The sequence below is a fragment of the Corallococcus sp. EGB genome, assembly GCF_019968905.1.
GTDB lineage: Bacteria > Myxococcota > Myxococcia > Myxococcales > Myxococcaceae > Corallococcus.
In genome coordinates this window covers 6,348,472-6,406,142 of sequence record NZ_CP079946.1, presented here as the reverse complement: position 1 = coordinate 6,406,142, position 57,671 = coordinate 6,348,472, and the positions used below count along the sequence as shown (strand labels likewise).

The window sequence follows — 57,671 nt, the reverse complement described above, 5'->3', positions numbered from 1 at the left end:
TCCAAGGGCACCGAGACGACCGCTCCGGAGGCCAGGAAGGACGACGCGCCCCGCCCCCTCGAGGAGCTGGATCAGCTGCTGACCGCGAAGTGCTCCTGCGGCAGCAAGGCGGACTGCACCTGCAAGCGCGGCAAGTGCGAGTGCGCCAAGTGCAAGGGCCACGCTGCGCCGCGTCAGGTCACGGACGCGCTGCGGGGCCACCCCGCCACGCAGGAACTCCAGGAGGCGCGCAACGACGCCTCCGCGGGCATCTTCATCTGAAGCGGGGAGGGGGCCTGGATGGGGCCCCGTCGAAGCTGCGCCGTCGAAGCTCCGGGGGCTTCAGGCCGCCGGGCTGGCGGGACGCCCGCGCGGCGCGGGGGTTCCGCCCTCCGCCACGAGCACGGGCCAGCCGCGCGCCATGGCCTCGCGGAAGAAGCCCGCGAGCTGATAGCGGCTGGTGTTCACCGCGCCCTGGAACGGGTCGATGAGGGCCTCCTCGCCCAGGCTCTGCTGCGAGGACAGCTGCACCGGGTGGCCGCAGCGCTCGCAGCGGATGGACACCTGGCGCACCAGCGCCACCGGCACCGCGTAGCGGGCGCTGCACTCGCCGCACTTCCACACGAGCGCGCGCTCGCCGGCCTCCCGGCGCGCCAGCTGCTCCAGCTCGTCCGCCATGCGCAGGAGCGCCGGCAGGTCCTGGGGCGGCTGGGCGAAGATGGCGCTGGGGCCATAGCCCTTGCCCGGAGAACCCAGCGCCGGGGGACGGTCTCCCTGAAGCAGGGCGCGCAGGCGGTCGCGGGCTTTCAGGTCGCGGAACTCGGCGCCGGCGAGGGCTCGCTCCACGGCTTCAACCACCGGGGGAAGCTCCGGCTCGAGGCGCTCGTCGTCCGGCAGGGTCTTGGGGAAGTCCACCAGCCGGTGGGCGGGAAGTGCGAGAAATCGGAAGGCCACGTTCCTTCCATGGCACTTGGGCCCGCCATCCGCAAGACGCGAGTTATCAAACGTGGGACGCGGCCGACAGTCCGCGCCCCGGCTTGTCTCAGGCGGACCACTCCAGCATCCGCCGCAGGGGCGCCAGCGCCGCGTGCTGCAGCTCCGCCGGCAGCACCAGCTCCGGCGTCCTGTCCCGCATGCACCGGTAGAGCTTCTCCAGCGTGTTGAGCCGCATGTACGGGCACTCGTTGCACGCGCACCCGTTGTCCGGCGGCGCCGGGATATACGTCTTGTCCGGCGCGGACTTCTTCATCTGGTGGAGGATGCCCGCCTCCGTCACCACGATGAACTTCTGCTTCGGGCTCTTCACCACGTAATCCAGGATGGCCTTGGTGGAGCCGATGAAGTCCGCGTGCCGCAGCACCTGCTGCTCGCATTCCGGGTGGGCCACCACCAGCGCGTCCGGATGCTCCACCTTCAGCCCCACGAGCTTCTTCTCGCTGAAGATTTCATGGACGATGCAGCTGCCCGGCCACAGCACCATGTCGCGGCCCGTCTCCTTCATCACGTGCCGTCCCAGGTGTTGATCCGGCGCGAAGAGGATGGGGCGGTCCTTCGGAATCTGGTTCACGATGCGCACGGCGTTGGACGACGTGCAGATGACGTCGCTCATCGCCTTCACCGCGGCGGAGCTGTTCACGTACGACACCACGAAGGCGTCCGGGTGCTTGTCCTTGAACGCCTTGAAGGCCGCGGGCGGGCACCGGTCCGACAGGGAGCAGCCGGCCTTGAGGTCCGGAAGCAACACCTGTCGGGTGGGATTCAGAATCTTCGCGGTCTCCGCCATGAAGTGCACACCGCAGAAAACGATGACGTCCGCTTCCGTCCGCGCCGCCGCCTGCGCGAGCGCCAGGCTGTCACCGACGAAGTCGGCCACGTCCTGCACCTCGCTCTCCTGGTAGTAGTGCGCCAGGATGACCGCGTTCATGGAGCGCTTCAGCTCCCGGATTCCGGCCTCGTAATCCACCGTCTCTCCCATGGAGGGACCTCCTCGTCGCCCGCGTATTCTGTAACGGCGTGCAGGCCTCGCGACCAGCGCGCTTCACCTTCCCGCGGCCGTGCGTCCTACCCACCAAGGGGTCCTCGGTGACTGCGCGTCTTTAACCTATTCCGAAAAGTCGCTTACCCCTGCGTACATCACCTAATCCATGGGAGCAGGTAAAGTATAGGGACGTTGTTCGCCGGCGGTTCACCGGGAGGGCGTTTCAGCGCGCGTCCCGCTGGCGACAAGAGAGCACCTGGCTCGGGCACTCAAGACATGTGGATGGCGGGAACGGGGCGCGTGCGAGCCCCGCGTCGACGGGAATGGCGCCATGCACAGGCGCCGGTGTGGCTCTTGCGCGTCGGGAAAAATCCATGAGCGTGCCGACTCACGAAGTCCTCATCGTCCACCCCAACGAGGTGCGCCGCAACGCGCTCAAGTCCGCGTTGAACGCACACCGTGTCTCGGTGGTGGGTTCACAGCTGGAAGCCACGCGGTGCATGGAGGCGTCCGCGCCCACGCTGATCATCGCGCCCGCGGACAACGCGCGCCGCTTCCTGCGGCACGTGGACCGCGCGGCGCCGGAGGCCGTCTGCGTGTTCGTCTGCGCGCGGTCGGATCAACACGGGCTGGAGGAGCTGGTGGAGACGGCCGCGGAGGGGCACGTCTTCAGCACCCTGGATGACGGGCTGACGGAAGGCGAGCTGAGCATGCGCCTGCGGGACCTGCTGCAGCTGCGCGCCTCCACGCGCGTGTCGCTGGACGCGGGGATGCGCGTGGACTTCCGCCTGCGGGGCCAGCCCTTCAGCGCCGAGTGCCAGGACCTGGGCCACTTCGGCGCCGCGCTCCAGGTCCCCATGGACGCGTCGATGGCGGCCTTCCTCCCCGGCACACCCCTGGACGCGCTGTCCATGGTGCGCGACGGCCGGGCGGTGCTGCACGTGGCCCGCGCGTACGTGCGCCACGCCTCGCCCGTCCAGCAGGGGACGCAGCTGTTCCTGCGCGTGGGCATCTCCTGGAGGCCCACCACGGATGACGCCACCTCCGCCCCGCCGCGCACGCTGCGGGACGCGGTGGCGGTGCAGGCGGCGCTGCGCAAGGCGCTGCGGCGCGAGCTGCCCGTGTGGCTGCATCCGCCGGACAGACAGACCGCGCACTTCCAGCTGGAGTCCGCCACGGTGGAGCCCTGCGACGAGCGCGGCCTCCTGCTCGGGCAGGTGTCCCCGTCGCTGCCCGCGACCGTGGGCGAGGTGGTCCACCTGTCCTTCGAGATGGGCGGCCAGCGCTACCGGGGCGTCACCAGCGTGCTCCGCGCGGGGCGTGACGGCGTGGCGCTGGGCATGCCGCGCTCGCTCGCGGTGGAGAACCGGCGCGGGCAGCCGCGCTTCCGCCCCGGCGCGCAGCACCGCTTCCTCGTGAGCTTCACGTCGCCGTTCAGCGGCCAGCGCATCACCCGCGCGGTGCTGGACCTGGGCGCGCGCGGGTTCGCCTTCCCCATCGACGCGTCGTGCGAGGTGCTGCCGGTGGGCTCGCAGCTGGACACCACGCTGCTGTTGCCGGACGGCGCGGAGGCGGCGTGCCGCGTGGAGGTGCGCTCGGTGGACGTCGTCCCGTTCGAGTCCCAGCATGATCAACGCCTGAGGCCCTACCGCTGCGGCGTGCGCATCCTGGACATGCCTCGCGCGGTGCGCGACGCCATCGTGGATGCATTCGTCTCCGCCCGGCAGCCCCAGGTGTGCGACGGCGCGGAGTTCCGCTTCCCGGACCTCTGGCGGATGATGGAGGACGCCCGCTACACCTTCCACCCGGACCACCCCTTCGGCGAGGAGTCCCGCGTCCTGCCCGTGCTGGAGGAGACGCACGCGCGGCTGGGGCGCGCGCGCGAACTGGGGCGCTCGCTCGTCTTCACGGACGCGCACCGGCCCCTGGGACACGTCAACGGCCTGCGCATGTACTCCGGCACGTGGCTGGTGCAGCACCTGGCCGTGATGCCGGGCTTCCGGCGCAGCGAGCAGATCTCCAGCGAGCTCACCTCGCTCGCCGTGGAGGTGGGGGAGGCGATGGAGGACGTGGAGTTCATCCGCTACATGTGGCGCACCGACAACCGGTGGCCGCACCGGCTGGGCACGTGGCTGGCGCGCGTCTTGGAGGGGCAGGGCCTGTGCCACCTGCGCCAGTTCCACTACCTGCGCGCGGACCTGACCCAGAATCGTGTCGTGGACGCGAGGGCGCTGCCGGCCGTGCGCGAGGCGACGCCGGCGGACCGCCGGTGGCTGGAGTCCTACCTGCGCCGCCGCGGGGAGATGGTGCGTCTGCTCAGCGAGGACCTGTGCGCGGACCCCGGCCCCGAGGCGCACCTGTTCGAGCGCTTCCGGGGCGCGGGCCTGCACCGCGAGCGGCGGATCTTCGTGGTGGACGGCGAGGCGGGCCCGCTCGCGCTGGCGCTCCAGGACGAGGCCACGCCGGGCCTGAGCCTCATCGAAGTCACCAACGGCTTCAACCTGGTGGTGGCGGACCGCGAGCACCCGCGCGCGACGGACGCGGTGGCGGCGCTGACGCTGCGGTGCATGGTGCACGCTCGCGAGCGCGGCCGGCGCTCGGCGCTGGGCCTCGTGGACGCGCTGGACGTGCCGGTGCTGCGCGAGCAGGGCTTCGTGGACCAGGGCCGCTTCTCCGACTGGACCTTCCACCGCTCCATGGTGCGCCGCTGGTGCGAGGCCTGGCGCTCGCTCTTCGAGCGGCAGTTCCCCATGCGGCGCATGAAGCGCCGCGCGGTCGTGTCGGCCGCGGCATCGCTCGAGAAGCAGGAGGCGCGATGATGTACCTCATGGAATCCGCGGACGAGGCCCGCCGCCTGTTGGAGCAGGAGCAGTCCCAGGACACGCGCGCGGTCCTGCGCCGCACGGGCCTCAAGCCGGGGGACCGCGTGCTGGACGCCGGCTGCGGCCCCGGCGGCATCTCGGAGTTGATGGCGGAGCTGGTGGGGGAGGGCGGCCACGTCACCGGCGTGGACCTGCACGAGGGCCGCGTCGCGGAGGCCCGGGCGCGCAACGCCCACCGCCCGCACCTGACGTTCCTCCAGGCGGACGTGCGCGCCACGGGCCTTCCCGCGGACGCGTTCGACTACGCGTGGAGCCAGTACGTCTTCGAGTACCTGCCCGACCGCGACCTGGCGCTCGCGGAGCTCATCCGCGTGACGCGGCCCGGAGGCCGGGTGGTGGTGTCCGACATCGACGGGCTGGGCTTCCAGAACTGGCCCTTCCCGGAGCACCTGCGCGCGGGCACCCAGCGCATCGTGGAGGCCCTGGCGTCGCACGGCTTCGACCTGTACGTCGGCCGCAAGCTGTTCTCCGAATTCCGCCGGGCGGGGCTCTCCGACGTGCGCGTCCACCTGATGCCCTTCTACCTCGCTCCGGGGGCCGCGGAGGCGCGGCTCGTGCGCGACTGGAAGACGCGCTTCGAGGCGCTGGCGCCGGTGGGCACGGCGGCCCTCGGCGGCCCCGAGGCCTACCAGTCGCACTGCGCCGACTTCCTGGCGATGCTCGAGGACCCGGAGGCCTTGAAGTACGCGGTGACGCTGGTCACCGAAGGAATGAAACCGTGACCCAACGCCTTCCGGCGGTGAAGGTGCAGGACGTGTCACCGGACAACGCCCCCGAGGTGAGCGTCCGGGCCACGTCCACGCTGCTGCTCTACTTCGAGCACCGCTACGGCGCGGAGCGGCTGAACAAGGTGTGGCGCGAGCATGGCTTCAGCCTGGGGCTGGAGTACATGCGCCAGCCCACCAACTACGTCTCGCTGCGCTTCCTCGAGCGCGTGGCGGCGGCGCTGCGCGAGGAGTCCGGCGACTCGCGCTTCATGCGCGAGGCGGGCCTCTTCACCGCGTCTCCGCAGGCGCTGGGCTTCGTCTTCTACATGCTGCGCGCCTTTGGTTCGCCCAAGGCCTGCTACAAGCAGACCATCGACTTCTCCCCCAGCTACAACCGCGTGGGGGCGTTCACGGTGGACCTGCTGGAGCACAAGCGGCTCAGGCTGTCCTACCGCAGCAGCATCCCGGAGCAGACCCGCAACATCTGCGAGCTGCGCATGGGCCAGTTCGCGTCCTTCCCCACCATCTGGGGCCTGGCGCCCGCGGAGGTGCGGGAGACGGAGTGCCAGGTGCTGGGCGGCGCGGCCTGCCGCTACCACCTCACCTGGACGGATCCCCCGGCGCTCTGGGGCCACTACCTGGGGCTGCTCCTGGGCATGGTGAGCGGGCTGCTGGCCACGCACCTGGGCTGGGGGGACGCGCTCTTCTCCGTGATGTCGCTGGGCACGGGCGGCTTCGCGCTGGGCGGCTGGCTGGACCGGCGGCGGGAGATCCAGCGCAAGGACGAGCTGCTCGCGGCGCAGGCCCAGGCGAACATGGGCTCGCTGCGCGAGCTCCAGCAGCGCTACGACGAGGTGTTTGGCAGCAACGTGGCGCTGGAGGACCGCGTCGTGGCCCGCACGCGCGAGCTGTCGGAGGCCAACGCGAAGCTGGAGGCGGCGCTCGTCAAGCAGCGCGAGCAGGACCGGCTGAAGACGGAGTTCTTCGACAACGTGAGCCACGAGCTGCGCACGCCGCTCACGCTCATCCTGCTGTCGCTGGACGCGCTCCAGAAGGAGCCGGAGTCGCTGCCCACGGTGGTGCGGCAGCACCTGGTGACGCTGGACCGGAGCACGCAGCGGCTCCTGCGCCTCATCGACAACCTGCTCAACCTGGCCCAGCTGGAGGCGGGCAAGGTGCGCCTGCGCTACCAGCCGCTGGAGCTGCACGCGTTCCTGACGTCCCAGCTGCTGCCCTTCCGCACCGTGGCGGAGAAGCAGGGGCTCACGCTCTCGCTGGAGGGGGGGCCGGTGTCGCCGGTGCACGTGGACGCGGAGCGGATTGAAGGCGTGTTCCACAACCTGGTCTCCAACGCGCTCAAGTTCACCCCGTCCGGCGGCAGCATCGCGGTGCGCGTGCGCGAGGACGACACGGACGTGCACGTGGAGGTGGCGGACACCGGGCAGGGCATCGCGGCCGCGGACCTGGCCGTCATCTTCGACCGCTTCGCCCAGGCGGACACGTCCGGCACGCGGCGCTTCGGAGGCAGCGGCATCGGCCTGGCGCTGGTGAAGGAGACGCTGGAGCTGCACGCGGGCGGCATCGAGGTGTCGAGCACGCCGGGGCAGGGCTCCAGCTTCCGCGTGCGGCTGCCCAAGGGCACGCAGCACCTGCGCGAGGAGCTGCGCGAGCGCCGCTCCACGGACCTGCCCACGCGCCGGGAGCGCCGCAGCTCCGGCCGCTTCGCCACCGTGCTGGCCGCCACCGTCGCCGGGGCGCAGCGCCCCACCGAGCCGCAGGACCACACGCGCGCGGACGCGAAGGCCCCGCGCATCCTGGTGGTGGAGGACGACGCGGAGATCCGCGCCTTCATCGCGGACATCCTCGCGCCCAGCTACCGGGTGCTGGAGGCCACCAACGGCGAGGAGGGCGTGCGGCGCGCGCTGGAGGAGCGGCCGGACCTGGTGGTGTCCGACGTGATGATGCCGGTGCTCTCCGGCCTCAACCTGCTGGTGCAGCTGCGCTCCCACGCGCAGACGGTGGACATGCCCGTCATCCTGCTCACCGCGCGCCAGGAGGTGTCCGCCAAGGTGGAGGCCCTGGGCGCGGGCGCCAATGACTACCTGGGCAAGCCCTTCAGCCCGCGCGAGCTGCTGGCGCGCGTGGAGACGCAGCTGCGCCTGCGTGAGGCGGCCGTGCGCGCGGCGGAGAACGAGCGGCTGGCGGCCATCGGCCTGCTCACCTCCGGCTTCGCGCACGAGGTCCGCAACCCCCTCAACGGGCTGATGAACGCGCTCATCCCGCTGAAGGAGGTCATCCAGGGGAACCCGACGGGCGCCGACCCCAGCGTGGGCCCGGCGATGCTGGAGGTGATGGAGGAGTGCGGCCAGCGCATCCGCCACCTGGCGGAGTCGCTGCTGTCCTTCGTGCGCACGGCGGAGAAGCCGGTGGCGGTGCGGCTGGACGCGGCGCTCGACTCCACGCTCAGCGTGCTGGGCTGGCGGATCCCTCCGGGCATCGTGGTGGAGCGCGCCTACCACTGCGCGAACCCCATCTGGGGGGACCCGGGCACCCTCAACCAGGTGTGGCTCAACCTCCTGGACAACGCCCTGCGCGCGGTGGGCGACACGGGCCGCGTGCGGGTGGAGACGTCACAGGAAGGGGACGAGGCGCTCGTCACCATCGCGGATACGGGCGTGGGCATCCGCCCGGAGGACCTGGAGCGGCTCTTCCAGCCCTTCTTCTCCACCCGCGCCGCGGGCGAGGGCACCGGCCTGGGCCTGGCGCTCAGCCGCCGCATCGTCCTGCAGCATGGCGGCCGCATCCACATCTCCAGCGAGATGGGGAAGGGCACGCGCGTGGAGGTCCGGCTGCCCCTGCGGCCGGCGCACGCGGAGCCCCTGGCCTCCACCCCCACCACCGGTGCGAGTCGCGGCCGGTGGTCGCGGCGCCTCGGCTGACGCGCCCGGCCACGAACGCGGAGGGCGCGGGGGGCTGGCGGGCCGCTCGCGCAGGGAGCGGGAATTCCCCAGGACGCAGGGTGTCCTCTGTCCTCGCCCGGGCCGAGACTCCTGTTACAGTCGCGCGACTTTTCGTTTCCCTCCCAAGAATCCGCACGAGGAACTCACGGCATGCAAAGCACCGTCGCCGCGGGCGAGGCCCGCAAGGGGCATCCCCCGGGCCTCTACCTGTTGTTCGCCACCGAGATGTGGGAGCGCATGTCCTATTACGGCATGCGCGGCCTGCTGGTGCTCTTCCTCACCGACAAGGTGCGGGGCGGCTTTGGCTGGTCCACGGCGGATGCGCTGAGCCTGTACGGCACGTACACCGGCCTCGTGTACCTGACGCCCATCCTGGGCGGCTACATCGCGGACCGCTTCATCGGCCAGCGCAAGGCGGTGCTGATGGGCGGCGTGCTGATGGTCATCGGCCACCTGCTGCTGGCGCTCCCGGGAATCCCCATCTTCTACACGGGCCTGGGCTTCCTCATCATTGGCAACGGCTTCTTCAAGCCGAACATCTCCACCATGGTGGGCGGGCTGTACCCCGCGGGTGACGGCCGGCGCGACGGTGCCTTCACCATCTTCTACATGGGCATCAACCTGGGCGCGGTGCTGGGCAACTTCATCTGCGGCACGCTGGGGGAGCGCGTGGGCTGGCACTGGGGCTTCGGCTCCGCCGGCGTGGGCATGACGCTGGGCGTGCTCGTCTTCGTGGCGCTGGGCAAGCGCTTCCTGGGCAACGTGGGGATGGAGCCCGCGCCGCGCCCCACGCCCGCCCAGACGCCGACGGTGAATGGCAAGCGCCGCGCGTTCTCCCGCGAGGAGTGGGACCGCATCATCGTCATCCTCATCATCGCGATGTTCGTGGTGGCGTTCTGGACGGGCTTCGAGCAGGCGGGCGGCCTGATGAACCTCTACACGGACCAGAAGGTGGACCGCTCGATGTTCGGCTGGGAGGTGCCCACCACCTGGTTCCAGAACTTCAACTCCGTCTTCATCGTGACGCTGGCGCCCATCTTCGCGATGGTGTGGAGCTCGCTGGCGGCGAAGGGCAAGGACCTGAGCATCCCGGTGAAGATGTCCCTGGGGCTCATCTTCCTGGCGGTGGGCTTCGCCTTCATGCTGGGCGCCTCCAAGGAGAGCGCCGCGGACGGCAAGGCGGCGGCGTGGTGGGTCATCATGGCGTACCTCTTCCACACCATGGGCGAGCTGTGCCTGTCGCCGGTGGGCCTGTCCATGGTGAGCAAGGTGGCGCCCCAGCGCGTCACCTCCGCGATGATGGGCGTGTGGTTCCTGGCGAACGCGGTGGCCAACAAGCTGTCCGGCGTGCTGGGGGGCTACTCGGAGAAGATGGGTGAGTTCAGCGTGTTCCTCACCATCGTCATCGGCGCGGGCCTGTCGGGCGTCATCCTGCTGTTCCTCGCCCCCATGCTGAAGCGGATGATGCACGGCACGGACGAGGTGACGCCCGCGGCGGCGCCCACGCACCAGGAAGGCACCGTCCACCCGGCCACCTGAGCCGGGCAGGGCAGTCCTGCTGGAGCACGAACGCCGGAGCGCCCCCAGGGTGCTCCGGCGTTTTTCATGGGGCCCGGGGGCCCTGCACGCCCGCTCCCGCGTGGGTATCGATTCCTGGAGCCCATGCGGATCCAAATCGGAAAGAGCCGCTCGCTGGATTGCGCCGTCGCGGCGCGGGAGGCGGGCCAGGAGGCGCTGCGCGGCGCGGACGCGCCCACCTTCGCCCTCGTGCTGTGCACGGACCAGTACGACGCGGTGGCGCTGGCGTCCGCCGTTGGCGCGGAGCTCGGGGACATCCCCTGGGCCGGGTGCTGCGCGGCGGGCGTCTTCGCGGGGACGGAGCTGATGCTCCAGGGCCTGGTCATCGCGCTCTTCCGCGGCGATGACTTCCGCGTCGGCGTGGGGATGGGCGGGCCGGTCAGTGAGACCCCCAGGGCAGCCGGGCGCGCGGCGGTGGCGGAGGCCGTCAGCAAGCTGCCTCCCAAGCCGCCCGGATACCGGCGCACGCTGTTCGTCCTGCCGGACGCGCTGAGCGGCAACTCGACGGAGGTCGTGCGCGGGGCTCAACAGGAGGCGGGCGCGGGCATCCGGTGGGCGGGGGGCGGAGCGGGCAACAACGTCCGGTTCGTGAAGACGGCCCAGTTCACGCAAGGGCGCGCCTACCAGGACCAGGTGGTCGTGATTGCCTTTGACGCCCTGGCGCCGTTCGGCGTGGGCATCCAGCACGGCTGGTCTCCGTATGGGCCGCCCTCGCAGGTCACCAGGTCTCGCGGATCGACCGCCGTCGAGCTCGATTACGAGCGCGCCTTCGAGGTCTACCGGCACACGGCCGAGAGCCGGGGAGACCCCCTGGATGCGCGGAGCTTTCCCCTCTTCGCGATGACCCACCCGCTGGGGATTCCCCAGGCCAATGGCGAGTTCGTGATCCGCGACCCCCTGTCCGTCGAACCCGACGGTTCGGTGCGCTTCATCGCCGAGGTCCCTGACGGCTCCCTGGTCCGCGTCATGGAGGGCAAGCGCGCGGACCTGCTCGACGCCGCGGCCAGTGCCGCCACCCTGGCCCGGGAGGCAACCCCTGGCGCGGTGGGCGGCGCGGTGGTGTTCGATTGCGTCTCCCGGTACCTCCTCCTGGGCGAGGGCGTCCGGGAGGAGCTTTCACGGTTCCAGGAGGCGCTCGGAGAGGGCGTCCCGGTCGTGGGCTGCCTGACCCTGGGCGAGGTGGGGGCCATGGGCGGTGGCGTTCCCCAGTTCCACAACAAGACCGCGGTGGTGGTCGCCCTGCCCGGATGAGGGAGTGAGGTGGCGCATGGCGGACCACGGCGCGGACGGGGACCACAAGCTCACCGAGGAGCGGCTCGCGCTGCTGAGCGTGCTGCAGGAGCTCACCGTCGCGGCGCTCGACCTGCTGGATCCCCACAAGCCCGCCGACGACTTCCTGGACCGCGTCGCGGAGCGGCTGGGGTGCGTGGTTGCCCTCTGGCTCCAGGCGGATGCGCGGGGGCAGGTGGGGCTGCTGGGCTCCAGCGGACTGTCCTCGGCCTCCCGCCAGCTCCCGATTCCGGGGCGGCCTCCGCGCCCCGGGCCGCCAGCGCCCCTCTGGGGCGACCTGCCCTATCCGGAGCTGGACTCGCCGGGGCTCGTGCGGTGGTCCGTGCCCATTGGCGAGGCCGGGGCCCCGGCCAGCTTGCTGCTGCTGTACTTCGACCGCGAGCCGCACCTGCCGCGGCAATACCGGGGCATGGTGGACCGGCTCGGGGGCGTGCTCCGCACCGCGCTCGTCCACCGGCAGCTCTTCGCGCGGACCCTGGACAGCGAGCGCGCGCTCCAGCACGAGCGGGACTTCAGCTCGGCGGTCCTGGATACGGCCCGCGCGCTGGTCGTCGTCCTGGATCCCGAAGGGCGGATCGTCCGCTTCAACCGGGCGTGCCAGGAGATGACGGGCTACTCCTTCGAGGAGCTGCGCGGCGCGTATTTCTGGAAGCGGCTCCAGCCGCCGGAAGAGGCCGCGCGGGTCGAGGCGAACTTCGCCGTGCTCGCGGCCGGGCGGGGGTTCGAGCAATCCGAGAACCACTGGCTGACACGCAAGGGAGAGCGCCGCCTCATCTCCTGGTCCAGCAACGTCCTGCGAGGCGAGTCGGGCGCGATTGAGTACGTCATCGGCACCGGCATCGACATCACCGAGCAGCGCCGGGCCGAGGAGGAGCGCGACCAGACCTTCCAGCGTGAGCAGCAGGCGCGCGCCAGGGCCGAGGAGCAGGAGGTGCGGTCCGCGTTCCTGGCGGAGGCCTCCGGGCTGCTCACCGGCTCGCTCGCCCCCGAGGACGCGCTGCGCAGCGTGGCCGCGCTGACCGTCCACCGGTTCGCTGACTGGTGCGCGGTGGATCTCCGGGACGGAGGGCACTCCTTCCAGCGCATCACCGAGGCCCGCTCCGAGGCGCTGCGCGCCACCGCGCCTTCGCGGATGCACTGCGCGCTGCCCGACCTGGAGGCCGAGCATGGCCCGGGACGGGTGCTGCGCCTGGGCGAAGCGGAGTTCTGCCCGGACGGATGCGCCTCCATGTCCCTGGGCTGCGTCCGGGACGCAGAGGGCCTGTCCGAGGTCGTCGAGTTCCAGTCCTGGATCTCCGTGCCGCTGCTCGCCCGGGAGCATGCGCTCGGCGCGCTCACGCTCGCGCGCATGAAGGGCGGCGGCCCGTATGGTCCAGCGGACCTGGCCCTCGCGCAGGAGCTGGCCCGCCGCGCGGCGATGGCGCTGGACAACGCCCGCCTCTATCAGCAGGCCCAGCTGGCGATTGGCCTCCGGGATGAGTTCCTCTCCATTGCCTCCCATGAGCTGAAGACCCCCGTCACGTCGCTCCAGCTGTCGGTGCAGGGGCTGCTGCGCCTGGGCCGGACCGGCGCGCTGCGGACCGCGCCGGTGGAGGCCGTCACGCATTCACTCGAGGTCATCGAGCGCCAGGCGAAGCGGATGGCGAAGCTCGTCAACACGCTGCTGGACGTGTCCCGCATCCACGCCGGCCGGCTCGAGCTCGAGTTCGAGGAGGTGGACCTGGCCGCGCTGGTCCGGGACGTCGCGGCGCGCTTCACCCAGGAGCTGGCCACGTCGGGGACCCGGCTCCAGGTCCACGCCGACACGGCGATGCCGGGCGAGTGGGACCGGTCGCGGTTGGATCAGATCATCACCAACCTGCTCTCGAACGCCATCAAGTACGGCGAAGGAAGGCCCATTGAGGTCCGGGTGGAGGGGGACGCCGTGACGGCCCGCCTGTCGGTCCGGGATCAGGGCATCGGCATCCCGGCGGAGCGGCACGCGCGCATCTTCCGGGCCTTCGAGCGCGCGGTGTCGTCGCGCCACTATGGAGGCCTGGGGCTGGGCCTCCACATCGTGAACCAGCTCGTCGAGAGGCTGGGGGGCTCGGTCCGGGTCGAAAGCGAGGCGGGGCAGGGCGCCACCTTCACGGTGGAGCTGCCCCGCCGGGGGCCGCATGCGTCTCCCCCGGCGGACCTGACGATGCAGGTGGGGCCCTAAGCCGGCTTGGGCTCCACCGCGGGGGTGCGGGCGTCGAGGGGGGCCTGCGCGTCCGACTGGTAGTAGTCCCGCACCACGTAGCGGCGGGCCACCAGCGCCATGCCCACGCCGGCCGCCGCGGCCAGCGCCGCGTAGAAGAAGAACTGCGCGGAGCCCGTGAAGACGTTGAGCGCCGCGGCGATGGCCACCGCCACGTTCGCCAGCGTGTTCGTCACCAGCCACACACTCTGGACGGTGCCCTTCATCTCCCGCGGGGCCTGCGTGTACGCGAACTCCAGGCCCGTGGTGGACACGAGGATCTCCGCCACCGTCAGCACGATGTACGGCAGCAGCTGCCACGCGATGTTCAGCGTCGTGCCGCCCTCCATGGCCACCTGGAAGAAGCCCGCGATGACGAACGACACCGCGCCGATGATGAGGCCCATGGGCATGCGCCGGAGCGGCGTCAGCTCCCAGCCCCACCGCTGGAAGGCCGGATAGACGACCGCCGTCAGGAAGGGGATGAGCAGCATCACCAGCATGGGGTTGATGAACTGCATCTGGCTGGGCTGGAACACCAGGCCGCCCACGTTCGGATCCATGGACCGCGCCTGCACCACCCACGTGGACGCCTTCTGATCAAAGAGCATCCAGAAGAAGGGCACGAAGGGCAGCAGCAGCGCGGACACCCGGAACACCGCCTTCACGCCCTCCACCGCGTCCGCCGGGTGCTCGGCCTTCGCCCGGTCCAACCAGCCGCCGCCCTGCACGGGCCTTCCGCGGAACGCGCTGGCCACCACCTTGAAGAACGAGTGCGGGTTGGGGCCCGTGGGCGGCACCAGCACGTAGTGCTTGCGGCCCGCCCAGAAGATGACCGTCGCCAGGAACATCAGGATGCCCGGCACGCCAAAGGCCACCGCCGGGCCGAACTTCGTCATCAGCAGCGGGACGAACAGCGACGCGAAGAACGACCCGAAGTTGATGGTCCAGTAGAAGATGGCGAAGACCTTCTTCACCAGGTGCTTGTTCTTCTCCGTGAACTGGTCTCCCACCATCGCGGACACGCACGGCTTGATGCCGCCACTGCCAATCGCGATGAGCGTCAGGCCCGTGTAGAAGCCCGTGGCGTTGTCCTCGAAGAGCGCCAGGCACGCGTGCCCGCCGCAGTACACGAGGCTCAGCACGAAGATGGTGTGGAACTTCCCGAAGAAGCGGTCCGCCAGGTAGCCGCCAATGAGCGGGAAGAAGAACACCCCCGCCATGAACAGGTGCATCAGGCTCTTCGCCTGGGCCTCCCGCGCCCCCGTCTCCGGCACGTGCGTGCGCAGCAGGTAGTCGATGAAGAACACCGTGAGGATGTTCCGCATCCCGTAGAAGCTGAAGCGCTCACAGGCCTCGTTCCCGATGATGTAGGGAATCTGGGGCGGGAAGCGCTGGGCGGTGGGGGCGGTCGAGGTCTCGGCCATGCCCCCACCCTACCGGGCCCTCTCAGGCCGCGTCCACGCGCTTGCCAATGCGCGCCCGGCGCGACTTGCCCAGCACGTGCTTGAGGTAGCGGCCGGTGTGGCTGGCCTCCACCTTCGCCACGTCCTCCGGCGTGCCGGTGGCCAGGATGTTGCCGCCGCCCGAGCCGCCCTCCGGCCCCAGGTCGATGAGCCAGTCCGCGCTCTTGATGACGTCCAGGTTGTGCTCGATGACGAGCACGCTGTTGCCCGCCTCCACCAGCCGGTTGAGCACGGAGAGCAGCTTGCGGATGTCCTCGAAGTGCAGGCCCGTGGTGGGCTCGTCCAGGATGTAGAGCGTGCGGCCGGTGGCCACCCGGGCCAGCTCCCGGGCGAGCTTGATGCGCTGCGCTTCACCGCCGGACAGGGTGGGGGAGGGCTGGCCCAGCCGCAGGTAGCCCAGGCCCACGTCGGTGAGCGTCGTCAGCACGCGCAGGATGTCCTTGTGCGCGCTGAAGTGGTCCACCGCCTCGCGCACGCTCAGGTCCAGCGTCTCCGCGATGTTCTTGCCCTTGTAGCGCACGCGCAGCGTGGCCTCGTTGAAGCGCTTGCCGTTGCAGACCTCGCAGGGGACGTACACGTCCGCGAGGAAGTGCATCTCCACCAGCTTCACGCCGTCGCCCTCGCACGCCTCGCAGCGGCCGCCCTTGATGTTGAAGCTGAAGCGGCCCGGGCCGTACCCGAACGTGCGGGCCTCCGGCGTCATGGCGAACACCTCCCGGATGGCGTCGAACACCTTGGTGTACGTGGCCGGGTTGCTGCGCGGTGTGCGGCCAATGGGCCGCTGGTCGATGTCGATGACCTTGTCCAGGTGCTCCAGGCCCTTGATGGACTTGTGCTTCCCCATGGGCTCGCGGCTGTCGTAGAGCGCGCGCGCCAGCGCCGGGTACAGGATTTCGTTGATCAGCGTGGACTTGCCCGCGCCGGACACGCCCGTCACCGCCGTGAAGATGCCCAGCGGGATGTCCGCGTCCACGTTCTTCAGGTTGTTCTCCGTCGCACCCACGATGGAGATCTGATGCTTGGGGTTCACCGGGCGGCGCGACTCGGGGACTTCAATCTCCTGGCGCCCGGAGAGGTACGCGCCGGTGAGGCTCTGCTCGTCCGCCATCACCTGCTTGGGCGTGCCCTGGGCCACCACCTGTCCGCCCAGCTCGCCCGCGCCGGGACCGAAGTCCACCAGGTAGTCCGCCTCCTCCATCGTCTCCTCGTCGTGCTCCACGACGATGACGGAGTTGCCCAGATCCCTCAGGCGCTTGAGCGTGGCCAGCAGCTTGCCGTTGTCGCGCTGGTGCAGGCCGATGGAGGGCTCGTCCAGGATGTAGATGACGCCCGTCAATTCGCTGCCCATCTGCGACGCCAGCCGGATGCGCTGGCTCTCACCGCCGGACAGCGTGGACGCGGTGCGGTCCAGCGTGAGGTAGCCCAGGCCCACGTCCACCAGGAAGGACAGGCGGCTGCGGATCTCCTTGAGCAGCTCCTGGGCGATCTTCTCCTCCTGCGCGCTCAGCCCCAGCTGCGTCAGGAACGTCCGCGCCTCCGTGATGGTCATCCGGCTCAGGTCCACCAGCGTGCGCTGGTGCACCTTCACCGCGCGGCTCTCCGGGCGCAGGCGCTCGCCCTTGCAGGACGGGCAGGGCTTGTCGCTGAAGTACTTCTGCAGCTCCGCCTTGCGCGCCTCCGACGTCGTCGTCTTGAAGTTGCGCATGGTGCGGGCGAGCAGGCCCTCCCACTCCATGTCGTACTGGCCGTTGTCGCCCCACTGCACGGTGAAGGACTTGCCCTTCGCGCCGTTCATCAGGACGTCCTTCTCCCGCTTGGACAGCTTCGCGTACGGCACGTCCAGGTCGATCTTGAACGCCGCCGCCAGGCTCTCCACGAAGTCCGCCGTCCAGCCCTCGCCGCGGTTCATGCCGCTGGCCCACGGTTCAATCGCGCCGTCGCGGATGCTGCGGCTCTGGTCCGGCACCAGCAGATCCGGGTCCATCTCCGGACGGGTGCCCAGGCCGTTGCAGTCCGTGCACATGCCCAGCGGGTTGTTGAAGGAGAACGACGCCGGCGTGAGGTCCCCGAAGGACAGGCCGCACGCGGGGCACGCGTTCAGCTCGCTCATCACGCGGTCGGAGGAGAGCGTGCCCTTCTCATCCGTGATGATCAGCGTGCCCTTGCCCTCGCGCAGCGCGGTCTCCACGGAGTCCGTCAGGCGCGTGCGCAGGTCCGGCTTCAACACCAGCCGGTCGATGATGAGCGCGATGTCGTGCTTGGACTTCTTGTCCAGCTCGATGCGCTCCTCCAGCTCGCGCACCTTGCCGTCCACGCGCGCGCGGGAGAAGCCGCGCTTCTGGGCCTCGGCCAGCAGGTCCTTGTGCTCGCCCTTGCGGTTCGTGACGATGGGCGCCAGCACCTGGAGCTTGGTGCCCGCCGGCAGCTTCATGATTTCGTCGACGATCTGCTGGGCGCTCTGCTTGCCCACCTTGCGGCCGCACTGGGGGCAGTGCTGCACCCCGATGGAGGCGTAGAGCACGCGCAGGTAGTCGTGCACCTCCGTGACGGTGCCCACCGTGGAGCGCGGGTTGTTGCTGGCCGCCTTCTGCTCGATGGAGATGGTGGGGGACAGGCCGCGCAGCGTGTCGTAGCGGGGCTTCTCCATCTGCCCCAGGAACTGGCGCGCATACGAGGAAAGGCTCTCCACGTAGCGGCGCTGGCCCTCCGCGTAGAGCGTGTCGAACGCGAGCGAGCTCTTCCCAGAGCCCGACACGCCGGTGAACACCACGAGCTTCTTCTTCGGGATGTCCAGGGAGACGGTCTTGAGGTTGTGCTCCCTGGCACCGCGGATGGAAATGACGTCGGGCTCGGACATGGGGGCGCGCTTTATCACTGAAAGGGTGTTCCGGTGCACGCAAAGGCGCACGACGGGCGAGGTCTGCTGAAAACACCCGGCGGCCCCGCCCGCATCCCACGGCCCGGGCGGGCACGCGGCCGTCCTGCGCGCCCCACTCGTCCCTGCGCGAAGTCTCACGACCCCCGAGGGCAGGAGGTCGGTGTGGCATCCACCGTTTGCGAAGCTTTTGCAGTCGCTTCCACGAAACGTGGAATCTCAGGTTTTACCCGTTAAAGGCCGCTCCCCAGCGTGGGCGCCCGTTTGCCGTGTTGGCGGCGTGACGGAGCCACGTTGGGGCGTCCAGGCACCAGGGTTGCACCTTTCTACGCCGGCCGGATCCACGTGCAGTGCTGTGTGGGGGGACACCGGTGCCGTGTGTAGGAAGGACGGGACTCTGTATGCGTGGACTCCGATGGTTGTTGCTGGCGGTGGCGGTGGCGGCGGGGACGGGGTGTGAGCGGCCCCATTCGCAGCAGGCGCGCACGGGCTTCGCCGCACGGCCGGAGCTCCTGGAGTTCGGCGCCGCGGCGGTGGGGCGCACCAAGACGATGACGCTGCGGCTGGCGAACGAGGGGCGCGCGTCGTACCGCGTGGAGGGCGCGCGCGCGTCGCTGCCCAACGTCACCATCACCGCGTTCGAACCCTTCACGCTGACGGCCGGCGCGGAGCACGAGCTTGAAGTGCGCTTCACGCCCGACGTGGAGGGCGCGGTGCAGGGGCAGCTGGAGGTCTTCACGGACGCCTCCGGCGGCGCGGCGACGCAGGTGCCCGTCAGCGGGCGCGGCGTGAAGGCGCTGGTGGAGGTGCCGGAGACGTCGCTCGACTTCGGCAACGTGAACCTGGGGCTGGTGGAGATGCGCGAGGTGACGGTGCGCAACCCCTCCGACGTGGAGAGCCCGCTGGTGCTGTCCGTGGAGGGCCCGGACGCGGACGAGTTCTCCGCCGGGTCGGGGCTGCCGTCCACGCTGGGGCCGCACGAGACGCGCAAGGTGCCGGTGGCCTTCAGCCCGGTGCGGCTGGGCAACGCGGAGGCGGCCCTGCGCGTCGCCGTGTGCGACGGCTGCGAGCCCGCGGAGGTGCGGCTGACGGGCACCGGGGTGGCCAGCGCGCTGGAGGTGACGCCGCTGCGCGTGGACTTCGGCCGGGTGGCGGTGGGCGCCACCGCCGAGGAGCGCATCACCGTGCGCAACCAGGGCACCGAGCCGCTCAGCTACAAGGGCGCGTCGCTCCTGGAGGACCCGTCCGGCGTGTACAAGGTGGTGAGCTCGCCCGCGCTCCCCAACGACCTGCTCCTGCCGGGCGCGGCGGTGGAGCTGCGCGTGGCCTTCACGCCCGCGGCTTCCGGCCGGGTGCGTGACGGCCGCGTGGAGGTGGCCGTGCGCAAGCCCCAGACGACGTCGCCCGGCCCCAAGGTGACGCTGACGGGCGAGGGCGGCGCGTCGTGCGTGGAGGTGACGCCCGCGCACCTCAACTTCGGGGCGGTGGCCTTCGGCATGATGGCCACGCGCGACGTCACCGTGCGCAACCGCTGCCGCGACGAGGCCACCGTCACCGGGCTCCAGCTCACCACGCAGGCGGGGGGCTACTTCACGCTCGCGCAGGCGCCCTCCAGCCAGCCGATCGCGCCCGGGGGCACGCTGAAGGTGGGCGTCACCTTCAACCCCCGCGCGGGTGCGAATGGCCAGAGCCAGGGACAGCTGGCCGTCACCTCCAGCCAGCGCGGCTCCACCGCCACGGATGGCGTGACGCTGTCCGGCGAGGGCAAGGTCTTCGCGCCGTGCGAGTACGCGCTGCCGTCGGTGCTGGACTTCGGCCAGGTGCCGGTGGGCTCGGAGGTGGCGCTGGGGGTGACGCTGAAGAACACCGGCACGGAGGCGTGCTTCCTGGCGGCGCTCCAGCTGGCGTCCGGCTCCGACCCCGCCTTCCGCGCGGCCCCGGTGGCCAACAGCGTGCTGGCGCCCGGCAAGAAGGCCACGCTCCTCGTGCGCTTCAAGCCTTCGGACGTGGGGGAGTTCCAGGGGCTCGCGGAGGGCTGGGTGAGCCACCCCACCCGGGGCCACCCGATGGTGAACCTGGTGGGCACGGGCGTGCAGGGGTGCTTCTCCGTGCAGCCCACCACGGTGGACTTCGGCATCAGCCGGCTGGCGTGCGGCGCGCGCACCCGCGAGTTCATGGCCTACAACGACTGCACCGGGGCGGTGACGGTGACGGGCCTGAAGGTGGAGCAGCCGGGCCAGGAGTTCGCGGTGTCCGGCGCGCTGCCGGCCACGATTCCGGCGGGCGGGCGGGTGAAGCTCACCGCGACGTACGCGCCCGCGGAGGAGGGGCAGGACGCGGCGACGGTGCGCTTCACGCTGAAGGACGGCGCCGTCTACAGCGCGGGCCTGACGGGGCGGGGCCTGGTGAAGACGGATCAGACGGACCACTTCGTCCAGCAGGCGGAGGCGCGCGTGGACGTGCTCTTCGTCGTGGACAACTCGGGCTCCATGATGGAGGAGCAGCAGAGCCTGGGAGAGAACTTCGCGGCCTTCCTGTCCGCGGCCACCGCCGCGAAGGTGGACTACCGCATCGGCGTCACCACCACCGGCCTGGATCCGTCCCCCGGCGGCTGGTCCGAGTGCCCCGGCGGCGCGCAGGGCGGTGAGAACGGGCGCCTGTTCCCCGTGGACGGCTCCAGCCCGCGCATCATCACGCCGGAGACGCCCAACGCGGCCGCCGTCTTCGCCAACAACACGAACGTGGGCGTGTGCCACTGGAACGAGCAGGGCCTGGACGCGGCCTACCGCGCGCTGTCCGACCCCTTGCTCTACAACCTGGATGACCCGCGCACGCCCCAGCCCAACGACGGCAACGGCGGCTTCCTGCGCGAGGACGCGAAGCTGACCATCATCGCGCTGTCGGACGAGGAGGACTTCAGCTCGCAGCCGGTGTCCTTCTACGAGACGTACTTCCTGGCCCTGAAGGGGAATGATCCGTCCAAGGTGAGCTTCAACGCCGTGGTGGGCCCGGAGGATTTGACGACCTGCACCACGGCCAGCAGCTCCGGCACCCGCTACATGGAGCTGGCCCACAAGCTCAACGGCGTGGTGGACAGCATCTGCACGCCCAACTGGGCCGCGTCGCTGGAGAAGCTGTCGGAGAGCGCCTTCGGGCCCAACCGCGCCTTCTCCCTGACGGAGGTGCCCTCGGACCCCGGCGCCATCCGGGTCCGGGTGGACGGGGCGCCGGTGACGGCCGGCTGGTCCTATGACGCGCGCGCGAATGCCGTCATCTTCGAGCGGCTGCGCGCCCCGGCCCCGGGTGCCGTGGTGGACGTCACCTATCCGCTGGGTTGCCCGTAGCCGGGGCGGCCATTCGTCCGTCACCGGAAAGAGACAGGGACGGATGGCTCGACAGGGCGGGGCGGGAGGCCTTGAGTGAAGGATATGTCGCAGGACTCCCTCCTCGTCGCCGCGCTGGGTGACATCCATGGCCGCTTCCACCGGGTGGAGGCGTGGCTGGACGCGCTGGAGCAGGCGCGCGGCCGGCGGGTGGACTTCGTGCTGGCGGTGGGGGACGTGGAGGCCTTCCGCCACGCGGACGACCACCGGCGCAAGGCCGCCAAGCGCTCCATGCCCGCCGAGTTCGCCGAGTACGCGGACGGCGTCCGCCGCGTGAAGCGCCCGCTGTATTTCATTGGCGGCAACAACGAGGACTTCGAGGCGCTGCACGACCTGCCGGAGGGCGGGGAGCTGGCCCCGGACGTCCACTACCTGGGCCGCGCGGGGCTGCGCACCCTGGGGCCGCTGCGCGTGGCGTATCTGTCCGGCATCCACGCGCCGCGCTTCATCGACCAGCCGCTCAAGCGCCCCACGTCGCTGGATACGGCGAAGCAGGCGGGCTACTTCCGCACGCCGGAGGTGGAGCGGGTGTCGCAGGCGCGGGACGTGGACCTGCTCCTGGTGCACGAGTGGCCCCGGGGCATCGTGCAGAAGGCCCGCGACGAGCGCCTGGGCCCCGCGCGCCCGCTGCCCTCGCCGTGGATTGGCAACCCGGTGACGCGCAAGCTGGTGGACGCGGTGCACCCGAAGTGGGTGCTCTGCGGCCATTCCCACAAGCCGTTCGCCGTGGCGCTGGACGCGCACGGGCGCACGCTGTCGCGCGTGGCGTGCCTGGACCAGGCCGCGCGGCCGGACACCGCCGTCTTCTGGCTGGAGTTCGAGGGGCGCGAGGCCCAGCGCGCCGGCTGGGGCGTGTCCGGGGTCGCCGCCTGGCAGGCGGGACAGCGCTGGGGGATGCACACGCTGCCGCCCGTGGCGCCGGAAGGGGCGGCGGGCGGCGTGCCCGCGGACAACGGCGCTACAGCTTGACGACGTCCAGGCCCTTTCGCGGCAGCTCCACGCGGAACTCCGTGTAGGGGCCGGCGCCGGAGAGCACCTCCACGCCGCCCTGATGCGCGTGGATGATCTGCTGGACGATGTAGAGCCCCAGGCCCAGCCCTTCCCGCCGGCCCCGGCGCTGCTGGCCGCCGCGGAACGGGTCGAAGAGGACGGGCAGCAGGTCCGCTGGAATCACGCCCATGTTGGTGACGGTGAAGCGCAGGGCGTCGTCGCGCGTGCCGTCCACGCGGATGCGCACGGGCTCCGCGGCGTCGCCGTGCTGGAGCGCGTTGCCGATGAGGTTGGAGGCCACCTGCGCCAGCCGGTCCGCGTCCCAGTCCCCCACGAGGTCGCCGTCCTGCTGCACCTCGATGCGGTGGCGCGGCCACGCTGTCTGGTGCTCCTGCACCATGCGCTGCACCAGCTGGCCGAAGTCCGTCTCCCCCCGGCGCAGCGGGATGCCGCCCGCCAGCCGCGCGCGCGCCAGGTCGAGCACGTCCTCGATCATGCGGCTCATGCGCTTGCCGGCGGCCATCATCCGCGCGGCCGTCTTCTTCACGGCCTCGTCCTCCGAGCGGCGCTGGAGCAGGTCCGCCGCGGTGAGGATGGCGGACAGGGGATTGCGCAGGTCGTGGCCCAGCACCGCGGTGAACATCTCGTTGAGGCGCAGGGTCTCCGCGAGCGTGTCCAACTGCTGCGCCAGCTGCTGCTTCTGGCGGTGCACCTGGAAGAAGACCTCCGCCTTGGTGCGCAGCGCCTGGGCCTCCAGCGGCTTGTAGAGGAAGTCCACCGCGCCGGCCTCGTAGCCCTTGAAGGTGCGCCGCGGGTCGCCCGTGCCCGCGGTGACGAACATGATGGGCACGTCGCGGGTGCGCTCGGAGCCGCGCATCAGCTCCGCCAGTTCGAAGCCGTCCATCTCCGGCATCTGCACGTCCACGAGCGCGAGCGCGAACTCGTGTTGCAGCAGCAGCTCCAGGGCCTCCGCGCCAGAGCGGGCGCAGTGCACCTCCACGTCGTCGCGCCGCAACACGGCGGAGAGCGCCAGGAGGTTCTCCTCCAGGTCATCGACGAGCAGGCACTTCACCCGGGAGGCCACGGGCAGGGGCTCCTTGCTGAGGACGGACAGCTCAGATAGCACCGCCACCTCCCCATGCCCGGAAGACAGCGGGCATCTGTTCAAGAGGAAGCACGAAATCCACGGCCCGCGCCGTGAGCGCCGCCTGGAGCATGGCGGGAGAGCGAACCGCGGAGGGCGTCTGCGCCAGGGTGACGCCGCCCAGGCGCGACGCGCGGGGGCCTTCGCGAGGGGTGGGCTCATGGGCACCACCCCGGAGCGCACGGAAGAAGGGCAGCCAGGATGGAGCGCACGGAGGGACCCGGTCGACGAAGGTGAACGGGTGGACCCACATGTCAGGCGCGTGCGTCCGGAAGCCGAGAGGCCGAAGTGCCTGGTTGTGCGCGCCCGGTGGAGGCGTGTGGCTACGTGCGGCTAGAAGGCGCCGGACAGGCCGACCATCTGCGCTCCCAGCATCGGGTTGAGGGACACCGAGGAGTGGCGCGTGGCCGAGGGTGAAGCGTCCTCCACGCGGCCGTGCAGGAGCAGGGGCACGGCGACGCCGAACGCCGTGCCCAGCACGGCGCCGGTGAGGACGTCGGAGAGGTAGTGCTTGTCCGCGCCCATGCGCAAGAGGCCCACGGAGGCGGCGACGGGCAGGCCCACGCCCCAGATGACGGCCTGGTGCTTGTAGCCGCGCATCGCGGCGACGGTGCCGGCGGAAGCGACCAGGGAGAAGGCCAGGTTGGTGTGGCCGCTGTAGAAGGACAGGTTGTTGTCGTTGGGGTGGGCGGTGAGGGCCTTCTCCGACTCGGGAAGCACGTGGACGAACGGGCGCTCGCGGCCCACGGCGAACTTCACCGCCTGGTTGGCGACGGAGGCGAGGACAGCGCTCTGCACCATGATGGTGGCGTCCTGGGCGAAGAACTCACCCGAGGCGCCGCTGCTGTGGCCCACGGCGTACTGGGTGCCGAGCATGCCCAGCGGCAGGCCCACGAACCCGATGACGTTGCTCCAGGTGTCCGCGCGCTTGCGGGACGCCGCGGTGTCGCCCGCGATGCCCCGGCCCCAGCGGTCCAGGCGGTTGAGCCGGTCGGTGCCATCCGGAGCGCGGTCGCACCAGCGGCACTGCGCCGGGGCCAGGCTGTCCTTGAAGACGGTCTCGCTGGAGATCCACAGCACGCCCGCGGTGCCGGTGATGATGCCGTCGCGGGTCCAGTTGAAGCGCAGCGCGCGCGGCGAGTCGGACGTGTCCTGGGCGGCGGCGGGGGACAGCGGCGCCAGCAGGAGCAGGCAGAAGGTAGCGAGGGTCCGGTAGTGGGCAAGCATGGGACGGCGGAGCATAAGGGCGCTCCGCCCCCCTGCCGCAATCCGGGCGGTGAGGGCTCAAGGTGCGCCCGGCTTCATTCTTTTCGACGAACCGCGCCAGGAAGTCGCCCAGGGCGTTGGGCTCCTGGGGCGCACCGAGCAGGCCCGACGTTCCGAAACCTGTCCGACTGTCCGACAAGTTTTCGCAGCCCCGGGCCATCAGTGGTGGTGTGCCCGAACCTGTCCGACTGTCCGACAGGTTTTCTGCGTCCGAGCGGGCCAGAGGCGGTGTTCCCGAACCTGTCCGACAAGATTCCGCAGCGACGTGGTGCCAGGGGCGTCGTTCCAGAACCTGTCCGACTGTCCGACAGGATTTCGCTCGTAGGGCGTCGGCCGTGGCGTTCCGGAACTTGTCCGACTGCCGGACAGGATTCCGCGGTACCGAGGCGCCACAGCCGCGGCGTTCCGGATCCAATCCGACTGTCCGACAGGTTCCCCAGGCATCGGGGCGTCAGTCGCGGCGTTTCGGAACCTGTCCGACAGTCGGACAGGTTTCGCGGCCCGGGTGGGCCGCTGGCGGTGTCCCAAAACCTGTCCGACTGTCCGACAGGTTTCGCGGCCTCGGGGTGGACCGGTTGTCGTGGTCCAGAACCTGTCCGACCGATTTGCGCGGTGGCGTGGCGTCGGCCTGGGTGTTCCTGCGCCTGTCCGATTGTCCGACAGGTTTCCGCCGCTCGTCGCCGGCGGGGCTCGCCGCTGCTTCCACCCAGCGGAACTCATGTCCTCAGACCGGGACGCGTCCAGGCTGAACGGAGTTGTCCGAGGTCGGGCGGAAGACGCGCGTCCTCGGACTTCCCGGGTTCCGAGGGCAGCAGCCGGGCGGACAACGAGGCAGGGTGTGGGAATGCCTCGAAAGGAGCATGAAAACGGCGCCCCTGGCCGTTCTAGAGTCCTCGCCCCGCATGTCCCGCCCTGGCCGCACACTCCACGTCTTCCCCGATGCCGCGCGCCGTCAGGCTGCCCTGCGGACGGAGAGGCGTGCGCGGGGCATCGCGGTGGGAACCCACCTGCTCACGTGGGATGACTTCGTCCACGCGCTGGGTGGGGCGCGCGAACTCAACCGGCGGCCCTGTCCCGCGATGACGGCCCGCGCCGTGGTGTCCGGCCTGGGCGCCACGCTGGGCCCCACGCCTTTCGGCGACTACGTGCGCGAGCCCGCCTTCGCCCGCGCCGCCGCGGACGTGCTGCTGGACCTGAAGGCGGGCCGGCTCTCCCCGCGCGAGCTCCAGGACGCCGCGGAGGTGCTGCCGCCAGAGCGCCGCACCCGTGCACGCGTCCTCGCGCGGCTCTACCACCTGTACGAACAGCGGTTGGCCGAGCTGGGACTCGCGGACCGCGAGGACGTGCTCCGGGGCGCGCGCGAGGCCCTGGACCGGGGCGCGTGGCCCGCGGGCTGGGACGGCGTGACGGGGCTGGTGCTCCACGGCGTCTACGACGTGCGCCCGTCGAAGCTGGAACTGCTGATGGGCCTGGCGGCGGCGTGCGAGGCCCGGCGCGTCTCGCTGCGCGTGGAGACGCCGGTGGGAGGCTCGCCCGTGGCGGACGCGGCGCTCGCGGCGCTGTTCCGCGCCTTCGAGAACCGGGGCGAGACCATGCCCCACGTGGACCTCTTCAAGGCGGACGTCACCTTCGAGGGCCGCCCCTTCACGGACCTGGGCCGCCACCTGTTCTCCCCCCGTGCCGCGCGCGACGTGCTGAAGGGCGCCGTGGACGGGCTGTCCGTGTGGAACGCGACGAACGCGCGCGAGGAGGCCCGCGTGGTGGCCCGCGATGTGCGCCGCCTCATCGACGCGGGCAGCGCGCCGGGCGACATCGCCATCGCGTACCGCGACCTGGGCCCGGAGGCGGGCTGGCTCGCGGAGGCACTCGGCGACCTGGGCGTGCCGGTGCGCCTGCCCTGGGGCGAACCGCTCGCGTTCGCGGGGCCCGTGCGGCTGGCGCTGGATCTGCCGGTGCTGATGGAGGACGGCTTCCCGGCGGAGCGCGTGGCGGAGCTCGTCTCCAGCCGCTATGTGCCCTCGCTGTCGCGCGGAGGGCCGGATGCGCCCGCGACCCTCTTCGCGCTCGCCGCCGCGCGCGACGACCGCCTGGGCGCGACGCGAGGCAAGGGCGCCTACGACGTGCGGCTGGAAGGGCTCGCGCGCCGGATGGCCGCGCAGGGCGGCAAGCGCAAGGAGGACGCGAGCAAGGTGATGGCCGTGCGCGCGCTGCGCGACCGCGTGATGCGGCTCATCGATGAATGCCGACACATCCCTCAGGAAGCACCGGCCGCGGAGTCCATCGCCGCGTGGTGGAAGGTCGTGGAGCGGCTGGGGCTGCTGGACTCCGCGGGGCCCCTGGAGGCCCTGGAGCCCGGGAACCTGGGCGCGCGCATCGAGGACGCGAGGGCCCGGGACGACGCGGCGCTCGCGGCCTTCCGTCAGCGGATGGAAGCCCTGCTGCGCTCGCTGCGAGCCGTGGGCGGAGGCCCCCGCATCACCCGTCGGGTCCTGGGCCGGTGGCTTGCGGACGCGCTGCGCGACGTGCACCTGCCCGCGCGGGGCCCGTCCACGGGCGCGGTGGAGGTGCTGGACCTGGCGGAGGTCCCGGGCCGCACCTTCCGACACCTCTTCGTCGCCGGGCTCACGGAGGGCCGGCTCCCCGGGCGCGACCCGCCGTCGCCGCTGTTGGGAGACGCGGAGCGCGTGGCGCTCAACCAGCACCTGACCCGCGACGTGTTCCGCCTCACCGGCGGCGAGTTCGACGACCGCGCGCCCTGGCGCCTCACGGAGGACCGGCTGCTCTTCGCCAGCGCCCTCGCGGCGGCGGAGGGCACGTTGAGCCTGTCGTTCGCGGTGAAGGCCGCGGGAGGACAGGAGCAGGTGCCGTCCGCCTTCCTGGAAGAGGTGCGCCGGCTCACCGGCCACAAGTGGGCCACGCGCACGCTGCCGCCGGTGCTGCCGCTGGATGAGGTGCTCACGGCCTCGGAGCTGCGGCGCACCGTGGCGCTGGAGGCGCTGGCGGGCCTGTCGTTCCCCTCGCTGCGCGTGACGGAGCCAGACCCCGCGGGGCAGGTGCTCAAGGACCGCTTCGGCACGGACGACTGGTTCCGCAGCGCACGCGAGCTGGCCCACATGGAGGCCGCGCGCCTGCGCTTCTTCGGCCGCGAGGACGAACCGCCCGGCGAGTTCACCGGTGGCGTGCAGGGCCCGGCGCTGGAGCAGAAGCTGCGCGAGACATTCCACTTCGGCCTGGAGCGCCCGCTGTCCGCGAGCGCCCTGTCGAAGTTCGGCAACTGCGGCTTCCAGGGCTTCATCGCGTACGGCCTGAAGGTGGCCGAACCCGTGGTGGCCAGCGAGGAGTTCGACGCCCGGGGCCGAGGCACCTTCTGGCACCGGGTGATGGAGGAGGTGTTCCAGGCGCTCAAGGAGAAGAAGCTCCTGGGGCACGCGCCGGAGGACATCCCCGAGGAGGTGCTGGAGAAGGCCGTCAAGAAGGCCAGCCGCCACTTCGCGGAGCTGAACCACGTGGGCCACCACGAGCTGTGGAAGCTCGCGGGGGAGAAGGCCCAGGCCATGGCCCGGCGCATCCTCGCGGATCCGCGGCACGGTCTGCCCTTCGACCCGCTGGTGCCCGAAGGCTTCGAGCTGCGCTTCGGTCCGGCGGCCGAGGACAAGCGCTGGAGCGACGTGAAGTTGATGGTGGCGGATGACGCCATCGTCTTCGAGGGACAGATCGACCGGCTGGACACGGCTGGCCCGGAAGTGGGCGTCATCGACTACAAGACGGGCCGCCTGGACAAGCGCACGCTGAAGGAGAACCTGCTGCGCTCGGACTTCCAGCTCCCGCTGTACCTCTACGCCGCGCGCGAGGCCGGCCACGTGGGCGCGAAGAACGCGGCGTGGTTCTCGCTGCGCACGGGGGACGCCATCCACCTGTCCTCGGTGCTGCCGCCCGCGGAGCTGGAGGACCTGCTGTCCACGGATCCGGAGGTGCGTCAGCGCGTGGCGGACTCCGCCGGCCTCAACCTGCCCAACGCGGTGGAGTCGCTGGTGCGGCAGCTGCGCAAGGGCCACTTCCCGGCGCGGCCCAATGACTGCGGCAAGTGCGCCTACCGCGCGGTGTGCCGCATCACCGAGCGCCGCATCTCGGATGAGGGGAGCGGATGAGCGACGCCGCGCCCCACATGCTCGCGCTGGAGAAGAACCTCGCCCTGATGGCGGGCGCCGGCGCGGGCAAGACGTACAGCCTGGTGACGATGACGCTGCACCTGTTCGCGGGAGCGCGGCAGGCGGAGCCGCTGCGTCCATCGCGGCTGTGCATGCTGACGTTCACGGACAAGGCCGCCGCGGAGATGCGCAAGCGCGTCCGGGAGCGCCTGGATGCGCTCGCCCAGGGGGACGTCCCGCGCGACGCGGAGAAGGACCTGCGCGCCTCGCTCGCGAGGCTGGAGCGCCCGTTCCCCACGCAGGACCAGTGGCGCAAGGTGCGCGAGGAGCTGGGCGCCGCGACGGTGGGCACGTTCCACTCGCTCTGCGGTCAGCTCCTGCGCCGCGCGCCGCCGGCCGTGGGCATCGACCCTGCCTTCGAGGTGCTGGACGAACTGGAGGCCGCGGGCCTGCTGGAGGACGTCACCGAGCGCGTCGTCCTCGATGCGCTGGAGGGCGGCGACGCGCGCGTGCGCGAGCTGTGCGCGGAGCTGGGCTTCTCCGGCTCGGGCTTCTCCGACGGGCTCGTGGCCGCGCTGATGGACGTCTACGGCAAGATGCGAGAGGAGGGCCTCAAGGCCGCCACCGCGCGCGTGGGCGACGGCGTGGCGGACAAGGCGCAGCTCGAGGCCCTCATCGACGACTGCCGCCGCTTGTGCCTGGACGCGCGGGCCCAGGACCTCAAGGGTGAATGGAGCGGGCTGCTGTCCGCGTGCGAGCTGGCACTGCAGGGCATGACGCCGGACACCTTCCTCAAGCCGGCCCATTTCCCAGCGCTGAAGACCGCGTTGCTGTCGGAGCCGAAGAGTCTGGTCAACCTGCGCAAGGGCGCGGGCGCGTGCCTGAAGGAGCTGCTCTGGAAGGTGAAGGGCAAGAGCGACGGCTCCGTGCGGCGGCTGGAGGATGCCCATGCCGCGTGGCGCACAGCCCCGTTCGAAGCGACCTTCCGCGACCTGTTGACCCGCGTGGAGGAACGGCACGACGCGGAGCTGACCCGGCGCAACGTGTTCGACTTCACCTCGCTGCTGGTGAAGGCACGCGACCTGCTGCGCGACCACCCGGAGTTCCGGCAGCAGGTGCAGGAGCGGCTGGGCGCGCTCCTCGTGGACGAGTTCCAGGACACCAACCGGCTGCAGTTGGAGCTGGTGCTGCTCCTGTCGGAGAAGCGCGAGGGCGGCCCGCGCGAGCTGGCGCCGGACGCGGACCTGGTGGCCGCGCTGCCCCTGGAGCCCGCGTTCCTGTGCGCGGTGGGGGACCGCAAGCAATCCATCTACGAGTTCCGCGGCGCGGACGTGTCCGTGTTCAAGGTCCTGGCGGACAAGATTGAAGCCGAGGGCGGCATGCGCGGCTTCCTCCAGAACAACTACCGCTCGCTGCCGGGCGTCCTGACCTTCTTCAACCGTGCGTTCGCGGGGCTGCTCGTGGCGAAGGAGGCGACGCCCCGTCCCTTCGAGGTCGTCTACGAGCCGGAGACGGACGACCTGTCGCCCACGCGGCCGGAGCTGGCCGGAGGGCCCGTGGTGGAGCGGCTCACCCTGCCGGAGGCCGACACCGCTCCGGAGCTGCGCGAGTACGAAGCGGACGCGCTGGCCCGCAGGCTGCGGGTGATGCTCGCGCCGGGCGCCCCGCCGACGGTGATGGCGGAGGACAAGAAGGGCTTGCGCCCCGCGCGCGGCGGAGACGTGGCCGTCCTCTTCCGGACCTTCACGCACCTGGAGGAATACCGGCAGGCGTTGATCCGCCACGGCGTGCCGCACCGGGTGCTCCGCGGCCGGGGCTTCTACGGGGCGCAGGAGGTGCGCGACCTGGCCTCGTTGCTCGCGCTGCTCGCGGACGCGGATGACGCGCTGGCGTTCGCCGCGGTGCTGCGCTCGCCGCTGGTGGGCCTGTCGGACGCGTCGCTGTTCCGGCTCGCGGGGGACCTGCCGCTGTCGCTCGGCTCACCCCGGCTGATGGACGCGGAGGTCCGTGCCGCCATGTCCGCGCGCGAGCAGGCGCGGCTGGCGCGCTTCCTGGATCTCATCCCCGTGCTGCGGCGCGAGCGGGACCGGCTGGGCGTGCATGCCCTGCTGCAAGCCGCGCTGGACGCGACCGGATACCGCGAGGCGCTCGCGGGCTCGCCGTACGCGGAGCAGGCGAGCGCCAACGTGGAGAAGCTCCTGTCGCTGGCGGCGCGGCGGGACGAGCGCGGCACGGGCGGCTGCGTGGCCTTCGCGCGGGAGCTGCGCCAACTGGCGGACTCCGACCCCAACGAGGCCCAGGCGGACCTGCTGGACGAGGGCGACCCGCGCGCCGTGCAGCTGCTCACCATCCACCGCGCCAAGGGCCTGGAATGGCCGGTGGTCATCGTGCCGGGGATGGGCGGACGCCGTCGCACCACGTCGGCCCGGGCGTACTTCGAACGTTCCTTCGGCCTGGCCCTGCGTCCGTGGATGCCGGACTCGCTGGACACCTTCACCTCCGAACGCTTCGAGGCCGTGCGCGCCGAACTCAAGGCCCGCGAGGACGCCGAATACCTGCGCCTGCTCTACGTGGCCCTCACGCGCGCCAAGGACCTGCTCGTGCTGTCGGGCGGCGAGGAGAAGCGCGCGGGCACGGACACCTGGTGGCACCGCGTGGACCGCCGGCTGGACGCGGATCCGGACCTGCGGGCGCTCGCCAACGACGTGGACGTGGAGCAGCTGCCACCGCCCGCGGATCCAGAGCCGCCCACGGAAGCGCAGCGCGAACAGGCACGGCTCCGTCTGGAGTCCGTGCTGGAGCGCATGTCGCCTGAAGCGTCCGGAGTCCTCTTCTCCGAAGCTCCGGCGGTCGCCTCCGTGCACGCGGTCCAGGACTTCCTCACCTGCCCGCGCCGCTATCACCAGCTCCACCGGCTGGGGCTCGCCGTCGGATCCGAACCGTGGGAGGCGCCCGCGCACGCCGCCCCCCTCTTCGTCGAGCCTGACGGCTGGCTGCCCGTGGAGCGTCCGGACCAGCTCCTCATCCGGCTCCTGCGCGAGGTGGACCTGTCGCTCGCGGGCCCGGACGCGGAGGCCTCCGAGCTGCGCGCGCACCTGGAGAACCTGCTGCGGAGCGCGGGAAGAGAACCAGAAGAGGACGGCCTGCGCGAGGTGCTCGCGGCAGCGGAGCGCTTCCTGGCCACGCCGTTCGCCCGCCAGCTCGCGGTGGCACCCGCGTCCTCCATCCACCGGGGCCTGGACTTCGCGCTGGACCTGGACGACAGCGCCCGCGTGGAGGGCACGGTGGATCTGCTCTGGGAGTCACCGGATGGTGAGGCCGTGGCGGTGCTCCTGCGCCCGGGCGCTCGCCACCCCCTGGGCCCGGCCGCGTGCGCTCATGCGCTGACGGCCCTGTCCCTGGCCTCCGAACGCATGGTGCGCGACGGCGTGCCGGTGCGGGTGGGCGTGGCCTTCCTGGGCGACGCGTCCCCGGAGCCGGAGTTCCTCCCGGGCGGATCCGCCGACGCCGGGGCGGCGCGCCGCCTGGCCGAGGGCGTCCGAGCGCTTGTCCAGGCCGAAAACGCGGGGGCATGGCCGGGGTGGGACAAAGCGGCCTGCCAGGCCCTTCACTGCGGCTTCGCGGAACACTGTCACCCGGCCCCTCCCGCGTGCTAAGCGGCGGGCACCATGCCGAACGTCGTCGTCATCGGAGCGCAGTGGGGAGATGAGGGGAAGGGCAAGGTCGTCGACCTTCTCACCGAGCACGCCCAGGTGGTCGTCCGTTTCCAGGGCGGCAACAACGCGGGCCACACGCTGGTGGTGGGAGGGCAGAAGACCGTCCTGCACCTGATTCCGTCCGGCATCCTTCATCCGGGCAAGACGTGTGTCATCGGCAACGGGGTGGTGGTGGATCCCGCCGTCCTCGTCCGGGAGATCGACGCGCTCAAGCCGCGCGGCTTCCTCAAGGATGACGCCCAGTTGCTCATCTCCGACAACGCCCACGTCATCTTCCCGTGGCACAAGCTGCTGGACAGCTTCCGCGAGAAGGCCCGCGGCGGCAGCGCCATCGGCACCACGGGGCGGGGCATCGGTCCGGCCTACGAGGACAAGGTGGCCCGCCGGGGCATCCGCGTGCGCGACCTGCTCCACCCGGAGCGCCTGCGCCGCCGCATCGACGAGCGCCTGCCCGCGGTGATGGAGGAGCTCAAGGACCTCTGCGCCAAGGCGGGCGTGGACGTGCCGGTCCTGGAGACGCCGCAGATTCTGGCGGAGTTCTCCACCCTGGGCGAGCGGCTGCGCCCCTACGTGCACGACGTGTCCCTCTTCCTCTCCGAGCAGGTCCGCCGCGGCGCCCGCATCCTCTTCGAGGGCGCGCAGGGCACGCTCCTGGACGTGGACCACGGCACCTATCCGTTCGTCACCAGCTCCAACTGCGTGGCGGGCAACGCCGCGGTGGGCTCGGGCCTGGGGCCCACGGCCATCGACAAGGTGATGGGCATCAGCAAGGCGTACACCACGCGCGTCGGCGGCGGCCCGTTCCCCACGGAGCTGAGCGACGAACTGGGTGAGCGGCTGCGCAAGGTGGGCGACGAGTTCGGCGCCACCACGGGCCGCCCGCGCCGCTGCGGCTGGCTGGACGGCGTGGTGCTGCGCTACGCGGTGCGCGTCAACGGCCTGTGGGGCCTGGCGCTCACCAAGCTGGACGTGCTCAGCGGCATCAAGACGCTCAGCATCTGCAACGCGTACGAACTGGACGGCCAGCGCATCACCGAACTGCCGGGCGACTACGAGGACCTGGCGCGCGTGAAGCCCCTCTACGAGACGCTGCCCGGCTGGGACGAGAAGATCGCCGGCGTGCGCACCTTCGACGAGCTGCCGGAAGCCGCCAAGCGCTACGTGCGCCGCGTGGAAGAGGTCAGCGGCGTGCCCGTGGTGTGCGTCTCCGTGGGCGCCGACCGCGGCGAGACGGTGCTCCTGCAGAACCCCTTCCGCAGCTAGGAAGGACGCAGTCCGAAGTGGTCCTGGCCCGCCGGGGGCCAGGACGGGAGAGGGACATGGTTCGCACGCGCAGGTTCCAGCTCGGGGTCTCGGCGGTGGTGTGGCTCGGCACGATGGCGGTGCCGGCCTGGGCCCAGGGCACCCAGCCCCCGGCCCCCGCCGACGCGAAGCCCGCCGCCCGGGGCTCGCGCGCGCCCGTCCCGGCCAGCGACACCGCGCCCGTCCCGGTGGAGCCTCCACCCCAGCGCACGCCGCAGGCGGTGCTGGCGGCCACGCGGATCCGCGACGGGGATGCGCTGATGCGCGAGCGCCGCTACCGTGAAGCGGCCTTCGCCTTCCTCGACGCGGAGCACGCGGCGCCGGAGCACGTGGAGGCGCGCTTCAAGCTGGGCAACGCGCTGGCGGTGCTCGGCTACTACGCGCGCGCCATCGAGGAGTGGGAGGCCGCGTCGCGCCTCACCCACGACGCCGCCATCCGTCAGAGCGCGCAGGACAACATCACCCGCGCGCGCGTGAAGCAGGGCGAGTCCGGCGCGTCGCCGCAGGCCGTGGGGCAGCCGCCCGGCTCCGGCCCCGTGGCGGAGACGACGCGGGCCCAGGCGCGCCGCGCCTACGAGCAGGGCGTGCAGCACATCAGCCAGCGCGCCTACGCGCCCGCGCTCCAGACGCTGACGCAGGCCATCCAGCAGGAGCCGCTGCTCACCGTGGCGTACATCGCGCGGGGCAGCGCCAACATCGGGCTGCGGCGCTACGCGGAGGCCGCGGCGGACTACCAGTTCGCGCTGAAGCTGGAGCCGGACTCGGCCTCGCCGCTGTACGGGCTCGCGGAGGCGTACCGCGCGCTGGGCCGCAACCTGGAGGCCCGCGACCTCTACGAGCGCTACACGCGCTCCAGCGCAGCCGACGTGCGCCCCGAGCTGAAGGAGGAGTCGCGCCAGAAGGCGGAACGGCTGCGCTGACTGCCCGCCTGCTGGACTGACGAGCATCGTCCGGGGGCTGTCCTGCCCACTATCTTGAGGGGATGGACGGACGCGATCGGACGGTGGAGGGGAAGCAGCCGCACCAGGTCTTTCGCCCTCGCAGGGTGCTCGCCGCGCTGATGGCGGCGGCGGGCCTGTTATGGCTGGGCATCTTCGCCTGGCTGTTCCACTTCGATGGCGTGCCGTTGAAGACGTTCCTGTCCGCGGCCTTCTTCGTCGTCTTCTTCGCGGTGGCCGTCACCTACTACGGCCGCACCCGCATCGAGGTGGACGCCCGGGGCATCACCTGCCGGGGCATGGTGCGCACGCGGCGCTTCTCCTTCGCGGACATCCGCAAGCTGGACGTCCTCCCCGGGCCCGTGACGGTCTACGCCATCCGGGGCAGCAAGGGCTTCGTGCACTTCACCAGCTTCTTCCGGAACCACCGATACCTGGCCAGGCTCCTGGTGGAGCGCGCGGGTCTCTCGCCCCTGCCAGCGTAGGGCGCGCGCCTTCAGCCCTGCGTCGCCGTCAGCAGGGCGGTGGCGAACAGCGCACCCAGGGCCAGCGCGACCGCCCCCGCGATGAGCCATCCCTCCAGGCGCCGCGGCCTTCCCTCGGGAGGCCGCGGCGTTCGTGCTTCAGCGGGTTCCTCCTTGGGGAGGACGGGCCGGCGCACGGGCGGGGCCTCCGCTGAGGCCTCATCGAACGCGGCCTGGAAGCGGAGCAGTGAGCGCCCCAGCTCCATGACGTCTCCGTCCGCCAGGGGCGCGGGACCCTCCAGCCGCACGCCATTGAGGAATACGCCGTTGGGCGTCCCCAGGTCCTCCAGCACGAAGCCCGAGTCCGCACGGCGGATTCGCGCGTGCATCCGTGACACGGCCCGGTCGCGCAGGCGCAGGGCCGCGCCATCGCCGCGGCCGATGTCCGTGCTCGCCTCCGCGAGCGCATGGCAGCGGCCCACATCCAGTCCGGTGAGGCAGGTGAGGGTCGCGGCGCGGGACGGCAGGAGCCCGGCGTCCGTGAGCAGCCCCTTGAGCACGGCGACGGTGCCCACGCCGCGCTCGAGGGCGCTCGGCTCCGCGAGCACGCGCAGACACATCCCGTCCGGCAGGCCCAGCACCTCGCCGGGCACCACCAGGCGCGACACGCCGGGCAGCACGCGCACGGCATTCACGGTGAAGCTGCGCACCGCCTGCACCATGAGCCGCCCGGAGTCGATGCGCAGGGTCAACAGCCCCGGAGGAAGGCCCTCCAGGTGGACATGGTCGTCGGGGCTGCCGCCCAGGAGGTGGTGACCCTCGCCCAGCTCGAAGGGGGTGGCGGTGCCCAGGTGCTCGAATTCGAAGCGCATGCGAACGTCCGGCAGCAAGCGTCACGCCTGCCACCGGACGTCGCGTTTTCGCGAGGTTGCCCCCAGGCCCCATCCAGCCCCGGACTCCCATGTCCGGAGGCCGGGACGGCAGGGCGCATGCCTTCTGGCTAGAAGGTGGCGCCCACGTTGATGGTGCCCACGTAGCGGCCGCCGCTGCTGAACGTCTCGTCGCCGCCCAGGTTGACGTCGGACGGCGGCACGGTGAGGGCGAACTCCTGGTCGAACAGGAAGTTGTAGTTCACGCGCGCGTCCGCGGTGAAGCTGCCCACGTGCAGGCGCAGGCCCGCGCCCACCGGGATGTTGCCCACCGTGTCGTCCTGGAAGCCCGGAGCCAGCGCGCGCACGTTGTAGCGGCTCAGGCCCACACCGCCCATGATGTACGGCTGGAGCGGCGTGGCCGACAGGCCCAGCGTCACCGCCGCCTGTGCGCCGTTGCGCACGATGTCCGGCCCGTTGGTGTTCGTCGCCAGCACGCGGCTGTGGTTGAAGTCGCTGATGGCGCCCGTGTAGCCCAGCTCGATGCCCAGCACGTTCGTCGGCTTGATGGCCACCGTCACGCCGTAGGCCAGGCCTGGATCAATCTGGTCGCGAAGCGCGCTGGTGTAGCCCTCCACACCGCCGCCCACGAGGAATGTCAGGCCGCGCATGTCCGCGGACCTGCGCAGCTCCGTCGACGCGGCCTGCGCCGAGCCCGCCGCCAAGACCGCCACTGCCGCCGCGCCAGCCAACAATCCCTTGCTCATATGGTCCCCTCCCTGTGATGGAACGAAAGTTGGTTAGTCCTTTCGGCAGTGCCAACCGGGTCCCGAGGGCCCGCAGGCTCGGCCGCCCTCCCTGGCGGACGGGTTGCCCATGGCGGCAGGCGCGCTGGCTCCCGCGAGGAAGAACGCTTCCTGGAGGACGGGGAGGGTAGACTCCGCGCCTTCGATGCGCCTCCGCTCCCTTGCCCTCGTCCCGCTGCTGACCTCCGTCCTCTTCGTCGTTGGCGCCTGCCGCGACGAACAGGCGGGCCCCGCCCACCGCACGCCGAAGCTGCCCGCGGCCACGACGCCGAGGACGCTCGACGCGGCTCCGGAGGGGCTCACCTTCCGCAGCGGCGCCACCCTCGCGGGCGGCGCCATCGTCTACCTGGGGGCGCGTGTGACGCCGGAGCGGACCACGCCGGGGCAGCCGGTGCGGATCGCGCACTACTTCCAGGCCGTGCGCCCGCCGCCGCAGGGCTTCCACTTCTTCGCGCACGTGGTGGATCCGCAGAGCGGTCAGATGCTGGCCAACGCGGATCACGAGTTCCAGGACGGCGCCGCGCCGCTGGAGACCTGGCCCGTGGGCCGGGTGCTGGAGGACGTGCACACCGTCCCCATGCCCTCCACGCCCGCGCGGCTGGTGCTGGGCTTCTGGCGCGACGACGAACGGCTGCCGGTGGATGACCCGCGCATGCACCAGGGCGACAACCGCGTGTTCGGGCCACTCCTGGGCGGCGAGCCCCCCGCGCTGCCCGAGTACACCGTCACGCGCGTGAAGAAGGCGCCGGTCATCGACGGCGCGCTGGATGACGAGGCCTGGAAGGGCGCGAAGGCGGTGACGCTGGTGGGCAGCTTCGACGGCCGGCCCGGACGGCTGCGCACCCAGGCGCGGCTCGTCTACGACGACGCGAACCTGTACGTGGCCTTCGACGTGGAGGACCCGGACATCTGGGGCACGCTGCGCAACCGCGACGACTCCATCTACGAGCAGGAGGTCGTGGAGGTCTTCCTCGACGCCAACGCGGACGGGCGCACGTACAACGAGCTGGAGGTGTCCCCCCACAACGTCATCTTCGACGCGTACTTCCCCGCGCGGCGCCAGGGCATGGACCTGTCATGGGACTCCGGCATGAAGACGGCGGTGAAGGTGCGCGGCACGCTGGACGACGCATCCGACCGCGACGAGGGCTGGACGGTCGAGATGGCCATCCCGTTCAACCGGCTCGCGGAGGTGCCGCACATCCCGCCCCAGCCGGGCGAGCGGTGGCGCTTCAACCTCTACCGGTTGGAGCACCACGACCGCCGGCAGGTGGAAGGCCAGGCCTTCTCCCCGCTCTTCATCGGTGACTTCCACAACCTGCCGCGCTTCGCGTGGCTCGCCTTCCAGTAGGCGGGCGCGTCAGGTGTGGGGCGAGATCTCCCACGGCGCATCGGCGACGGAGCGCTCCGTCGGGTCGCCGAGGAAGCGCACGAAGCCCCGGTCCACCAGCGTGTCGACGAGCTCCTCGGCTTCCAGCGCGGAGAACTGTTTGTCCCTCATGTCGAGCAGCAGGTCGCGCATGAGGGCCTTGCCGCGCAGGTAGCCCACGGGCTCGCCCGGGCCCAGTCGTGCCTTCAGGTCTTTGGTGAGCTGCCGGAGGTCCAGGTCGTCGGAGATCATCACCGCTCAAGCTGGGCCTGCGTCTCACCCCTGGCAATGGCGACGGGCACGGAACCCTCGTGTGGCAGGAAGGACACCAGGCGGACGTCCTGGCCGTCGCTCTCCAGGGTGACGGCGCCGTCCCTGTCGGTGCGCCAGCACTCGGTGCCCAGGGCGCGGTAGCGCGCCTCGACTTCCGGATGGGGGAAGCCGAAGCGGTTGCGTCGGCCCACGCAGAACACCGCGTGACGCGGCCGCGTGCGCTCCAGGAGCGCCGCCGAGGATGACGTGCGCGAACCATGGTGCGGCACCTTCAACACCGTCACCGGGCCCAGCGCCTCCTCGAGCGCGGCCTCGCCCTCCGCCTCCACGTCGCCCGCCAGCAGCACGGTGACGTCGCCATGGCGGACGCGGAGCACGATGCTCCGGTCATTCGCGCCCTCCATCAACTCCCGGTCCACGGGAGGCCCCAGCACCTCCAGCGTCGCCTCGCCAAGGGTGAACGCCGGGTGCCCCACCTGCACCTCTTCGACCTGGGCCCCCTTGGCGGCCGCGATGATACGCCGGGACAGCGGTCCGTCCGCGCTGCCCGCGGACAGCCACAGGCGTTCGGCGGGCACCTGGGCCAGGGTGGACACGAGCCCGAGCGCATGGTCCGGATGCGGATGGGACAGCACCGCCAGGTCCAGGCGAGACACGCCCTCGGCCTTCAGGAAGGGCAGGACGAACCGCTCGCCGGTGTCCGCGCCCTCCGGGACGCCGCCCGCGTCCACCACCGCATGGTGCCCCCGGGAGCGCAGCACGACGGCGTCCCCCTGTCCCACGGAGAGGAAGGTGATTCTCAGCGCGGGCTCCGGGGCGAGCACGGGCAGCACCACGGCGCCCAGCACGGCCCCCGGCGTGAGCACACCCAGCCATCGCCAGCGCCCCGAGCCCAGCGCCCAGGCACCCAGCCCCACCGCGTACGCGCCGCCGAGCCATGCACCCAGGCCCGGTACCTCCACCGCCGCGAAGGGCACGGCCGCGAAGGCGCGCGTCAGCAGGAGCAGCAGCTCAGACGCCCAGGCCCCCGCCCACAGCACGGGCGTCGCCACGGCGGGTGCGACGACGAAGAGGGCCGCGCCCCCCGCCGCGAGCCCGGTGAGCACGCCGCACAGGGGCAGTGCGATGATGTTGGACACGAGCCCCGCCAGGCTGACCCGGCCGAACGCCGCCGCCACCACGGGCAGCCCCACGAGCGTCGCCGCGGCGCTCGCGCACAGCGTCTCCGCCACGGTCTCCCGAGCCTGGGCGGCCCACCGCTTCAGCCGCCGGGGCTCGGAAGGGTCAGGTGGGGCCAGGGGAAGGGCCGAGCGCAGCGCGGGCGACAACAACACCAGGCCGAGCACCGCGAGGAACGACAGCCGGAGTGACAGATCCACAACGCTGGAGGGCGTCCAGGCCACCAGCGCCAGCGCCGCGAGCGACAGCCCGTTGAGCCCATCCGCGCGCCGCCACAGCGCCAGGCCCAGCAGTACCGCCGTGGCCATCACCGCCGAGCGCACCGCGGGCGCCTGATTCCCCGTGAAGAGCACATACGCCCAGACAAAGGGCACAGCCGCCGGGGCTGCCCACCGCCGCGCCTCCAGGGCCCGCCAGCGCCCGCCCAGCCGCACCAGCACCCGCCGCAGCAACGCGAGCGTCATCAACGCGAGCGCCGCCACGTGCAGCCCGCTGACGCTGAGCACATGCGCGAGCCCCGCCCGCGAGAACGCGTCCTCCCAGGCCGCGTCCAGGTCCGCGCGCTGCCCGGCCGCCAGCGTGAGGAACAGCGCCGCCGCGTCCGGGGAAGGCGAGACCTCGTGCACCGCCGTCGTCAGCCGTCCACGCACGTCCTCCAGCGCGAGCCGCCACGCGGGGGCAGGGGAGAGCGCCAGCACGCGCCCCGGCACGAACCCGCCGGTGAAGGCCACACCCTGCCGCCGCCGCGCCGATGCGAAGTCCCGCTCCCCTGGATTCGCAGGGGGCGCATCCGGCACGAGCCGCGCCTCCACCCGCACGCGCTGCCCGGGTTGCAATTCCAGACGTTCGCCCCGCCCGGAAAGGCTGACGCGGAAGCGGGAGGCAACGGGAGGCCCTGAAAGCAACCCCGCGCGGGCCACGGCGAGCCGCAGGCGGACGGCACCGTCGAAGCGCTCCACGCGCTCCAACTCACCCTCGAGCACCGCGCTGCCGCCGTCCTTCAGCGAGGGCGGGATGTCGACCCGCGCCTCAAGACCGGAAAGCCCCGCGCCGGTCAGGGCCAGTGCTCCGAGCACCGCCAGATGCGCGCCGGGCAGGGGGCCAAGCGCCATGCCCAGCGCGCCCAGGCAAAGCGCGCCAACGAGAAATACCCCGGCGAAACTCTCTGTTCCGGTTGGCCAAAGGGCGCCGAGCAAGAGGCTCAGCGCTGGAAAGAACAACGGACGCGTACCCAGGTCGCGCCACGCATAACGAACCAATACCCACCCCCACCCACCGCCCTGTCCGTCCTGCAGCGCTCACACACCGAGCGACACCGCACACAAAACCGGACACCGTAGTGCGGCCCGCATTGGGTGGTCAAGGCGATTTCGTTGCCCGTGGATGTGGTTTGTGGTAGTAGTGGCGGGCGCGAAGGCCGGGGTCGAAGCTTTCTCCAAGGAGGCAGTTAGTGCAGACCAGCTTCAAGACTGGTGACAAGGCGGTTTATCCGGGCCAGGGCGTCGGTGAGGTGATGGGCATCGAGCACACCGAGGTCGCCGGGCAGCGCCAGTCGTTCTACGTCCTGCGCATCCTGGAGAACGGGATGCGGATCATGATCCCGATCAACAAGGTCGGGTCGGTTGGCCTCCGGGAAATCATCAGCGAGGAGGACGTCAAGCAGGTCTACTCCATCCTCCGCGAGAAGGACATCTCGGTCGACTCCACCACGTGGAACCGCCGGTACCGCGAGTACATGGAGAAGATCAAGACGGGCTCCGTCTTCGAGATCGCCGAGGTGCTCCGCGACCTGTACCTGCTCAAGGGCGACAAGGACCTGTCCTTCGGTGAGCGCAAGATGCTGGACACGGCGCGCTCGCTGCTGATCAAGGAACTGTCTCTGGCCAAGGACTGCTCCGAGGAAGAGGTCGAGTCCGACCTGAAGAAGATCTTCAACCTCGCCTGAGTCCCCGCGTGACGCGCGGCTCCAAGCCGCCGCGTTCGCACCCCGCGCCCCGGGTTCCCTCGATGGAATCCGGGGCGTCGTGTATCCGGAGTCCAGACGCCAGGCCGCGTGGGGTGCCTCAGCAGGGCCGAGCCGCGAGAGCCTGTCCGACAGCAGTCGTGCCCGGTTCGAACGCCGTGACTGGGGGACCTTCCGTGACCGAGCCGCGGAAACCTGTCCGACAGTCCGACCAGACTTGGCAGCCGGCACCGGGCCCGTCCGCGCCAGTGGAGCAACAAGACCTGTCCGACTGCTGGACCGGTTTGGCGCGCGGTGGCCGTGAGGTCCTCCCTTAAAAGAGCACGGCGAAAACCTGTCCAACAGTCGAACTGCGTTGAAAAACCAGGGTTGAGGTCCCCGCTTCAGCTGATCAGCAGAACCTGTCCGACAGTTGAGCCTGTTTGGGATCCGAGGCAGGGAGGCGCTGCTCCGTCGAACAGCGAAGACCTGTCCGACAGCCGGCCCGGTTCCGAGGGGCGGTCGCCGGCAGTCCCCCGGAACCGACCCGCGGAGACTTGTCCGACAATCGGCTCCGGACCGGAAAGCCGCGCAGGGACGCCCTCCCGGCCCCAGTCTCCAGAAACCTGTCCGACTGTCGGACAAGCTCTGAAGTGCCGCGCCGCCAGACCCGCTACCCCACTGAGCAGCGGGAGCTGGTCCGACAGTCGGACTGGTCTTGAAGTTCCGCATCGCGGCCCCGTTGCCCAGCCGAGCAGCGCGAACTTGTCCGGCTGTCGGACAGGCTTGGACAACAGTGCCAGCCGCCCAAGGCTGAGGTGCCTCCGGGGCTCTCCACGCCTCGGGGCCGTCAGGCTACCTGCCGTGGCGGTGCCCCCTGGGCGGCAGAAACCTGTCCGACAGTCGGACAGGATTTGGAAGACCGCGCCGGGAGGTGGGCGGCCTGGAGGTCATGAGCCTGGCGTCATGGCCCGCATCGGTGGGCCTTGAGCCCTGCTCAGTCAACGCGCCTGCGCATCCAGCGCCGCCAACTGCGAGCGGGCCTCGGCATTGTCCGCGTCGTACTGGAGGGCCGCGGTGAAGGCCTCGCGAGCGTCGGCGAAGCGCTGGGCACGAACTGCTTCCTGGCCCGCGCGCACATACAGCCCGGCAAGCTGGCGCCGCAGGCTGGTTCCCTGGCGGCTCCAGCCATGGGACAGCTCCTGGTCCGCCCGCACGGCGGCGCTGAGCGCATCGAGCGCCCGGGGGCGGTCCTTCTCGGCCAGTGCCGCCCGGGCGGCGGACTCGGCGGTCTGGAAGCGGGTGAGCTGCTGGACCAGGGGCGTGAGGTTCGCGCGCTTCGCCTGGGCCAGCGCGCCAGAGACATCCCCTGCTTCGTAGCGAGCGAGGATGTCCGCACGCTGGCGCTCATCCGGAGGTCCCGACGGATCAGCCGAGGAAAGGGCCTTCCGCTCGGATGCGGCGACGACGTGGCCCGCGCTCGAAGCACCCGCATGGATGGCGCCCGCCTTCGCGGGGTCCACGACCTCGACGGCGCTCGGAGCCGCGTCCAGTGTCGTCGCAGTGCCGGAGTGCATGCCCCGAGCGATGTCCGAAGCGCTGAGGACCTTCGCCGCTCCAGTGCTCCCGTCCTTGTTCGCTGCCGCGCCAGGCCGCATGCCGCGAGCGACCTCCACCGCGCTGAGCGCCGCCACCTCACCCGCGCCCGGCGCCGTGCGCTCGTGCCCCTCACGGGCGACATTCGTTGCGCTGGGCGAAGGGACCCCTCCGGTGCTCCGGGCGGGCTCACGGGCGCTGATGCCCGGAGCCGCCACGGACGTCTCCGCACGCCCAGCCTGGCCTTCCTTCGCGGATGCGGCCGCTGTCTCGGCTGCTTCCTGTCCGATGGGCTCCGCACCGGCGCCAGAGGCTTCCTTCGCGGGAACCTCCGCCCCGGCCTCTCTCGCCTCGTTCGCGGGCGCCGCAGGAGTCCCAGGGACCTGGGGGGGCCCGCCTTCCGTCGGATTTCTCGCGGGCGTCCGGTCCGCCATCCGCATGGCCACCACGCTGATCAACGCCGCGACGGCGGAACCCACGACCGCGGCGGCCACCGCCACGGCAACACCACTCAGCGGACGCTTCACCGTGCGAGGCCGCGCTGGATCCACCGCTGTCCGGCTCATCGTCGGACCGGCGCCCGTCCCTCGCAGCCGCAGCGTCGCGTTGCCCAGGCTCAGCTCGTCCCCGGGTTGCAGCTCCACCTCGCCCTTGATGCGCAGGCGGTTGACGAATGTGCCGTTCTGGCTGCCCAGGTCGCGAACGGTGAAGTCATTGCCACGCCGGGTCAGCTGCGCGTGGCGGCGGCTGATGGACGCATGCTGGAGCCGCAGGTCCGACGTCGAAGAACGCCCCAGCGTGATGGACCCCTGCCGCAGCGGCACGAGCTGCCCGGCGCCGGGCCCGCGCTCCACGTACACGAAGGCAGGCGTCAAGCCCGGATCCGAATACTCCTTCGCCCAGTCGTACCGGGGCGACAGCTCCCGGTCCGACCGCGTGCGCTCACCCGGCCCTCGCCGCATCTGCTTCCGGGGGCCCGCCGGATACTGGGGCACGCGCTGAGGGCGGGGATCATCCGCCTGCAGGGGAGCCACCTCGTCGTCGTCGAAGGGCAGCTCCTCCGACGGGTCGTCCGACGACGCCTGCTGCCCAGGAGGGCGGGGCGGGCGCGGCGGACGCTTCGGATTCGGCGGAGCCATGCGGCGATTCTCCCTATCCGACGCTTCCAACGCCAAGGGCTGGCCTGTGTGGGACCTGGGATCCTAGAGTGTGTATCGCGTTGCGCAAGTGCCGCGCCCGCCCTGTTCCCAAAGGAGGACCCTCCACCGTGGCCCCCCCATCCATCCGGCTCTACAACACGATGTCCATGCAGAAGGAGCCGCTGGAGCCGCTCGTGCCCGGCGAGGTGAAGGTCTATGTCTGTGGGCCTACGGTCTACAGCTACATCCATATCGGTAACGCGCGCACCTTCACGTCGTTCGACGTGGTGGTCCGCTACCTGCGCTACCGGGGCTTCAAGGTGACGTACGTGCGCAACTACACGGACGTCGACGACAAGATCATCAAGGCCGCGCACGAGACGGGCGAGGAGCCCGTGGCGCTCGCCTCGCGCTTCGTGGAGATCTTCCGGGAGGACGTGCGCGCGCTGCACCTGCGCGAACCGGACGTGTCCCCGCGCGTGAGCGAGACGATTCCGGAGATCGTCGCCCTCATCCAGACGCTCGTGGACAAGGGCTATGCGTACGAAGCGAAGGGCGACGTGTACTTCGCCGTCGACAAGGACGACGACTACGCGAAGCTGTCCAAGCGCAACCTGGAGGACCTGTGCCAGGGCGAGCGCGTGCAGCCCGGCGACCTCAAGCGCCAGCCGCTGGACTTCGCGCTGTGGAAGGCGGCGAAGCCGGGAGAGCCCTCGTGGGACAGCCCGTGGGGAAAGGGCCGTCCGGGCTGGCACATCGAGTGCTCCGCGATGAGCGAGAAGTTCCTGGGCCGCACCTTCGACATCCACGGCGGGGCGCTGGACCTCATCTTCCCCCACCACGAGAACGAGATCGCCCAGAGCGAGTCCGCCACCGGCCAGACGATGGCGAAGTACTGGATGCACTGCGGCTTCCTGGACCTGGAAGGCGCGAAGATGTCCAAGTCGCTGGGCAACGTGGTGCGCCTGCGCGACGCGCTCGCCAAGGTGGACCCGGAGGCCCTGCGCTTCTTCTTCCTCTCCACGCACTACCGCCACCCCATCAACTTCACGGACAAGGCGCTCCAGGACGCGGAAGGGCGCATGGAGTACTTCTACGAAACACTGCGCAAGGTGGACGAGCGCGTGGCGGGGAAGGACTTCGGCAAGGGCCCGCTGCACGGCGACCCCGCGCGCTTCCTCGCGGAGTTCGAGTCCGCCATGGACGACGACTTCAACACCGCGGACGCGCTGGGCGCGCTGTCGGGGCTCTTCGGCTTGATGAACGAGCTCACCGACAAGCCGCCCGTGAAGGACAAGCCGCTGGTGGGCCGCACGCTCCAGGCGCTGCGTGAACAGGTGCGTGAGGCCTCCCGCGTCCTCGGCCTCTTCGAGGACGCCCCGGGCGAGTGGCTGCTGCGCCGCCGGGACCGGGCGGTGCGCGAGCGCGGCATCGACGTGGCGGAGGTGGAGCGGCTGCTCGCCGAGCGGACCGCCGCGCGCGCCGCGAAGGACTTCGCCAAGGCGGACCAGGTGCGCGGGGCCCTCAAGGCCCTGGGCGTGGACATCATGGACACGCCTGCTGGCACCTCCTGGAAGGTGGCGGCGACAGCACCCTGAAAACCCGCTGGGGGGCGCCCGTGCGGCCATGCTACGCACCAGGCCCATGAGGCTCCTCCCCGCGTTGTTCGTTTCGCTGTGCTCGGTGTCCGCGCTCGCCGCGGGCGCCTTCACCGTCACGCCGCAGGAGAAGACGGCCGAACAGGCCATCACCGCGGACCTCCTGCGCGCGCACGTGCGCTTCCTCGCGAGCGACCTGCTGGAGGGCCGCGGCCCCGGCACGCGCGGCGACGCGCTGGCGCAGGAGTACATCGCCACGCAGTTCGAGGGTCTGGGCCTCAAGCCGGGGGCGGAGGATGGCAGCTACCTCCAGCGCTTCGACCTGATGGGCATCCACAGCCGCCCCGGCACCATGACCTTCCAGTCAAAGGCCGGCCGCGTGGAGCTCCAGCCGCGCGAGGACTTCATCGCCGTGTCCGGGGTGCAGGCGCCGGAGGCGAAGCTGGACGCGTCCGAGCTGGTGTTCGTGGGCTACGGCATCGTCGCGCCGGAGTACCAGTGGGACGACTTCAAGGGCGCGGACCTGAAGGGCAAGACGCTGATCATCCTCAACAATGATCCGGAGGATGATCCGCGCCTCTTCGCGGGCAAGACGCGCCTCTGGTACGGCCGCTGGGATTACAAGTACGAGCAGGCGGCGAAGACGGGCGCGGCGGGCGCCATCATCATCCACACCACGCCCAGCGCGGGCTACCCGTGGCAGGTGGTGCGCACGTCGTGGACCGGCGAGCAGTTCGAACTGCCCGCCAGTGACGCGCCCCGCCTCCAGGTGAAGGCCTGGACCACCGAGGACGCCACGAAGCAGGTGCTGAAGCTCGCGGGGCAGGACCTGGACGCGCTGCGCGCCGCCGCCCAGAAGCGGGACTTCCGTCCGGTGCCGCTGGGCGTGACGGTGTCCCTGAACCTCACCAACGAGGTGCGCCGCCGGCCCACGGCGAACGTGCTGGGGCTGCTGCCCGGCAGCGACCCCCTGCTGGCGAAGGAGGTGGTGCTCTACAGCGCGCACCATGATCACCTGGGCAAGAAGGACGACGGCAAGCCCGGAGAGGACGTCATCTACAACGGCGCGCTGGACAACGCGGCGGGCGTGGCCGCGATGCTGTCCGTGGCCCGCGCCTTCACCTCGCTGCCCACGCCGCCGCGCCGCTCCATCCTCTTCGCCGCGGTGGCCGCGGAGGAGTACGGCCTGCTGGGCTCCGCGTACCTGGCGGCGCATCCGCCGGTGCCGCCGGGCCGCATCGCCGCGGACATCAACGTGGACGGCGGCAACGTGCTGGGCCGCACCCGCGACATCACCGTCATCGGGCTGGGCAAGTCCTCCCTGGACACCTTCGTCACCGCCATGGCGAAGACGCAAGGGCGCACGGTGAAGGCGGATCAGCTCTCCGACCGCGGGTTCTTCTACCGCTCGGATCAATTCAACTTCGCGCGGCAGGGCATCCCGTCCGCCTACTTCGGCAGCGGCATGGACTTCATCGGCCGGCCCGAGGGCTGGGGCAAGCAGCAGCGCGGCCAGTGGGAGGCGAAGCACTACCACCAGCCCTCCGACGAGATCCGCCCGGACTGGGATCTGTCCGGCGCCGTGGAGGACACGCAGCTGTTCTTCCTGGTGGGGGCCCAGGTGGCGAAGGCCCAGGAGATGCCCGTGTGGAACAAGGGGGACGAGTTCGAGGCCGCTCGGCTGAAGTCCCTGGAGGCGCTGAAGGCCCCGGCCGCGAAGTAGGTGGGCCTCCCGTCCTTTGTTGGACGGACATGCACGAAGGTTCAGTACACAGGCAGCGGGGATGTTAGATCTGTCCCCTATGCCGGAGTTCGAAATCGTCAGTGAGCACAAGCCGCAGGGCGATCAACCCAGGGCCATCGGGGAGTTGACCGAGGGCCTGCTTCGCGGCGACCGCTATCAGACCCTCCTGGGCGTCACCGGTTCCGGGAAGACGTTCACCATGGCGAACCTCATCGCCAACGTGAAACGCCCCGCGCTGGTCATCGCGCACAACAAGACGCTGGCGGCGCAGCTGTACGGCGAGTTCAAGGCGCTCTTCCCGAACAACGCCGTCGAGTACTTCGTCTCGTACTACGACTACTACCAGCCCGAGGCCTACGTCCCGTCGACGGACACCTTCATCGAGAAGGACTCGTCCATCAACGACAACATCGAACGGATGCGCCACTCGGCGACGCACAGCCTGCGCACCCGCAACGACGTCATCATCGTGGCCAGCGTGTCCTGCATCTACGGCCTGGGCGCCGCGCGCAGCTACGTGGACCTGGCCATCCGCGCCACCGTGGGCGAGGACATGGGCCGCGACGGCTTCATGCGCAAGCTGGTGGAGGCCCAGTACGAGCGCAACGACCTGGACTTCCACCGCGGCACCTTCCGCGCCCGCGGCGACACCGTGGAGGTGTTCCCCGCGTACGAGGAGGAGCGCGCCGTGCGCGTCAGCTTCTTCGGCGACGAGGTGGAGCGCATCACCGAGTTCGACCCGCTGCGCGGCCAGACCCTGGGCCAGTTGGAGAAGATCGTCATCTTCCCCGCCAGCCACTACGTCGCCGGCGCGGACGCGCGCCAGAACGCCATGCGCACCATCCGCGAGGAGCTGGCCGAGCAGCTCCAGAAGTTCAAGGCGGAGGGCAAGCTGTTGGAGGCGCAGCGGCTGGAGCAGCGCACCATGTTCGACCTGGAGATGATTGAACAGGTCGGCTACTGCAATGGCATCGAGAACTACTCGCGCCACTTCACCGGGCGCAGGCCGGGGGAGCCCGCCCCGTGCCTCATCGACTACTTCCCGCGCGACCTGCTGGTCCTCATCGATGAGAGCCACCAGACGGTGTCCCAGATTGGCGCCATGTACCGCGGCGACCGCGCGCGCAAGGAGACGCTGGTCAACTTCGGCTTCCGTATGCCCAGCGCGCTGGACAACCGGCCGCTGAAGTTCGTTGAGTTCGAGGAGATGGTCCCCCAGGTCGTCTTCGTCTCCGCCACCCCCGCCGAGTACGAGCTGCAGAAGTCCAAGGGCGTGGTGGTGGAGCAGATCATCCGCCCCACCGGCCTCACCGACCCCGAGGTGGAGACGCGCCCCGCCGGCAACCAGGTGGATGACCTGCTGGAGGAGGTCCGCGTGCGCGTGTCGCGCAACGAGCGCGTCCTGGTGACGACGCTCACCAAGCGCATGGCGGAGGACCTCACCGAGTACTACAGCGACGTGGGCGTGAAGGTGCGCTACCTGCACTCGGACATCGACGCCATCCAGCGCATGGCCATCATCCGCGACCTGCGCCGGGGCGAGTTCGACGTGCTCGTGGGCATCAACCTCTTGCGCGAGGGCCTGGACATCCCCGAGGTGTCGCTCGTGGCCATCCTGGACGCGGACAAGGAAGGCTTCCTGCGCAGCCACGTGTCGCTCATCCAGACCATTGGCCGCGCGGCGCGCAACGTGAACGGGCGCGTCATCATGTATTCGGATCAGGTGACCGACTCCATGAAGCGCGCCATGGATGAGACGGCGCGCCGCCGCGACATCCAGCGCGCGTACAACCTGGAGCACGGCATCACGCCGCGCACGGTGAAGAGCAACATCTCCGACTTCACGGAGAACATCCCGGACTACGACGCGGGCGCGAGCGCGCTGCCCATGGCGGCGGAGGGCGAGAACGACCTCCTGGAGCCCAAGGAGATCAAGCGCCTCATCGAGGAGTTCACCGCCGACATGCTCAAGGCCGCGGACGAGATGCAGTTCGAGAAGGCCGCCGAGTACCGCGACCGCGTCCAGCTGCTCAAGGACATGGACCTGGGGCTCAAGCCCGCCTCGCGCTCGCTCCTGCGCGCGCCGGCGAAGGCGGCGGATCAGCCCGGCACCACGCCCAGGAAGGGAAGGGGGCGCGGCCGTCCGTCCTCGTCGGGTGGCGGTGCGTCTGGCGGCTCCTCTGGGGCGGCGAAGCCCGCGGCCCGTTCGCGCTCACGCAAGAACTAGCGAGGCCCGCCATGGACATCCGGCTGCAGGAGAAGCTGGACGCGCTGCCCACCGAGCCCGGCGTGTACCTGATGAAGGACAAGCGCGGGACCATCATCTACGTGGGCAAGGCCATCAACCTGCGCAGCCGCGTGCGCAGCTACTTCAACCGCTCCGGCGACACCCGCGTCTTCGTGTCCTTGTTGGACACGATGCTGGGGGACCTGGAGACGGTGCTCGTCCACAACGAGAAGGAGGCCCTCCTTCTTGAAAACGAGCTGATCAAGAAGCACAAGCCCCGCTTCAACGTCCTGCTCAAGGACGACAAGCAGTTCATCTCCCTGCGCCTGGACCGCACCCAGCCGTTCCCCCGGCTGGAGGTGGTGCGCAAGTACGAGAAGGACGGCGCGCGCTACTTCGGCCCGTACTCCAGCGCGGGCGCCATCCGTGAGACGCTGCGCCTCATCAACCGCTACTTCCGCCTGCGCACCTGCACGGACCACGTGCTGGCCAACCGCAAGCGGCCGTGCCTGCTGTACCAAATCGGACGGTGTCCGGCCCCGTGCGTCTACCCGGTGTCTCCGGAGGACTACCGCAAGAGCGTGGACGAAGTGGCCATGTTCCTGGAGGGCAAGGCGGGGCAGCTCATCGAAGGGCTGCGCGCGCGGATGAAGCGCGCGTCCATGGAGCTGAAGTTCGAGGAGGCCGCGCGGGTGCGCGACCAGCTGCTCGCCATCGAGCGCAGCCTGGAGCGCCAGAAGGTGGCCACCACCGACTTCAAGGATCAGGACGTGTTCGCCCTGTATCGCGAGGGCGACCGCATCCTGTTCTACGTCCTGCACGTGCGGCAGGGCCGGCTCAACGGCGGCCAGGCCTTCCCCTTCGGCAGCCAGGAGTTCCCGGACGACGAGCTGCTCGCCTCGTTCGTGAACCTCTACTACGACCAGGGCGGCTTCGTGCCGGAGGAGGTGCTGCTGCCCCTGGAGCCCGGCGACGGCACGGACGGCCTGGAGGCCCTGCTCTCGGAGCGCAAGGGCGACCGCGTGCGCGTCTTCGTCCCCAAGCGCGGGGAGAAGCATGAGCTGGTGAACATGGCGGTGAAGAACGCGGAGCAGGCGTTCGTGGAGCGCAAGCGCACCAAGGACGAAACCGACACGGTCCTGTCACGGCTCCAGTCCAAGCTGGGCCTGCGCAACTTCCCGCGCCGCATGGAGTGCTACGACATCTCCCACTTCCAGAGCTCCTCCATCGTGGCGTCGCAGGTGGCCGTGACGGACGGGGAGACGGACAAGTCGCGCTACCGCAAATACAAGATCAAATCCGTGGAGAAGCAGGACGACTTCGCCAGCATGTACGAGGTCATCACCCGGCGGCTCAAGCGCGGGCTGGAGGAGGGGGACCTGCCGGATCTGCTCGTCATCGACGGTGGCAAGGGGCAGCTCGCCAGCGCGCACGCGGCCATGAAGGACCTGGGCGTGGAGGGCGTGGACGTGGTGGGCCTGGCCAAGAGCCGCGATCAGGAGGTGTTCGACCGCGACGCGGAGAGCGCGAAGAGCCCCGAGCGCGTCTTCGTCCTGGGACGAAAAGACCCCATCGTCCTGCCCCAGAACTCGGCGGAGATGTTCATGCTCACGCGGATGCGGGATGAAGCCCACCGCTTCGCCATCACCTTCCAGGGCAAATCCATGCGCAAGAGCTCGCTGCGCTCCGCGCTGGAGGACATCCCGGGCGTGGGCGAAGGGCGGCGGAAGATGTTGCTGCGCCACTTCGGTTCTCTCAAGCGGGTGGGCGAGGCCAGCATCGAGGAGCTGACCGAGGTCGTGGGCCCGGCGATGGCCGAGCGCGTCCACGCGGGCCTGCATGGAGACCCCGAGGACGACACCGAGGACCCCGTGCGCGAGGCGTCGCTGGATGACGCTTCCGAACCCGCGCACGAAAAAGCGGATGGAGGGTCGCCACCCGGTGCGGCATGATTAAGTTCCGCTTCGGACGCCGGGGGGGCTGGCCGCTGGAACCCGCGACGTTCCTAGGGTTTTTCATTGCGACCATGCTCGGCGCTGATTTATAGCGGTTGAAGATCCGAGCACGTTTGAAGAGGACGAGGGACCGACATGAGGCTGTATCCGAAGGTGATCCCGATCATCTCGCGCGAGGCCATTCAGCAGCTCATGCAGGACGGGGACATCGAGGTGGAGCCGATGCGCGTGGCCGACGCCGAGATGGATCTCTCCGCCATCATGCGTGAGTACCTCGCCAACGAAGAGCGTGTGAACCAGGCGACGCGCGAGGCCCTGGAGCGTCGGGGATATGACTACTCCAAGTTCAACCAGGTGAAGCGCGAGATGGCGGACGTGCGCGGCTTCAAGATGGGGGACGAGGGCATCGAGTACGTCATCAACCAGATGATTGAGTTCCTCCTCATCAGCCGGAACGTCGAGGAGGTCTACTCCGCCGATAACGGGCTGCGTCAGAAGATCAACCAGGTCATGAAGAAGCACCTGGACGTCGACGACGAGATCGACAAGGAGGCCCGCTCGCGGCTGAAGCACCTGCAGGAAGGCACGAGCGCCTTCGACATCGAGTACAACAAGACGGTCGAGCAGATCCGCCGCGCGCGCGGTCTGATTTAGTCCCGGGGCGTGCCACGGCCCGCTCCGCTGCCTACCTTCAACTTCAAGGGAGGCAGCGTCGATGGCGGGTCCAATCACGAGCATCTTGCTGTCCGGTGTCCTGGCGGCGGCGCCAGGGGGCAACGGGTTCACGTTCGAGGGCCGGGAGGCCAGCGCGAGGACCGAGCAGCCGGACGGTTACTTCTTCCAGGGTACGCTTCCATTCGGTGACCTGACCGAGCGCGGCACGGGACAGGCGACGTTCTCCGTGGAGGACCGGGTCGGCATCCCGAATGCGACCTTCGGTGACAAGGCCCAGCTCTCCGCGAGCCTGCGCATCGGCGGCACGGAGTACCGCGTGGAGCTCACGCAGGCGGGCTTCCCTCCCGTCCAGGCGATGCCGCGGGTGCCCGCCGGGCCGCTCCCTCCTCCTCCGCCGCACCTCATCGAGGGCGGGGTGCTGATGGGCACGCCCATCTACGGTGAAACAGGCATTGGCTGGCGTGCGACGACGCGCGCGCACGCGGCGATGGCCGTCTGGGGCATTGGCAGCGTGTGGCGCAACGGGACGCTGCTGACGGATTCAGCGCTGATTCACGCGGCGGCGTTGGACGCGGGCACGTACTCGGATGACGACACGAAGCGGCTGATGCGCGAGGCGCGCCTGGGGGACACGGAGCTGGTGGTGGTGGTGTGGAACCTGCCGCTCCAGGCGGAGCCGCGCGGGTTCATCCAGTTCCTCTTCGACAACGTCGCCATCGACGTGGAGGGAACGCGGGTGCCGTCGCTGGCGGTGGTGCCCACGACGGGGGAGCTGCCCGTGTCGCTCGCGTCGCTGACGCCGGTGTCGCCCACGGCCTTCCCGGCGGCGGTGCCTCCCATGTCTCCGCCGCGCTTCGAGCAGGGCACCGGAGGCAGCGGCACGGCGGGCACGACAGGCACGACGGGCATGACGGGCACGACGCCGGGGACGGTGACGCCGGGCGTGACGCTGGGGGCGGGGACGGCGGGTTCGACGAGCGTGGCCACGACCGTGGGGGACCCGGGGGAGGCAACCACCGTGGGGGACGGGACGGAGCTGGCGACGACGCTCGGCCCCTCGGGGCCGGCGGCCACGAGTGGCTCGACGACCGCCGCGACCACGGGCGGGGTGGCGCTGGGGACGGCGGCGGTGGCTCCGGTCACGGGGCCCACGCTGCCCACGGCGGCGCCCTCGACGTTCAGCGGTTCGTTCTCACCGTCGTTGCCGTCCAATCCGCCCGCGGCGGTGTCGGGCGTGCTGGCGGGCTCCTCCGCCACGGTGGGGACGGGGACCTTCGCCACGCCGCCGACAGTCACGGGCGTGTCCGTGGGGGGCTTCACCGCGCCGCAGGTGTCCCCTCCGGACTTCAACACCTTCGTCGGCACCAGCCAGGTGAGCCCGGGCATCATCGCCACGGTGCCGCCGCTGTCGCAGTCCGCGAGCACGCCGGTGCCGCCCATCCTGGGGACGCCCGCGCCGCTCAACACGGGCACGCCTCCACCGCTCCTGGGCACGCCCGCGCCGCTCAACGCCTCGCCGAGCACCGCGCTGCCGGCCACCCCGGCGCCGGCCAACGCCGCGCCCGCCACGGGGGCTCCCGCGGCTCCGGCCGGCACGGGCGCCCCGGCCGGGCCCGCGCGCTGAAGGGGGAGGGCGCGTCGCGGTGGCGCAGGGCGGGGCGGGAAAATTGACCGGACGCTACGGGCCTGTAGCGTCCTGGGCATGTCCCCTCCCGTCGCAGCCCTCGCCACCCCCGCGATGTTGCGCCGTACCGACCCCGTTCGCGGGGCGGTGGAGCGCCTGGCGCGCGCGCTGCCCGCGCGCGCGGACGCCAGCGTCCTCCTGGACTTCGTGGAGGACGACCTCCGCGAGGGCCTGGATGCCCTGGGCGACGTGCAGGCCCACTTCCACGACCTGCTCCTGGCCCTCCACCGCGAGACGCTGACTCCCGTGGCGGTGATGAACGCGGGCGATGACCTGCACGTGCTCCAGCGGCTGGAGGACCTGCACGAGGTGGTGACGCACCTGCGCCGCCGCCTGTCGCAGGCCGCCGGGATGATCCGCCACGGCTGAGGCCCGTGGGCGCTACAGCGACTGGAGGAAGCGCACCAGCGCGTCCCTGTCACTGGAGGACAGCTTGCGGAACCCGTCCCGCGCCCTCTCCGCCTCCCCGCCGTGCCACAGCACGGCCTCCTCCAGCGTCCGGGCCCGCCCGTCGTGCAGGTAGCCCGAGTACGGAAGGACCGTCTGCGTCAGCCCCAGGCCCCACAGGGGCGCCGTGCGCCACTCGGAGCCGGTGGCATCCCCATCCGGCCGCCCGTCCGCCAGGCCCGCGCCCATGTCGTGCAGCAGCAGGTCCGTGTACGGGTGGATGCGCTGGCGTGACAGCTCCGCCACCGGATGTTCCCCGGTCTCCAGCGTGTCGCGGTGGCACGCCACGCAGCCCAGGTCCTTGAACTTCGTCTCGCCGCGCTTCACCGCGGCGTCCGTCAGCGCCGTGCGCGCCGGCACCCCGAGCGACTGCGCGTAGAACACCGCCGCGTTCAGCGTGGCCTCGGGCAACTCGGCGCTCCCGTCCGCTTCCGGGAAGAGGGGATTCGAAATCCCCATGTCGTTGAAGTAGGCCTCCGCGGACTGCTGCCGCAGGTTCGGGCTGTTCGCCTTCCACCCGAAGCGCCCCGGCGTCAGCGCGCGCTTCTGCACGTCCCACACGGTGTTCAGCCGGCCGGAGATTCCGTCGCCGTTCGCGTCCGTGGGGTCCTCCAGCGCCCGCAGCGTGGCCACGTCCACCGCCTCCAGCAGCCCCAGGCCCACCACCGGCGGAGGCAGGCGCAGCGACGTGAGCATGCCGGCGGGCGGAGACGACCCGTCCGGCATCACGATGGTGATGCGCGGCGAGCGCAGCCCGTACGCCGTCCCGTCCGCGTACGTGCCCGAGCGCTCCTCCCATGCGAGCGTCACGGTGGCCTCCGGCGACGCGCCGTAGACGGCCTGGTCCTGGATCTGGAGCCCCAGCCCGGGCACCGGCACCGCGCCGTTCGGGTGCTCCGGCGTGCCGTCCGGAAGGCTCACGCGCACCAGCAACTGCGTGCGCGTCGGTCCGCCGCCCATCACCGGCATGCCCCGGCCGTTGCGCAGGTGGCAGCCGTTGCAAGAGGTGTTGTTGTACGCGGGCCCCAGCCCCGGGTTCACCGGAGCGGGGCCGGGCACGAAGACGGCCGCGAAGGCGGCATCGCCGTCGCGGTGCAGCGCTGCGTGCTCCCCGGTGAGGTTGGGGGCGGCCTGCGCGAACGCCCGCGACGTGCGGTCGTCGATGGTCGTGTCGCCCCCCGCGCGCGGCGGGTCCGCCGGAGCCTCGGCCTGTGTCCCGCCGCAGCCCGCGAGCCACAGCAGCATTCCCATTCCCATGGCCCGATGCATCGCGTACCCCGGCTTCGCCATCAGGGAAGGATGACAGCCTTCACGTCCACCTGGAAGGTGTCGTGCAGCTTGCGGATGGCCGCCTGGGCCGCCTCGATTTCATCCGCGGAGGCCGGGTCCTTGATGGACACCGGGAACGGCTCCGGCACCTTGCCCAGCGCCGCGATGGCCGCCGCGATCTCCGCCTTCACGCGCGTGTCCAGCGCCGCGTCGCGCTCCTGGATGACGTCCGACATGGACAGCCCCGTGGCCGCGCTCTCCGGGCGGTGGCCCAGGTAGACGTTCTCCACGCTCCGGATGTTGTTGGTGAAGTCCGACAGCGAGTTGAGCGCGAACTGGCTCTCCACCAGGTTCGGGTCCTTCGCGTCGTACGGGTCGGCGATCTTCCCGTTGGCCACCTCGTCCAGGATGGACAGGACGCCGCCCAGCATCTCCTGCGCGCCCGCCTCCACCGTGGGGTACACGTTGTTGCCGGCCTCGCCCGCCTTCGCCAGCGTGTCGCGGTACGGCGCCTGACCGTTCACGCCCGTCGTCCACGATGACGCCAGGTTGGCGGACACCGCCTTCAGCTCCGCCGTCAGTGCGAGCAGGTACTCGAACTGGCGCGCGTTGAAGTCCTGCGGCTTCTTCGCCTGGCCCTCCCCGAAGAGCAGGTACTCCGTCGTGTGGTAGCCCTTCTGCGTCTCCTGCAGCTGGCTCACGTACTGCTGCGACAGCGTGTCGTTGTTGTTGAGCACCGCGTCCAGGTCCGTGCGGTTCACCGGCCAGCTGTCCATCGCGGGGTCCCACCCGTAGCTGTCCACCGGTCCGAAGAGGAACGCCTCGCTCTGCTCCCACGGCACGCGCGCGGCGAACCACGCGTCCTGCGCCGCCTTCAGCGTCGTCGCGCTCGGGGCGTTCCTCAGCGCCTGCGCCGCCGCGTCCAGTTCAACCATGCGCGTGGCGAGCAGGTTGTAGGTGGGCACCACCACCGCGTCCGCGAAGTTCACGACGAGCTGCTGATCCAGCGAGTCCAGGTCGGTGCCGTCGTCATCGCCGCAGGCGCCCATCAGGAGCGCGCCGCCAACCAGCAGGGACAGTTTCAGGGAACGGGAGGACATGGGGTGTGGAGAGCCTTTCTTGCAACCGCAATGGAGACAGTCGGGGGAGGCCGGATCAGTAGACGAAGCCCGTCGACAGCCGGAGCGCGTTCTCTGGCCGGAAGACGGCGCTGCCCATGCGCCGGTGCGAGAAGTCGAGCTTCAGGACGGCGAGCCCCGCGAGCGTGTAGCTGGTGCCCACGGTGTAGACCGTGCGCTCGAAGCGGGGGTTGTCGAACAGCTCCGGGCGGGGCTTGAACTGCGAGTCCATGTAGTCGATGCGGACGTAGGGCTCCAGCCGGTGGTTCCCGTTGAGCCCCAGCGCGGGCGCGATGTCGTAGCCCAGCTCGCCCCACGCGGAGAGGGCGTTGTCGGCCACCGGCGTGCGCAGCACGTTGAGCAGGTTGGACAGCCGCGCGTTGCGCGCGGACACCGCCGCGGCGTTGCCCAGGTGACCGAACATCACCATCGCGTGCGCGCGCCACCGGTCGCGGTTCACCGACAGGTGCGCGTCCGCGATGAACAGCGGCGCGCTC

Annotated in this window: 37 protein-coding genes (2 of these 37 only partly in view); 23 read left to right on the top strand and 14 right to left on the bottom strand. The window is 70.9% G+C overall.

Annotated features, from left to right (window positions below; genetic code table 11):
* A protein-coding gene (locus tag KYK13_RS26305) for a metallothionein (RefSeq protein WP_223634850.1) crosses the window boundary here: on the top strand, positions 1 to 261 show its 3' portion. The gene continues 105 nt to the left of window position 1, outside the view; only the last 261 of its 366 coding nucleotides appear in the window; its start codon lies beyond the left edge, outside the window; it ends in the stop codon at positions 259 to 261.
* A 60-nt stretch (positions 262 to 321) separates the two neighbouring features.
* Here the strand turns inward: KYK13_RS26305 and KYK13_RS26300 are convergent, their stop codons facing one another.
* Positions 322 to 933 (bottom strand): zinc-ribbon domain-containing protein, encoded by a 612-nt coding sequence (locus KYK13_RS26300; RefSeq protein ID WP_223634848.1) that lies wholly within the window; start codon positions 931 to 933, stop codon positions 322 to 324.
* 88 nt (positions 934 to 1,021) lie between these two features.
* Positions 1,022 to 1,954 (bottom strand): quinolinate synthase NadA, encoded by a 933-nt coding sequence (nadA, locus tag KYK13_RS26295; RefSeq protein WP_223634846.1) that lies wholly within the window; start codon positions 1,952 to 1,954, stop codon positions 1,022 to 1,024.
* 377 nt (positions 1,955 to 2,331) lie between these two features.
* Between nadA and KYK13_RS26290 the strand changes: the two genes are divergently transcribed.
* The 6 genes from KYK13_RS26290 (at position 2,332) to KYK13_RS26265 (ending at position 13,574) form a co-directional block, all read left to right on the top strand.
* Positions 2,332 to 4,776 carry a PilZ domain-containing protein gene (locus KYK13_RS26290; protein WP_223634843.1) on the top strand — a complete coding sequence of 815 codons (2,445 nt, stop codon included), beginning with the start codon at positions 2,332 to 2,334 and terminating at the stop codon, positions 4,774 to 4,776.
* Positions 4,773 to 5,561, top strand: coding sequence for a methyltransferase domain-containing protein (locus KYK13_RS26285; RefSeq protein WP_223634840.1), 789 nt, complete (start codon positions 4,773 to 4,775; stop codon positions 5,559 to 5,561). The genes KYK13_RS26290 and KYK13_RS26285 overlap by 4 nt, the downstream gene beginning before the upstream one ends.
* Positions 5,558 to 8,485 (top strand): ATP-binding protein, encoded by a 2,928-nt coding sequence (locus KYK13_RS26280; RefSeq protein ID WP_223634837.1) that lies wholly within the window; start codon positions 5,558 to 5,560, stop codon positions 8,483 to 8,485. The genes KYK13_RS26285 and KYK13_RS26280 overlap by 4 nt, the downstream gene beginning before the upstream one ends.
* Positions 8,486 to 8,656: 171 nt before the next feature.
* On the top strand, positions 8,657 to 10,045 hold the full coding sequence (locus KYK13_RS26275) for a peptide MFS transporter (protein ID WP_223634836.1): 1,389 nt from the start codon (positions 8,657 to 8,659) through the stop codon (positions 10,043 to 10,045).
* Between the two features lie 123 nt (positions 10,046 to 10,168).
* A complete protein-coding gene (locus tag KYK13_RS26270) occupies positions 10,169 to 11,335 on the top strand; it encodes an FIST signal transduction protein (RefSeq protein WP_223634833.1) in 1,167 nt (388 codons plus the stop codon).
* Positions 11,336 to 11,351: 16 nt separating this feature from the next.
* Positions 11,352 to 13,574, top strand: a complete 2,223-nt coding sequence (locus KYK13_RS26265; protein WP_223634831.1) for a GAF domain-containing sensor histidine kinase — start codon at positions 11,352 to 11,354, stop codon at positions 13,572 to 13,574.
* Here KYK13_RS26265 and KYK13_RS26260 read toward each other — a convergent pair.
* Together KYK13_RS26260 and uvrA are read right to left on the bottom strand one after the other, a co-directional pair.
* Positions 13,571 to 15,019 (bottom strand): MFS transporter, encoded by a 1,449-nt coding sequence (locus KYK13_RS26260; protein ID WP_223634828.1) that lies wholly within the window; start codon positions 15,017 to 15,019, stop codon positions 13,571 to 13,573. The two genes, KYK13_RS26265 and KYK13_RS26260, sit on opposite strands and share 4 nt — an antisense overlap.
* A 22-nt stretch (positions 15,020 to 15,041) precedes the next feature.
* Entirely contained in the window at positions 15,042 to 17,915 is a 2,874-nt protein-coding gene (gene uvrA / locus KYK13_RS26255; RefSeq protein WP_223634825.1) for an excinuclease ABC subunit UvrA, read from the bottom strand.
* Between the two features lie 419 nt (positions 17,916 to 18,334).
* Here uvrA and KYK13_RS26250 point away from each other — a divergent pair, with 419 nt between their 5' ends.
* Entirely contained in the window at positions 18,335 to 21,277 is a 2,943-nt protein-coding gene (locus KYK13_RS26250) for a choice-of-anchor D domain-containing protein (RefSeq protein WP_223634822.1), read from the top strand.
* Positions 21,278 to 21,361: 84 nt separating this feature from the next.
* Positions 21,362 to 22,285 carry a metallophosphoesterase gene (locus tag KYK13_RS26245; RefSeq protein ID WP_223634819.1) on the top strand — a complete coding sequence of 308 codons (924 nt, stop codon included), beginning with the start codon at positions 21,362 to 21,364 and terminating at the stop codon, positions 22,283 to 22,285.
* On the opposite strand, the gene KYK13_RS26240 is transcribed toward KYK13_RS26245, so the two are convergent.
* Positions 22,275 to 23,390 (bottom strand): hybrid sensor histidine kinase/response regulator, encoded by a 1,116-nt coding sequence (locus KYK13_RS26240; protein WP_223634817.1) that lies wholly within the window; start codon positions 23,388 to 23,390, stop codon positions 22,275 to 22,277. The two genes, KYK13_RS26245 and KYK13_RS26240, sit on opposite strands and share 11 nt — an antisense overlap.
* Positions 23,391 to 23,783: 393 nt before the next feature.
* Positions 23,784 to 24,692 (bottom strand): phosphatase PAP2 family protein, encoded by a 909-nt coding sequence (locus KYK13_RS26235; RefSeq protein ID WP_223634815.1) that lies wholly within the window; start codon positions 24,690 to 24,692, stop codon positions 23,784 to 23,786.
* 926 nt (positions 24,693 to 25,618) lie between these two features.
* On the opposite strand from KYK13_RS26235, the gene KYK13_RS26230 reads away from it, so the two are divergent.
* The 5 genes from KYK13_RS26230 (at position 25,619) to KYK13_RS26210 (ending at position 35,305) form a co-directional block, all read left to right on the top strand.
* Positions 25,619 to 28,864: a PD-(D/E)XK nuclease family protein gene (locus tag KYK13_RS26230; protein ID WP_223634813.1), complete on the top strand. Its 3,246-nt coding sequence runs from the start codon at positions 25,619 to 25,621 to the stop codon at positions 28,862 to 28,864.
* Entirely contained in the window at positions 28,861 to 32,520 is a 3,660-nt protein-coding gene (locus tag KYK13_RS26225) for a UvrD-helicase domain-containing protein (RefSeq protein ID WP_223634811.1), read from the top strand. The genes KYK13_RS26230 and KYK13_RS26225 overlap by 4 nt, the downstream gene beginning before the upstream one ends.
* 12 nt (positions 32,521 to 32,532) lie before the next feature.
* A complete protein-coding gene (locus KYK13_RS26220; protein ID WP_223634809.1) occupies positions 32,533 to 33,843 on the top strand; it encodes an adenylosuccinate synthase in 1,311 nt (436 codons plus the stop codon).
* A gap of 56 nt (positions 33,844 to 33,899) precedes the next feature.
* Positions 33,900 to 34,802 carry a lipopolysaccharide assembly protein LapB gene (locus KYK13_RS26215; protein ID WP_223634807.1) on the top strand — a complete coding sequence of 301 codons (903 nt, stop codon included), beginning with the start codon at positions 33,900 to 33,902 and terminating at the stop codon, positions 34,800 to 34,802.
* Between the two features lie 62 nt (positions 34,803 to 34,864).
* A complete protein-coding gene (locus KYK13_RS26210; RefSeq protein ID WP_223634804.1) occupies positions 34,865 to 35,305 on the top strand; it encodes a PH domain-containing protein in 441 nt (146 codons plus the stop codon).
* 11 nt (positions 35,306 to 35,316) lie between these two features.
* Here KYK13_RS26210 and KYK13_RS26205 read toward each other — a convergent pair whose 3' ends face one another.
* On the bottom strand, positions 35,317 to 36,156 hold the full coding sequence (locus KYK13_RS26205) for an FHA domain-containing protein (RefSeq protein WP_223634801.1): 840 nt from the start codon (positions 36,154 to 36,156) through the stop codon (positions 35,317 to 35,319).
* A gap of 128 nt (positions 36,157 to 36,284) precedes the next feature.
* On the bottom strand, positions 36,285 to 36,920 hold the full coding sequence (locus tag KYK13_RS26200; RefSeq protein WP_223634798.1) for an outer membrane beta-barrel protein: 636 nt from the start codon (positions 36,918 to 36,920) through the stop codon (positions 36,285 to 36,287).
* 184 nt (positions 36,921 to 37,104) lie between these two features.
* Here KYK13_RS26200 and KYK13_RS26195 point away from each other — a divergent pair, with 184 nt between their 5' ends.
* Entirely contained in the window at positions 37,105 to 38,310 is a 1,206-nt protein-coding gene (locus KYK13_RS26195) for a carbohydrate-binding family 9-like protein (protein WP_223634795.1), read from the top strand.
* A gap of 9 nt (positions 38,311 to 38,319) precedes the next feature.
* Here the strand turns inward: KYK13_RS26195 and KYK13_RS26190 are convergent, their stop codons facing one another.
* On the bottom strand, positions 38,320 to 38,580 hold the full coding sequence (locus tag KYK13_RS26190) for a hypothetical protein (protein WP_223634792.1): 261 nt from the start codon (positions 38,578 to 38,580) through the stop codon (positions 38,320 to 38,322).
* Entirely contained in the window at positions 38,580 to 40,892 is a 2,313-nt protein-coding gene (locus tag KYK13_RS26185; protein WP_255654006.1) for a DNA internalization-related competence protein ComEC/Rec2, read from the bottom strand. The genes KYK13_RS26190 and KYK13_RS26185 overlap by 1 nt, the downstream gene beginning before the upstream one ends.
* A 338-nt stretch (positions 40,893 to 41,230) precedes the next feature.
* On the opposite strand from KYK13_RS26185, the gene KYK13_RS26180 reads away from it, so the two are divergent.
* Positions 41,231 to 41,725: a CarD family transcriptional regulator gene (locus KYK13_RS26180; protein WP_014398206.1), complete on the top strand. Its 495-nt coding sequence runs from the start codon at positions 41,231 to 41,233 to the stop codon at positions 41,723 to 41,725.
* Between the two features lie 998 nt (positions 41,726 to 42,723).
* Here the strand turns inward: KYK13_RS26180 and KYK13_RS26175 are convergent.
* Positions 42,724 to 44,457 carry an FHA domain-containing protein gene (locus KYK13_RS26175; protein ID WP_223634785.1) on the bottom strand — a complete coding sequence of 578 codons (1,734 nt, stop codon included), beginning with the start codon at positions 44,455 to 44,457 and terminating at the stop codon, positions 42,724 to 42,726.
* A 128-nt stretch (positions 44,458 to 44,585) separates the two neighbouring features.
* On the opposite strand from KYK13_RS26175, the gene cysS reads away from it, so the two are divergent.
* From cysS to KYK13_RS26140, 7 genes are all read left to right on the top strand, one after another.
* A complete protein-coding gene (gene cysS / locus KYK13_RS26170) occupies positions 44,586 to 46,055 on the top strand; it encodes a cysteine--tRNA ligase (protein WP_223634783.1) in 1,470 nt (489 codons plus the stop codon).
* Positions 46,056 to 46,101: 46 nt separating this feature from the next.
* Positions 46,102 to 47,778, top strand: coding sequence for a M28 family metallopeptidase (locus KYK13_RS26165; protein ID WP_223634781.1), 1,677 nt, complete (start codon positions 46,102 to 46,104; stop codon positions 47,776 to 47,778).
* A 79-nt stretch (positions 47,779 to 47,857) separates the two neighbouring features.
* A complete protein-coding gene (gene uvrB, locus KYK13_RS26160; protein ID WP_223634780.1) occupies positions 47,858 to 50,026 on the top strand; it encodes an excinuclease ABC subunit UvrB in 2,169 nt (722 codons plus the stop codon).
* An 11-nt stretch (positions 50,027 to 50,037) separates the two neighbouring features.
* Entirely contained in the window at positions 50,038 to 51,978 is a 1,941-nt protein-coding gene (gene uvrC, locus KYK13_RS26155) for an excinuclease ABC subunit UvrC (RefSeq protein WP_223634778.1), read from the top strand.
* Between the two features lie 138 nt (positions 51,979 to 52,116).
* Complete coding sequence (locus tag KYK13_RS26150) at positions 52,117 to 52,635, top strand: DUF507 family protein (RefSeq protein WP_223634776.1); 519 nt, start codon at positions 52,117 to 52,119, stop codon at positions 52,633 to 52,635.
* 61 nt (positions 52,636 to 52,696) lie between these two features.
* Positions 52,697 to 54,280 (top strand): hypothetical protein, encoded by a 1,584-nt coding sequence (locus tag KYK13_RS38930; RefSeq protein ID WP_255654005.1) that lies wholly within the window; start codon positions 52,697 to 52,699, stop codon positions 54,278 to 54,280.
* Between the two features lie 78 nt (positions 54,281 to 54,358).
* Positions 54,359 to 54,709: a hypothetical protein gene (locus KYK13_RS26140; RefSeq protein WP_223634774.1), complete on the top strand. Its 351-nt coding sequence runs from the start codon at positions 54,359 to 54,361 to the stop codon at positions 54,707 to 54,709.
* A gap of 12 nt (positions 54,710 to 54,721) precedes the next feature.
* On the opposite strand, the gene KYK13_RS26135 is transcribed toward KYK13_RS26140, so the two are convergent.
* The 3 genes in view from KYK13_RS26135 to KYK13_RS26125 are tightly spaced (at most 55 nt apart) and all read right to left on the bottom strand, a layout consistent with a single transcriptional unit that may run on beyond the window.
* Entirely contained in the window at positions 54,722 to 56,044 is a 1,323-nt protein-coding gene (locus tag KYK13_RS26135) for a di-heme oxidoredictase family protein (RefSeq protein ID WP_223634772.1), read from the bottom strand.
* 32 nt (positions 56,045 to 56,076) lie between these two features.
* Positions 56,077 to 57,156, bottom strand: coding sequence for an imelysin family protein (locus tag KYK13_RS26130; protein ID WP_223634770.1), 1,080 nt, complete (start codon positions 57,154 to 57,156; stop codon positions 56,077 to 56,079).
* 55 nt (positions 57,157 to 57,211) lie between these two features.
* On the bottom strand, positions 57,212 to 57,671 hold the final stretch of the coding sequence (locus KYK13_RS26125; RefSeq protein WP_223634767.1) for a hypothetical protein. Its footprint extends 953 nt past the window's final position; 460 of the gene's 1,413 nt are visible here — the last part of the coding sequence; its start codon lies off the right edge, out of view; the stop codon is at positions 57,212 to 57,214.

Coding starts and splice junctions, on each gene's coding strand:
- nadA (WP_223634846.1), bottom strand. CDS start 1,954: ATGGGAGAGACGGTGGATTACGAGGCCGGAATCCGGGAGCTGAAGCGC.
- KYK13_RS26290 (WP_223634843.1), top strand. CDS start 2,332: ATGAGCGTGCCGACTCACGAAGTCCTCATCGTCCACCCCAACGAGGTG.
- KYK13_RS26285 (WP_223634840.1), top strand. CDS start 4,773: ATGATGTACCTCATGGAATCCGCGGACGAGGCCCGCCGCCTGTTGGAG.
- KYK13_RS26275 (WP_223634836.1), top strand. CDS start 8,657: ATGCAAAGCACCGTCGCCGCGGGCGAGGCCCGCAAGGGGCATCCCCCG.
- KYK13_RS26270 (WP_223634833.1), top strand. CDS start 10,169: ATGCGGATCCAAATCGGAAAGAGCCGCTCGCTGGATTGCGCCGTCGCG.
- KYK13_RS26265 (WP_223634831.1), top strand. CDS start 11,352: ATGGCGGACCACGGCGCGGACGGGGACCACAAGCTCACCGAGGAGCGG.
- KYK13_RS26260 (WP_223634828.1), bottom strand. CDS start 15,019: ATGGCCGAGACCTCGACCGCCCCCACCGCCCAGCGCTTCCCGCCCCAG.
- uvrA (WP_223634825.1), bottom strand. CDS start 17,915: ATGTCCGAGCCCGACGTCATTTCCATCCGCGGTGCCAGGGAGCACAAC.
- KYK13_RS26250 (WP_223634822.1), top strand. CDS start 18,335: ATGCGTGGACTCCGATGGTTGTTGCTGGCGGTGGCGGTGGCGGCGGGG.
- KYK13_RS26245 (WP_223634819.1), top strand. CDS start 21,362: ATGTCGCAGGACTCCCTCCTCGTCGCCGCGCTGGGTGACATCCATGGC.
- KYK13_RS26235 (WP_223634815.1), bottom strand. CDS start 24,692: ATGCTCCGCCGTCCCATGCTTGCCCACTACCGGACCCTCGCTACCTTC.
- KYK13_RS26230 (WP_223634813.1), top strand. CDS start 25,619: ATGTCCCGCCCTGGCCGCACACTCCACGTCTTCCCCGATGCCGCGCGC.
- KYK13_RS26225 (WP_223634811.1), top strand. CDS start 28,861: ATGAGCGACGCCGCGCCCCACATGCTCGCGCTGGAGAAGAACCTCGCC.
- KYK13_RS26220 (WP_223634809.1), top strand. CDS start 32,533: ATGCCGAACGTCGTCGTCATCGGAGCGCAGTGGGGAGATGAGGGGAAG.
- KYK13_RS26215 (WP_223634807.1), top strand. CDS start 33,900: ATGGTTCGCACGCGCAGGTTCCAGCTCGGGGTCTCGGCGGTGGTGTGG.
- KYK13_RS26210 (WP_223634804.1), top strand. CDS start 34,865: ATGGACGGACGCGATCGGACGGTGGAGGGGAAGCAGCCGCACCAGGTC.
- KYK13_RS26205 (WP_223634801.1), bottom strand. CDS start 36,156: ATGCGCTTCGAATTCGAGCACCTGGGCACCGCCACCCCCTTCGAGCTG.
- KYK13_RS26200 (WP_223634798.1), bottom strand. CDS start 36,920: ATGAGCAAGGGATTGTTGGCTGGCGCGGCGGCAGTGGCGGTCTTGGCG.
- KYK13_RS26195 (WP_223634795.1), top strand. CDS start 37,105: ATGCGCCTCCGCTCCCTTGCCCTCGTCCCGCTGCTGACCTCCGTCCTC.
- KYK13_RS26190 (WP_223634792.1), bottom strand. CDS start 38,580: ATGATCTCCGACGACCTGGACCTCCGGCAGCTCACCAAAGACCTGAAG.
- KYK13_RS26185 (WP_255654006.1), bottom strand. CDS start 40,892: ATGGCGCTTGGCCCCCTGCCCGGCGCGCATCTGGCGGTGCTCGGAGCA.
- KYK13_RS26175 (WP_223634785.1), bottom strand. CDS start 44,457: ATGGCTCCGCCGAATCCGAAGCGTCCGCCGCGCCCGCCCCGCCCTCCT.
- KYK13_RS26165 (WP_223634781.1), top strand. CDS start 46,102: ATGAGGCTCCTCCCCGCGTTGTTCGTTTCGCTGTGCTCGGTGTCCGCG.
- uvrB (WP_223634780.1), top strand. CDS start 47,858: ATGCCGGAGTTCGAAATCGTCAGTGAGCACAAGCCGCAGGGCGATCAA.
- uvrC (WP_223634778.1), top strand. CDS start 50,038: ATGGACATCCGGCTGCAGGAGAAGCTGGACGCGCTGCCCACCGAGCCC.
- KYK13_RS26150 (WP_223634776.1), top strand. CDS start 52,117: ATGAGGCTGTATCCGAAGGTGATCCCGATCATCTCGCGCGAGGCCATT.
- KYK13_RS38930 (WP_255654005.1), top strand. CDS start 52,697: ATGGCGGGTCCAATCACGAGCATCTTGCTGTCCGGTGTCCTGGCGGCG.
- KYK13_RS26140 (WP_223634774.1), top strand. CDS start 54,359: ATGTCCCCTCCCGTCGCAGCCCTCGCCACCCCCGCGATGTTGCGCCGT.
- KYK13_RS26135 (WP_223634772.1), bottom strand. CDS start 56,044: ATGGGAATGGGAATGCTGCTGTGGCTCGCGGGCTGCGGCGGGACACAG.
- KYK13_RS26130 (WP_223634770.1), bottom strand. CDS start 57,156: ATGTCCTCCCGTTCCCTGAAACTGTCCCTGCTGGTTGGCGGCGCGCTC.